Origin of the sequence: Polyangium sp. 15x6, assembly GCF_029960785.1 — a bacterium.
Classification (GTDB): domain Bacteria; phylum Myxococcota_A; class Polyangia; order Polyangiales; family Polyangiaceae; genus Polyangium.
Genome location: NZ_JASBQE010000046.1, coordinates 1 through 57,671, shown reverse-complemented (window position 1 = coordinate 57,671; position 57,671 = coordinate 1). Strand labels below are relative to the sequence as shown.

42 protein-coding genes (1 of these 42 running past the window's edge) are annotated in these 57,671 nt (G+C 67.5%); 16 read left to right on the top strand and 26 right to left on the bottom strand.

Annotation, left to right across the window (positions count from 1 at the left end; all coding sequences use genetic code 11):
* Both QHF83_RS29400 and QHF83_RS29395 read right to left on the bottom strand, forming a co-directional pair.
* On the bottom strand, window positions 1–845 hold the start of the coding sequence (locus QHF83_RS29400; protein ID WP_282421296.1) for a TonB-dependent receptor. Its footprint begins 2,317 nt before the window's first position; only the first 845 of its 3,162 coding nucleotides appear in the window; the start codon lies at window positions 843–845; the stop codon falls past the left edge of the window.
* Window positions 846–906: 61 nt separating this feature from the next.
* Complete coding sequence (locus tag QHF83_RS29395) at window positions 907–4,146, bottom strand: serine/threonine-protein kinase (protein ID WP_282421295.1); 3,240 nt, start codon at window positions 4,144–4,146, stop codon at window positions 907–909.
* A 359-nt stretch (window positions 4,147–4,505) separates the two neighbouring features.
* Between QHF83_RS29395 and QHF83_RS29390 the strand changes: the two genes are divergently transcribed.
* Window positions 4,506–5,573 carry a right-handed parallel beta-helix repeat-containing protein gene (locus QHF83_RS29390; RefSeq protein ID WP_282421294.1) on the top strand — a complete coding sequence of 356 codons (1,068 nt, stop codon included), beginning with the start codon at window positions 4,506–4,508 and terminating at the stop codon, window positions 5,571–5,573.
* 27 nt (window positions 5,574–5,600) lie between these two features.
* Here QHF83_RS29390 and QHF83_RS29385 read toward each other — a convergent pair whose 3' ends face one another.
* A complete protein-coding gene (locus tag QHF83_RS29385; RefSeq protein WP_282421293.1) occupies window positions 5,601–6,866 on the bottom strand; it encodes a hypothetical protein in 1,266 nt (421 codons plus the stop codon).
* A gap of 288 nt (window positions 6,867–7,154) precedes the next feature.
* Window positions 7,155–7,760, bottom strand: coding sequence for a TetR/AcrR family transcriptional regulator (locus tag QHF83_RS29380; RefSeq protein ID WP_282421292.1), 606 nt, complete (start codon window positions 7,758–7,760; stop codon window positions 7,155–7,157).
* Window positions 7,761–7,919: 159 nt separating this feature from the next.
* Here QHF83_RS29380 and QHF83_RS29375 point away from each other — a divergent pair, with 159 nt between their 5' ends.
* Window positions 7,920–9,116 carry a cytochrome P450 gene (locus QHF83_RS29375; RefSeq protein WP_282421291.1) on the top strand — a complete coding sequence of 399 codons (1,197 nt, stop codon included), beginning with the start codon at window positions 7,920–7,922 and terminating at the stop codon, window positions 9,114–9,116.
* Between the two features lie 47 nt (window positions 9,117–9,163).
* On the top strand, window positions 9,164–9,703 hold the full coding sequence (locus QHF83_RS29370) for a hypothetical protein (RefSeq protein WP_282421290.1): 540 nt from the start codon (window positions 9,164–9,166) through the stop codon (window positions 9,701–9,703).
* Between the two features lie 749 nt (window positions 9,704–10,452).
* Here the strand turns inward: QHF83_RS29370 and QHF83_RS29365 are convergent.
* The 4 genes from QHF83_RS29365 to QHF83_RS29350 form a co-directional block, all read right to left on the bottom strand.
* Window positions 10,453–10,797, bottom strand: a complete 345-nt coding sequence (locus tag QHF83_RS29365; RefSeq protein WP_282421289.1) for a hypothetical protein — start codon at window positions 10,795–10,797, stop codon at window positions 10,453–10,455.
* 249 nt (window positions 10,798–11,046) lie between these two features.
* Entirely contained in the window at window positions 11,047–12,498 is a 1,452-nt protein-coding gene (locus tag QHF83_RS29360) for a protein kinase (RefSeq protein ID WP_282421288.1), read from the bottom strand.
* A gap of 10 nt (window positions 12,499–12,508) precedes the next feature.
* A complete protein-coding gene (locus QHF83_RS29355) occupies window positions 12,509–13,213 on the bottom strand; it encodes a cellulose binding domain-containing protein (RefSeq protein WP_282421287.1) in 705 nt (234 codons plus the stop codon).
* Window positions 13,214–13,221: 8 nt separating this feature from the next.
* Window positions 13,222–14,286, bottom strand: a complete 1,065-nt coding sequence (locus QHF83_RS29350) for a hypothetical protein (RefSeq protein ID WP_282421286.1) — start codon at window positions 14,284–14,286, stop codon at window positions 13,222–13,224.
* A 766-nt stretch (window positions 14,287–15,052) separates the two neighbouring features.
* On the opposite strand from QHF83_RS29350, the gene QHF83_RS29345 reads away from it, so the two are divergent.
* Window positions 15,053–17,146, top strand: coding sequence for a glycogen debranching N-terminal domain-containing protein (locus QHF83_RS29345; protein ID WP_282421285.1), 2,094 nt, complete (start codon window positions 15,053–15,055; stop codon window positions 17,144–17,146).
* A gap of 30 nt (window positions 17,147–17,176) precedes the next feature.
* Here QHF83_RS29345 and QHF83_RS29340 read toward each other — a convergent pair whose 3' ends face one another.
* The 6 genes from QHF83_RS29340 to QHF83_RS29315 all read right to left on the bottom strand — a co-directional run bounded on the left by QHF83_RS29340 (window position 17,177) and on the right by QHF83_RS29315 (window position 22,149).
* Entirely contained in the window at window positions 17,177–17,674 is a 498-nt protein-coding gene (locus QHF83_RS29340; RefSeq protein WP_282421284.1) for a DUF1269 domain-containing protein, read from the bottom strand.
* Between the two features lie 47 nt (window positions 17,675–17,721).
* Entirely contained in the window at window positions 17,722–19,413 is a 1,692-nt protein-coding gene (locus QHF83_RS29335) for an MFS transporter (protein ID WP_282421283.1), read from the bottom strand.
* A gap of 153 nt (window positions 19,414–19,566) precedes the next feature.
* The gene (locus tag QHF83_RS29330; RefSeq protein ID WP_282421282.1) at window positions 19,567–19,959 is read right to left on the bottom strand and encodes a nuclear transport factor 2 family protein; all 393 of its coding nucleotides are present in this window, start codon (window positions 19,957–19,959) and stop codon (window positions 19,567–19,569) included.
* 64 nt (window positions 19,960–20,023) lie between these two features.
* Window positions 20,024–20,626, bottom strand: a complete 603-nt coding sequence (locus QHF83_RS29325) for a cadmium resistance transporter (protein WP_282421281.1) — start codon at window positions 20,624–20,626, stop codon at window positions 20,024–20,026.
* Between the two features lie 11 nt (window positions 20,627–20,637).
* Window positions 20,638–21,708 carry a cation diffusion facilitator family transporter gene (locus QHF83_RS29320; protein WP_282421280.1) on the bottom strand — a complete coding sequence of 357 codons (1,071 nt, stop codon included), beginning with the start codon at window positions 21,706–21,708 and terminating at the stop codon, window positions 20,638–20,640.
* A 51-nt stretch (window positions 21,709–21,759) separates the two neighbouring features.
* Complete coding sequence (locus tag QHF83_RS29315; protein WP_282421279.1) at window positions 21,760–22,149, bottom strand: hypothetical protein; 390 nt, start codon at window positions 22,147–22,149, stop codon at window positions 21,760–21,762.
* Window positions 22,150–22,353: 204 nt separating this feature from the next.
* Between QHF83_RS29315 and QHF83_RS29310 the strand changes: the two genes are divergently transcribed.
* Window positions 22,354–23,202 (top strand): SDR family oxidoreductase, encoded by an 849-nt coding sequence (locus QHF83_RS29310; RefSeq protein ID WP_282421278.1) that lies wholly within the window; start codon window positions 22,354–22,356, stop codon window positions 23,200–23,202.
* Between the two features lie 60 nt (window positions 23,203–23,262).
* Here the strand turns inward: QHF83_RS29310 and QHF83_RS29305 are convergent, their stop codons facing one another.
* On the bottom strand, window positions 23,263–24,057 hold the full coding sequence (locus QHF83_RS29305) for a VOC family protein (protein ID WP_282421277.1): 795 nt from the start codon (window positions 24,055–24,057) through the stop codon (window positions 23,263–23,265).
* Window positions 24,058–24,135: 78 nt separating this feature from the next.
* Window positions 24,136–24,963, bottom strand: coding sequence for a TetR/AcrR family transcriptional regulator (locus tag QHF83_RS29300; protein WP_282421276.1), 828 nt, complete (start codon window positions 24,961–24,963; stop codon window positions 24,136–24,138).
* Between the two features lie 214 nt (window positions 24,964–25,177).
* Here QHF83_RS29300 and QHF83_RS29295 point away from each other — a divergent pair, with 214 nt between their 5' ends.
* Genes QHF83_RS29295 through QHF83_RS29285 form a run of 3 tightly spaced genes read left to right on the top strand, consistent with a single transcriptional unit; the run spans window position 25,178 to window position 28,960 of the window.
* Complete coding sequence (locus tag QHF83_RS29295; protein ID WP_282421275.1) at window positions 25,178–26,782, top strand: PEP-utilizing enzyme; 1,605 nt, start codon at window positions 25,178–25,180, stop codon at window positions 26,780–26,782.
* Complete coding sequence (locus QHF83_RS29290; protein WP_282421274.1) at window positions 26,779–27,585, top strand: PEP/pyruvate-binding domain-containing protein; 807 nt, start codon at window positions 26,779–26,781, stop codon at window positions 27,583–27,585. The genes QHF83_RS29295 and QHF83_RS29290 overlap by 4 nt, the downstream gene beginning before the upstream one ends.
* Complete coding sequence (locus QHF83_RS29285; protein WP_282421273.1) at window positions 27,578–28,960, top strand: MFS transporter; 1,383 nt, start codon at window positions 27,578–27,580, stop codon at window positions 28,958–28,960. Before QHF83_RS29290 ends, QHF83_RS29285 begins: the two co-directional genes overlap by 8 nt.
* 20 nt (window positions 28,961–28,980) lie before the next feature.
* Here QHF83_RS29285 and QHF83_RS29280 read toward each other — a convergent pair whose 3' ends face one another.
* Together QHF83_RS29280 and QHF83_RS29275 are read right to left on the bottom strand one after the other, a co-directional pair.
* Window positions 28,981–30,168, bottom strand: a complete 1,188-nt coding sequence (locus tag QHF83_RS29280; RefSeq protein ID WP_282421272.1) for a hypothetical protein — start codon at window positions 30,166–30,168, stop codon at window positions 28,981–28,983.
* Window positions 30,165–31,052: a PAS domain S-box protein gene (locus QHF83_RS29275; RefSeq protein ID WP_282421271.1), complete on the bottom strand. Its 888-nt coding sequence runs from the start codon at window positions 31,050–31,052 to the stop codon at window positions 30,165–30,167. The genes QHF83_RS29280 and QHF83_RS29275 overlap by 4 nt, the downstream gene beginning before the upstream one ends.
* Window positions 31,053–31,651: 599 nt before the next feature.
* On the opposite strand from QHF83_RS29275, the gene QHF83_RS29270 reads away from it, so the two are divergent.
* From QHF83_RS29270 to QHF83_RS29250, 5 genes are all read left to right on the top strand, one after another.
* Window positions 31,652–32,191, top strand: a complete 540-nt coding sequence (locus tag QHF83_RS29270) for a hypothetical protein (protein ID WP_282421270.1) — start codon at window positions 31,652–31,654, stop codon at window positions 32,189–32,191.
* 337 nt (window positions 32,192–32,528) lie between these two features.
* Complete coding sequence (locus QHF83_RS29265) at window positions 32,529–32,990, top strand: hypothetical protein (protein ID WP_282421269.1); 462 nt, start codon at window positions 32,529–32,531, stop codon at window positions 32,988–32,990.
* Window positions 32,991–33,242: 252 nt separating this feature from the next.
* Entirely contained in the window at window positions 33,243–36,257 is a 3,015-nt protein-coding gene (locus QHF83_RS29260) for an ATP-binding protein (RefSeq protein WP_282421268.1), read from the top strand.
* Window positions 36,258–36,419: 162 nt separating this feature from the next.
* On the top strand, window positions 36,420–37,061 hold the full coding sequence (locus tag QHF83_RS29255; RefSeq protein WP_282421267.1) for a hypothetical protein: 642 nt from the start codon (window positions 36,420–36,422) through the stop codon (window positions 37,059–37,061).
* A gap of 56 nt (window positions 37,062–37,117) precedes the next feature.
* A complete protein-coding gene (locus tag QHF83_RS29250) occupies window positions 37,118–37,786 on the top strand; it encodes a TetR/AcrR family transcriptional regulator (protein WP_282421266.1) in 669 nt (222 codons plus the stop codon).
* Here the strand turns inward: QHF83_RS29250 and QHF83_RS29245 are convergent, their stop codons facing one another.
* The 5 genes from QHF83_RS29245 to QHF83_RS29225 all read right to left on the bottom strand — a co-directional run bounded on the left by QHF83_RS29245 (window position 37,787) and on the right by QHF83_RS29225 (window position 45,747).
* Window positions 37,787–39,445 (bottom strand): hypothetical protein, encoded by a 1,659-nt coding sequence (locus tag QHF83_RS29245; RefSeq protein ID WP_282421265.1) that lies wholly within the window; start codon window positions 39,443–39,445, stop codon window positions 37,787–37,789.
* On the bottom strand, window positions 39,445–40,467 hold the full coding sequence (locus tag QHF83_RS29240; RefSeq protein ID WP_282421264.1) for a hypothetical protein: 1,023 nt from the start codon (window positions 40,465–40,467) through the stop codon (window positions 39,445–39,447). Before QHF83_RS29240 ends, QHF83_RS29245 begins: the two co-directional genes overlap by 1 nt.
* Window positions 40,468–40,704: 237 nt before the next feature.
* Window positions 40,705–43,533, bottom strand: a complete 2,829-nt coding sequence (locus QHF83_RS29235; protein ID WP_282421263.1) for an AAA family ATPase — start codon at window positions 43,531–43,533, stop codon at window positions 40,705–40,707.
* A 386-nt stretch (window positions 43,534–43,919) separates the two neighbouring features.
* Entirely contained in the window at window positions 43,920–44,717 is a 798-nt protein-coding gene (locus tag QHF83_RS29230) for a hypothetical protein (RefSeq protein ID WP_282421262.1), read from the bottom strand.
* Between the two features lie 130 nt (window positions 44,718–44,847).
* Entirely contained in the window at window positions 44,848–45,747 is a 900-nt protein-coding gene (locus tag QHF83_RS29225; RefSeq protein WP_282421261.1) for a sigma-70 family RNA polymerase sigma factor, read from the bottom strand.
* Between the two features lie 49 nt (window positions 45,748–45,796).
* Between QHF83_RS29225 and QHF83_RS29220 the strand changes: the two genes are divergently transcribed.
* Together QHF83_RS29220 and QHF83_RS29215 are read left to right on the top strand one after the other, a co-directional pair.
* Window positions 45,797–48,991, top strand: coding sequence for a serine/threonine-protein kinase (locus QHF83_RS29220; RefSeq protein WP_282421260.1), 3,195 nt, complete (start codon window positions 45,797–45,799; stop codon window positions 48,989–48,991).
* Between the two features lie 204 nt (window positions 48,992–49,195).
* Window positions 49,196–50,137 carry an STAS domain-containing protein gene (locus QHF83_RS29215; RefSeq protein WP_282421259.1) on the top strand — a complete coding sequence of 314 codons (942 nt, stop codon included), beginning with the start codon at window positions 49,196–49,198 and terminating at the stop codon, window positions 50,135–50,137.
* Between the two features lie 15 nt (window positions 50,138–50,152).
* Here the strand turns inward: QHF83_RS29215 and QHF83_RS29210 are convergent, their stop codons facing one another.
* The gene (locus tag QHF83_RS29210) at window positions 50,153–53,326 is read right to left on the bottom strand and encodes a PAS domain-containing protein (RefSeq protein WP_282421258.1); all 3,174 of its coding nucleotides are present in this window, start codon (window positions 53,324–53,326) and stop codon (window positions 50,153–50,155) included.
* A 202-nt stretch (window positions 53,327–53,528) separates the two neighbouring features.
* On the opposite strand from QHF83_RS29210, the gene QHF83_RS29205 reads away from it, so the two are divergent.
* Entirely contained in the window at window positions 53,529–55,964 is a 2,436-nt protein-coding gene (locus QHF83_RS29205; protein ID WP_282421257.1) for an ATP-binding protein, read from the top strand.
* Window positions 55,965–55,970: 6 nt separating this feature from the next.
* Here the strand turns inward: QHF83_RS29205 and QHF83_RS29200 are convergent, their stop codons facing one another.
* Both QHF83_RS29200 and QHF83_RS29195 read right to left on the bottom strand, forming a co-directional pair.
* Complete coding sequence (locus QHF83_RS29200) at window positions 55,971–57,038, bottom strand: glycoside hydrolase family 5 protein (RefSeq protein WP_282421256.1); 1,068 nt, start codon at window positions 57,036–57,038, stop codon at window positions 55,971–55,973.
* A partial coding sequence (locus QHF83_RS29195) for a cellulose binding domain-containing protein (protein WP_282421255.1) occupies window positions 57,035–57,671 on the bottom strand: 637 nt, incomplete at its 5' end. The genes QHF83_RS29195 and QHF83_RS29200, both read right to left, overlap by 4 nt.

The window sequence follows — 57,671 nt, the reverse complement described above, 5'->3', positions numbered from 1 at the left end:
TCGAAACCGAAATCACGCATCGCGCCGAGCTTCTGGTCGACGGCGACCACGGTGCCCGCCGCGCGCACGGGCTTTCGTTGTCCCTCGAATGCGCCCGGCGTGAAGCTGCCGAAGACCGACCCATGAAACTCGTTGCCACCCGACTTCGTGACGACATCGAACACGCCGCCGGTCGTCCGGCCGTACTCGGGCATGTATCCACCCGTGGCGATGTTGACCTCCTTGACGAACTCGAGCGAAAGCGGCGTATCGTTGATGCCGTCCGATGCGCTGCCCACGGAGACGCCGTCGATCTGGAATCGGTTTTCGGGGGCCGACGAGCCGTTGATGCTAAAGCCGATGGGGGTCGGCTGCGCGCCGGGCGCGAGCGCTCCGAGGCTCTCGAACGATCGCACGGCGGACGCACGACCTCCCGGGGGGGCCACCGCGAGGCGATGCGAAAGATCCGAATCGACGATCAAGCCCGTCGTCGTCGATCCGATGTCGACCGTCGGGGCCTTGGCGACGACTTCGATCTCCTCTCGCAGCTCGTCCGGCATGAGCTCCAGGTTGGCGCGGAGCGTGCTGCTCGTGCGGAGCGTGATCCCGCCGCGAGAGAAGGGCTTGTGCCGATCCCCATCGAGCCGAATCGTGTATTCGCCCGGTGGGAGCTGAGGGACGCGATAGTTGCCGGCCGCGTCGGTCACGACGGTCTGCTCGCCCTGCAGCGCGGGGGAGGTCACGGTGACGACGACGTTCGCGAGCGGCTTTTTGGTCGACGCGTCGCGGATGGTCCCGGTCAAGACCGCGTCTCCGGCGGCGAAGGCAGGAGGCGCGACGAGCAGCCCGACGCAGGTCGCTCCCATGAGAAAGCATCGTGTGGCTCTGGAGATCAAGCGCATGTCAATCCTCTATTCTTGGTCCACGTCATTTCGAGGAGTCTTCTGCTTCGAGCATCCGGTCGACCTCCCTGCGAGAGGCCTCGGTCTCGCGGGCGAGGAATTTGTTGCCGGCGAGGGCCGCGTCAAAGGATTCCTTGGCGCGCCGCGCGGCTTCTTCGCGGATCTTGGGATCCTTCGCGGCGCGCGCCTCGACGAGGTGCAGATCGCCGCGCGTGGCGAAGGCCCGGGGCATGCGCGGGTTTCGGCGGAATGCCTCGTCGATCATGCCAAACCCTTTCGCGAGCGCCTCCGAGGGGTCCTTTCGTTGGCCGAGCAGCCAGGCGGCGCGGCGCTCGTGGACCGCGGCGGCGAGCTGGAAGGGCTGCGGATCGACGTGCTTCGGGCCCGAGATGGGCGCGAGGCTCTCCAGGGGCTCCTCGAACATCCGGGCGTTCACAGTGCCCTGGATCATGGCCCATCGAAGGAGCGTGAGTTGCATGAGGCCGAGGTTCATGGAAGCGAACCGGCTCATCCCGGTCGTTGCGCTGTCGCTGAGAATCGCCTCGATCGCACGGGTGACGTCGGCCTCCGGTGACTCTCCGCGGGCCAGGGCAGCCTGCGCTGCGCGCACGAAAAGCTCCTCTCGGAGTTCGAGTGTGTGCAGGTCTTCGACGAGCTCCGCCGCACGAGCAAGCGACGCGCGGGGATCGCGACCGCTGGCCAGGGCGAAGTCCACATCGAACAGGGCCATTAGGTAGCAATATCTGGCGTGCGCTGGTTTCTCATCCTTGGCCAAAGGGAGGATGGGGTCGTTGCAGTCGTGGTTGGCCGATGCGATCAGGGATGTCGGATCCTGGCCATGCTCGAGACGGAGTAAAATTTCATCAATGTTCAGGTCCCATTGAGACTGTCGTACCGGTTTGAAATCTGGTGCCTTCGACCGCGCGCGCACCACCGCCGCACGCGCACGATCGATGAACGCGAACGTATCCGCGCCGCGAATTTCGGCGAGGTGCGCGCGCATGATGTACACGCGCACGAGATCGTTGTTCGGCAACGCGAAGGTGGGGCTGAGACGGAGCGACTCGAGACACCCGGCCTCGGATCGCTCGAATGCGCCGTCCGCGTCCAGATTGGCATGATATAACGCAATTCCGTACACGTGCCACGCAGCCCCCACGAGCCAATGCGCAACCGGGTCTTCGTTTGCCATCCGGGCGGCATTTTCCGCCATGTCGACTTGATCACGCCAGAGCGAAACCCGATCGGTTTTCGTGTAGTACACGGCCCATGTCCAGGGATGATGAAGGTAAGCCCGCGCGACGTGCGCCGACCCCCGCCTCGGGTCCGAGGCGACCGCCTGCTCGCATACCTTCTTGCCCTCCTCGAAGGGCTCCTGCACGCTCCGTCGGGTCAATGCTGCCGCGTTCAAGATCTGCACGAAGACGTTGCACGCCCCCTCGTGCACCGCCGGGTCACTCGTGCCCACGGCGGAGGCGCGCCGGTACGCCTCGATGGCGGGGCCGAAATGCGACATCATCCTCTCGTAATCGAATGCCGCGTCGTGCCTGAACTCGCTCCCCATCGCGAAGCGCGTCTCCGCCTCGAGCACCACCGCCTCGTAGAACCACGGGGCCTCGCTCTCAGCCTGCTTTGCGAGCCGCAACGTGTCCTCGTGCCGCCCCTCGACCAGCGCGATGAGCCCCTCGACGTACGCGGGGTGCTCCAGCCTCGATCCCGTCGCCGCGCGCAGATGCGCGAGCGCCGGGGTCTTGTACGTCGCGTCGAGCTCCGCCTTGCGCTCAGCGCGCTCTTTCTTGTCCTCGATCCTCCGCAGCCCCTCGACCTCTTCGCGATAAACATGCGCCATCGCCCGCCCGAGCGCATATTCGAGCTCCGGCGACGTGTACCCCGCAACCTGCGCCTCTTTCAAATGCCCGAGCGCCTTCTCCGGCTCCTGCAGCGCCAGATGCCCTCGCCCGATCGCGTAATGCCCGGCCCCTCGCCCGATCGCCCCCGTCACCGAGATCCTTGCCTCGATCTCCGCGAGCCGTTTGCGAACCACGGCCCGCTCTCGCTCGACGTCGTGCAGCGGCAGCGAGTACGCATACCGCATGAAGAGCTGCATCTCCTTCACGTCCTCGCCTAGCTCCTGCGCGAGCCGCGCCTCCTCCGCGGCGAGCCGCCGTGCCCGAAGGGCGAACCCCAGAAGCACGGCAGCCACGACGAGCCCGAGCGCCACGAGCGAGACGAGGGCCCTGTGCTTGCGAGCGAGCTTCACCAGCCGATAACCGACCGACGCCTTGCGGGCGAGCACAGGCTCGCCATCGAGGTACCGTTGCAAATCCTCCCCGAGCGCCCGTGCGGATTCGTAACGCTGCCCCGGATCCCGCTCGAGGCATTTCATCACGATCGTCTCGAGATCCGCAGGAACACGCGGACACACGCTCCGAAGCGCAGGCGCGTCCTCGGTGGCGATCCGCATCAAGACCTTCCATGGATGCTCCTCGACGAACGGCGGCCGACCCGCGAGCATGTCGTAGAGCGTGGCGCCCAGCGAATACACGTCCGTGCGCCGATCGAGCGAACGAATCTCCCCGCGCGCCTGCTCGGGCGCCATGTACGCCGGGGTTCCTGCGACCTGGCCCGTCAGGGTCTCCCCGCGCTCCCCCACGATACGCGCCAGGCCGAAATCCATGACGAAGGGCCGAAAGAGCCCATCTTCGGTGCGCTCGACGAGGATGTTCTGCGGCTTGACGTCCCGGTGCACGAGGCCGAGCCGATGCGCCTCGTGGAGCGCGCTGGCCGATTCGCGAATGACCTTGACCTTCTCCTCGAGCGTCATCTCGCGAGAAGCCGACGAGAGCGGCTCCCCGCGCACGAGCTGCATCGTGATGTAGGGCTGCCCGTCGGCAAACCCCACGTCGTAGATCTTGCAGACATTGTCATGATTGATCCGCGCCTGCGCCCGCGCCTCGCGCAGAAAGCGCGCCGCGTCGTGCCCGTGGACGAATTTGAGGGCCACGTCCCGCGCGAGCTGCTTGTCCCACCCGCGATAAACCGTGCCCATGCCGCCTCGACCGAGGAGGGAGAGATCGTCGAACCTCTCCCATATCGAAGGCGGCAGCTCCCGAATCTCGTCCCGCGGAGCACGCTCGAGCACGGCCATCCCAGGGAGGGCCGCCGCGTGCTTTCGATCATCGCTCACCGTGTTTCGCAGCGCCGGCCCGGCGGCGCGAGGAGGCGCCCCGGGATCCACGACCGCAGCTTCCGCGGTCGCGGCCATAGGAGGGTCCTCGCTCCTCCCCTCGTCGCCGACGTCCTTCACGATGCCCTGCCTTTCAAGACGATCGCTTCCGCCAAGCAACACCCGTACCATGCCCGATTCAGCCTCTCATGCATGCGGGTCGAGACGATCACGCCGTGCGCGCGCTCGTCGGTGTAACGCGCGCGTGACACTGACACGACGCCATGACACCTCCGTTGGCGACCGTAGCGCGGACGTAACAGTTTGGGTCGGAGATGGGCGTTCTCTCCTCGTGACGTGCGGGGAAATGCGCGCGGCATGGTCATTGCTGTCCGACCGAGGACCGACCGAAGACCGATCGAGACGATTTCGACCCTTACCGCGAGGCATTGGCAATCATGAGCACCACGTTCCGCATCTTCACTCGTCCCATCGCCGTGCGCGCCGCCGTGCTCGTCGCATGCGCTTCCGTCGTGGCATCGGCTGCCTATCGATGGTCCGATGACCTCGTCGAGGGCATCGCACACGCGCAGACCGCCCCTCCAACGAACGCGCAGATGCTGGCGGGCTTCGATGCGGACGCGATGTCCACGTTCGTCGACGACATCACGAGCTGCCCGGGCATCCCCCCCGGGGGGCTTTCGGGCCTCTTCAAGGATCGATTTTACTTCCTGAGCGAGATTGGCTGTGAAAACCTCCCCTGCTTCCTCAAGGAGGTGAAGAACAGCGAGCACGCGAATGCGACCCTCATCGTCGACGAGGAGTGCGACGTTTACGAGCCCATCCAGATCCCGGCCCGCTTCACGCTGGCGGGCGTCGGTCCCGCCGGCCAGGGCGTGCTCGCCTTCTGGAATCTGCCCGACCATGCGCCTGCGCTCAGCGTCGAGCCGGTGCTCCCGAGTGGTGTCTCCGAAAATGTCATCCGCGACCTGTGGATCGTCCGCGGGAGCGGCGGCACCTGGAACTCGGGCATCAACGTGTCGGGGGGCAATATCGTTCGGCTCGAGAACGTCCGCGTCTCGGGCTTCGCGGTGGGCCTCTTCGGCAAGGACGCGTATTCGGTGCTCGTCGACAAGTCGACGTTCTACGGGAACGCCTTCAACATGATGCTCCACAGGGGTGCCAATCACTGGCGCGTCCGCGACAGCACGCTGGGCCTCGCCACGTTCTACAGCGTCAAGGTCTTCGGCCCCTCGGACGGCCCGGGCGCGTGGAACAACGATCACCTCTTCTCGGGCAACCGCTTCGAGGGGAGCCTCGTCGGCGCCATGATGCTCGGCTCCTACGCGACCATGGTCGAGAACAACCGCTTCGAAAGCAATGGCTACAACGGCGTGTACATCACGGGGTCGGCGACCGAGACGCGGGTGCACTCGAATGTCTTCTCGTCGGACGTGGTGAACAACCAGAGCCTGGGAACGAGGTGCGGCTTCAACATCCCGAACAGCGCTTGTCCAGACAACTGAGGCGCCCGGCTCGCGCCCGCGCAGGGCTCATGGGCTCGGCGGCTCGAGCGGCACCCGCATCGGGGCCTTCGTCACTCTCTCTCCGCCACCGTCGATGCCGCATGCGTTGCCCCAGAGACTCCCCCAGCCCCACAGGGAGTGATCTTCGCCGAGCGCGAACGTGCAATAGCTGCTGGACGCGATGTGGACGATCTTCGGCAATCCGGGGACGAGCACGCCCGAGGGCGAGCTCCTTTGCACGTCGCTCCCGAATCCCCCCGATTTGCCGTCACCGAAACAGTAGACGTTGCCTTGTTTCTCGAGAGCGCAGCGGTGCTTGAAGCTGCCAGCCACCTCGACGATGTCCGAGAGCCCCTGGATCCGGGTCGGCGGTAAATACCCTCTCGTCCCGAGGGGCCGGCCCACGGTGCCGCGCTCCGCATTCCCCCAGGAGAAAACCTCCCCCTTTTCGGTCCAGGCCGTGGCGTCATGGTTGAACGACGCGACGTCGACGACCCCAGAGATCCCTCGTCCATCGGGGAAGCTCAGATTGCGGGGCGGTAGCTTCAGCTTGGCCGCGCGCCGAGCGAGCTCCGGGCCGTAGTCGTGCTCCTTGCCTGCCGCGAGAGACACGAGTGTATCGCTGCCGAAGCACCGCACCTCGCTCGTCGCGAGCAACGCGCAGGCCTGATGGTGCGACATGCGGACACGCTTGACGCCGGAGAGCCCTTCGACCTTGCGCGGGTCCGGCGCGGCCGAAGGCTTCGTCAGGTCTCGCGCGTTTCCCCACCGGAGGACGTCGCCGCCGCGGGTCCAGACCAGGGTGGTGTCGTCCGATACGGCCACCCCCACGGCATCCTGAATCCCAGGGACCTGCGTGGGCCGCTTCGTTTCGGTGCCGATCGCGCTCGCGCCCAGGCCGAGCTGCCCGCTCTGGTTATTGCCCCAGCAAAATACGCTTCCCGCGGCGTCCACGGCGCACACGTGCCAGACGCTCACCGCGACATCGACGACGTTCGAGAGCCCCGGGACCCGGGCGGGCATCGTCACGTATCCATGCCAGTCCTGCTGGAGACGGTCGGTGCCCCAGCAAGAAAGGTCTCCCGACCCGACGATGGCGCAGGTGGCGGAACGGCCGAGCACGAGCTTTTTCACGTCGCGAATGCCCTGGACCCAGGCCGGCGTCGTTTCGTGACGGGTATGGCCACGGCCGAGCTCGCCAGAGGCGTTGGACCCGCCCCAGCACTGGAGCATGCCGTTCTCGAAGATGGCGCAGGCGCGATCACTGTCGTCGCCGCCGACGACGCGCGTCACATGCCCCGGAGGAGCGAGCTTTGGCGAGGGTGGCGGTACGTCCGGCGGAGGCGAAGGCGGCACCGCAGGCGTTGCGGGGGCCGAAGGCGACGTTCGAGGCTGCGGTGTGGTCTCGGCCGGACGCGCTACCGCGACGCGTCTCGGTGCGGGCTCCGACGTCGCTCCGCACGAAATGACGAGTGGGAGCGTGACCAGCACCCTGGGCAGCGATCGCATTCTCATGAGGAAGGACCGGAATCTACCCGAGGGGGCCTCGCCCATGCAACCGCGGCGCAGCCCGCAATGAGGTCAGATGCGGAGACCCAGCCGGCTTTTGCCTGGGTGCTTGGGGCGAGGACGGCCGAGCAGGCGCCTGCCCGCGTCGAGCAGGTGCTGGCGCAAGGAGTCGTCGTCGACCGCTGCGAACTCGCGAGCGCCGCCGGCCATCGCGAGCCCCGCGGACATGACGTGCACGGTGATCGCGTCGGCGAGGCTCGCATCGGCACCAGCGAAGACCGTTCTCAATTTGGTCTTGAGGTCCTCGTCCCGCGCCTGCAACGTCCGGTTGATGAGACGCTGAAGCCCGGGGTCGCTGTTGAACAGGCCGACCAGCGTGCGCTCACGGACGATGAGGTCGACGAACCCTGCGAGCGCGTGATCGATCTGCGCGCCCCGGCTCCGTTTCGTGCGCGCTTCATCGAGGATCTGATCCATCTCCTGCAAAGCGGGCGCGACCACGGCCTCGGCGATCTCGTCCTTGGACTTGAAGTGGTAGTAGAGGGCGGCCTTCGTGACGCCGAGATCGTCGGCGATCATCTGCATCGACGTGCCCTCCATCCCGTGTTCGCCGAACAGCTTCAGCGCGGTGGCGAGCAGTCGTGATCTCGTGTCGTTGACAGCGGTGCCGGCAGTCATGGCCCTCCTTGGGACCCGAGACAGTACCCCGCCCCTCGCCGTTCGGCATGCTTTCCGATCAGCCAGTCGAACTTACCGTTTGGTAAGCCACATCCTGACCGATCGGCTTGCCATATACTTACCGATCGGTTAGTGTTGAGCCCGAACCGAGGAGGAACCATGATCGCCGATGCCATTCCGCTCGCCATCACCCGGACCTGCCCTTTCGCGCCGCCTGCGCAGCATCGACAGCTCCGAAAAGAGGCGCCCATCGCCAAGGTCGAGCTGCCCTCGGGCGCGACGGCTTGGGCTGTCACCAGGCATGAGGACATTCGGACGATCCTGTCCGATCCACGGTTCAGCGCCAGCCGGCGCAATCCCGGCTTCCCCCACCTGACCGAAAAAACGCCGCCGCCCCTGAGCGCCAAGCCGTTCCTGATCGATATGGACGGGCAAGAGCACGCGTCCGCACGAAGGGCCGTGGTGGGTGAGTTCTCCGTCAAGCGGATGGCCGCGCTCGCGCCGCGCATTCAGCAAATCGTGGACCAGTCCATCGACGCCATGCTGGCCGGACCGCGCCCGGTCGACCTGGTGCAGGCGTTGTCCCTGCCGGTGCCATCGCTCGTGATTTGCGAGCTGCTCGGCGTGCCTTACGCGGATCACGAGTTTTTCCAGACGCGCTCCGCGAAACTGGTGGGACGTACGGTGTCCATGGAAGAGAAGGCGGGCGCGTTCTTCGAGCTCGTGGGTTATCTGAACAAGCTGGTGATCGACAAGGAGCAAAATCCGACCGACGATTTGCTCGGCCGCCAGATCGTCAAGCTGCGCGAAGAAGGGGCTTACGATCACGAGGCCATGCTCAACCTGGCCTTCATCCTCTTGATCGCGGGTCACGAGACGACCGCGAACATGATTTCGCTGAGCACACTGATGCTGCTGAAGCATCCCGAAAAGCTGGCGGTCCTTCGGCAAGACCCCGAAAAGACCCTGCCAGCCGTCGAGGAGCTCTTGCGTTACTTCACCATTGCAGAAGCCGGCATCGGTCGGGTCGCCACCGAGGACGTGGAGCTCGGTGGTGTGCTCATCCGGGCCGGGGAAGGCGTCGTCGTGCTGGCCAACATGGGCAATCGTGATCCGGAGGTCTTCACGAACGGAGACGAGCTCGAGGTCGCACGTGGCGCCCGCAATCACCTCGCCTTCGGCTTTGGCCCGCACCAGTGCCTCGGTCAAAACCTGGCCCGGCTCGAGCTGCAAATCGTCCTCGATACGCTGTTCCGGCGGATCCCGGAGCTGCGCCCCGCCGTGCCCGAGGAGGAGCTGAGCTTCAAGGACGACGCCACCGTGTACGGCATGTACGAGTTCCCGGTCACCTGGTGACGGGAGCGGATGTCGTGCTATGAGGCCGCCGCTGGAGGCACCTCCGGATGGGGAACCCGTCGACCGCGCAGAAGGAAGAAGTACTGAAGATCGCGGCCGAGGTCGTAGCTGGAAAGCGGGACAGCGCCGATCTGCCACATGGCATCACGCTCGGCGAGCCGATCTCCGGCGAGGATGCCAAAAGGTTGCTCCTCCAAGAGATCGAGGACCAAGAGAAGGCCGACGAAAAGCGGGCGGCGCATCTCCGCGCCGCCGAGGCGCTCTGGTCGAAGATGGCAGCCGATGGGGTGCAGGAAGGCTCGCGGGGGCGATTCGAAGCTTTCTTCGTCTCGAGCGATCGAGCGTCGGCCACGTCGCTCGCCGCCGAGCTTGGAGGTGACGAGGACTGGGAGGCCAAGGTCTCGGAGGAAAACGCCGGGCAGCTCCAGATCAAGGTCATCACCCGCCCTCTCGTGCGCGGCCTGGAAGTCGTGGTCGAACTCGCGAACCAGATGGACATCCACGCGCGCGAGTTCGGCTGCGAGTTCGTCTGCATTCAGCCGACGAGCACGAAGGCCCGGCGTCCCTGGTGGAGATTCTGGTCGTAACGGCCTTGCGCGCGATCAGGGAGAGGTGCCTGGGTGTTTCCCATCCCCCTCGCCGTCAATTGCTCATCAGACAGTCGATGTCACGACCCAGGCTGAAGCACGAGGGACAGACCCCATCGAGGCAGAAATCCATCTTGGCGTCCTCTACCCACGACGGGATTCGCGAGCATGTCGCGTCAGGCCGAACCACGAGCGCCCCGACGATGGTCCCCCCTGCCAGCGTGCAACGATAGGTACGGGGTGTACTCGTCACATAATTCCGCAGTCGGGCCGTACGCACCGAGTGGCAGCCGAGCTTTCGCCCGACGTGCCAGCACGGCTGGCAGGAGTTTCCGATACAGTACAACTCCGACGCCCCCACGATGTGCGTACTGTACCGGGTACACGTCCCGTCCTCATTCGCGACCAAGGACGATCTCCGTGCCCCCGCCATGCTGCATTGATAGACCCCGGTTGTAATCCTCTCTTCCGCCTCGACAATCGCTCCCTCGTCGGGCTCCCCTGCCCCGCCTGCAGGATCCATCGCAGTACACCCGCCCACGAGTGTGAACATGCCCATGAGCGCGAGCCCGGCCCCGACGGCGCGCCTCGCGCGATGCGTGATTCTCATCGTCGCCTCCATCGTCGATCGTGCGCTGAACGTCGATCGACTCGACAACCGCGATACGTTCCAGCTTTTTCGTCCCGAAGGGGGGACGCCTCGCGTCCCCCCCTCCTCGACGCCGCCAGCGAACTCGTATGACCTGGCCTCAGTTTTCCAGAATACAGCCGATATCCCGAGCGAGGCTATAACACGATACGCAGGCCCCCTGCGGACAGTACCGATTGGAGGCACCGGCCAGCGTCGTCGTGAATCGCCTGCACGTCTCGTCCGGCCTGACCAAAAGCGACCCCATCACGCTTCCGCTCCCCAGGGTGCAGCGGAAGATCCCGGTATCGATGGCGGATGCAGCTTCCCCGATGGTCCCTTCTTCCACGGCTGCCCCATCACGGCTGGGATGCGAAAGCGCGCTGCCGCTCATCAGCGCGAACGACGCAACCAGAGCGAGCCCAAAACCGGTCTTCAGCATTCGAGACATGGAATGGATGGACATGACCTCTCTCCTTGTGATGGAGGCATGGTTCCCACGAACCGTCGGCCCCCGGGCGTGTTCATGGGACCGCCCGCGACGTGGTGAAACCCCGCCCGGAACGAATCGGTTCCGCCCGAGGCACCGCCGCCTTGCATTGCCATCCGGGACGACGGAACTCGGGATTCGCGTCGGTGCCCCGCGCACGCCGACGGAAGGAATTCCCCGGCTGTCGCTCCGCGAGGAGCCACGCGCAAGCGGGATTGTAAAACCCTAAAGCTCCGGCGGTCGATACATCGGGCCGCCCGAAGCCCGCGCGGTCGCCGTCGCGGGCGTGCTCGGATCACGCTTCGTCGTCGCCGCATTCTTCCCCGCCTTCGACGAGACGGGCGCCGCCCGCGCGGACTCCGTCGCCCGAGGAGCGGGCGCCTCGGGGGCGCTCGTCGCGTGTGCCGACGCGGCCGCCGCGCTCGGCGAAGGCACGACCGCCGGAGGATCGATGGACGGCGCCGGTGTCGACGACACCGCCGGCGCGGCCTCGTTCGTCCGCGGAGGACGAAGCCCCCAGAATGCGCCGGCGGCGAGCGCGAGCGCCGCGACGACCGCCATTGCGAGCGGCGCCGGCCGCACGCGCCTGCCTCGGCTCTCCTCCGGGGGCACGATGACGGCCGACGCGCTCGCCGTCGATTTCACGTCGGAGGTGCTCGAGGCCCGAGCGCGCCCGGAGCCAGGATTGTCGATTCGCGTCGGAACGAGCGCGGCCTGGCCCTCCTCGCTGCTCTTCGAGCGCAATTCCACGAGCGGCGTGTGGATCCCCTGGGCCCGGACAAACGACGCGACAGCGCGCGGCGTCGCGATTTTCATTCCCATGCTCCGGACGGCGTCGTCCAGGGCTTCGGCGAAATCGGCCGCCGTGGCATGACGCGCGTCCGGATTCTTCTCGAGCCCGCGCATGCACACGGCGTCGAGCGCCTCCGGCACGTCGGGGTTCACGGAGCGCGGGGACGGCGTCTCGCTCGCCACGACCTTCGCGAGCATCTCGGCCTCGCTGTCGCCGCGGATGAGCCGCCTCAGCGACATGAGCTCCCAGAGCAAGACGGCGGCTGCGTAGACGTCCGTCCGCCGATCGACCGGCAATCGCCCCGCCTGCTCGGGCGACATATACGCGATCTTGCCCTTGAGCTGCGAGCCGTGTGTCGTCGACATCCGCGCCTCGGCCCGCGCCACGCCGAAATCCGTGATTCTCGCGACGCCGTCCACGCCGATGAGGACATTCTGCGGCGAGACGTCGCGGTGCACGAGGTGGAGGGGTTTGCCCTGCACGTCCGAGAGCTCGTGCGCGGCGTGCAGCCCGGCGAGCATGTCCAGAAACACGCGGAGCGCGATGTCGAGCGGCAGCGTGGCCCCCTGCTTGTGGAGGGCGCGCAAGAGCTGCTGCAGGGAAGCCCCCTCGATGTACTCCATCACGATGAAGACGCCCCGCTCGTCCTGCTGGACGTCGATCGTGCCGACCACGTTCGGGTGGCGGATCTGCGCGGCGAGGCGCGCCTCGTCGAGGAACATCGCGACGAACTCGGGCTCGTCGGCGAGGTGCGCGTGCATCGTCTTGATCGCCACGAGCCGCTCGAAGCCGCCCATGCCGAGCGCGCGCCCGAGGTGCACGGTCGCCATTCCGCCCGATGCGATCAAATGCAGGATCTCGTATCGCCCTCCCCGCAGCTCCATTGCCTGCTCCTCAAGGCTCGTTTCCCCAGACAAGGACGCCCTTGGAATAGAGTGTGACGTTCGTCCAGTCGGTGAAGGAGACCTTCGTCGGATCGAACGAGTAATCCCCCGCCTGGTTCACGGTCGTGAAGTTCTGCGTGTGCAAGCGCGCCTGGATCTCCCCGCTGTCGGCGCCGGCGACGAGCACGCCGGCGCCGACGGCGAACGATATCTCGGCATACATGTCGGCTTTCATGCCGGACGCCGGGACGAACGTGCCCGACGTATGAATACAGTTGAACTGGGCGAAATCGCAATCGTAGACGAAGTTCATCCCGCCGTCGCCCGTGAACCAGTAGCGGATCTCGAGGTCGCTCAGCGGCACGTTCTCCTGGGTCTCGTTCACGATCTTGAAATGCGGCTGGATTTGTATGTCATCGACCTTCGGATTGGCGTTCTTGTACTGCAAGCGGAGGCCGGTCGGGGGTGCGCCGCCTGCGCCCCCTCCACCACCGCCCATTCCGCCGGTGCCCATTCCTCCAATGCCCGCGCCCCCCGCTCCGCCACCTCCGCCGGATCCGGGCCCCGTCGCCCCGGCCTCGCTGTTCGACGCAAGCCGCGGATCGTACCCCTCCCAATCGAAGCTGCACGCGCTGACGCTGCCGAAGGCCGCGGCGACGGCGACGACGAAGAGCGAGGGAGACGACGCGGGACCACGCCTACGGATCGAATCCATGCCCCCTCCTAAAAAACGACCGTGCAGTGAACGCCCGCGCCCCCCGGCGACACCGTAAAACCCGCGCCCACGACGGGGCTTTCGGGCGACACGAAGTTCGTGCCCAAAGGAACCGAGCGCGCAGAAGGGCGACCGAAGGGCGGCCCGCCGAGCAAGATCATGAGCCCCCCACCGACGATCCCCGCCGCGCCGATGGCGAGGCCGGTATTGGCGGCCGTCGTCAACGCCATGCCGCTGTCGACGACGTCGGCGTATTTCAGATCGGTACAGCGCGCCGCGTGGCACTCTTCTTCGAGCGTCGCGAACCGGCTCCGGGCCATGAGCCCCGTGACGCCGAAGACCGCCATCCCCGCGACGCCGATGCCCGCGACGACGAACCCCGCCGTCCGCACCGCGCCGCCCGTCCGAAGCTCGTCGCTGCCCGGCGGCTTCGCGCCCTCCACGCGCACGGGCGCCGTCGCCTCGACCTTCTTGGGCCCGGTTTCCGGGAACATCAGCGAAACGCGTTCACTCGCGCCCGCCTCGACGGTCTGCTCCCGGCGCACGGCGTGCCCGTCCGCGCGCGTCGCCGCGACGACGACCGTCCCGGGGTCCACCGCGAAAGGGACGCCAAGCTTTTCCGGCGGCACGCGTGATCCATTGACCGTCACCTCGACGCCCGCGGGATCCGCGACCTCGACGACGAGCTTTCCCACCTTCGACTCGAGGAGCGCGAGATGCTTCGCGGCGGCGTCGCGTGTCGGTGCATATTTCGGCTCGGTCTCCGCGCGCTTGCCGGCCTCGCGCAGCGTCGCGGCCATCTCCTCGTAGGCCTCGGCCGTCCTCCCGAGGGCGACGAGGCAATTGCCGATCATGATGCGCGCGTTCGGGCTGCCCGACGCGTTATGAGCGTGGCGAAAGCCGACGAGCGCCTCGGCGAAGTTGCCGCGATCGAAGAGCCTCTGCGCCGACACGTAGAGGTCCTGCGCGGAGGGCGTGCCCTGCGCTCGTTCCCCGGCGATCGCGGGCGCCCCAGCGCTCACGAGCAGGGCGGCCACGATGCACGGGAACACGCGATTGCGGCTGCAGGTCATTGACCTCTCCCCCTTGGAAGCGGTGGCGGGTCGTGACGGCGGGCCCCGCGGCGCGAGGCCCTCGCCGGAGCATGGTTCCGCTCCCCGGAGGCCGCGATCCCGCGCAGCTTCGCGTCTGTCTCCCCGCAACACCCCATCGTCGGAACGTACGGTACATGAAAGGTTCGACCGTCGCGACGGCATTGATGGTAAAACATTTTGATTAACCGAACGGCGAACGTTGCGCGGGGCGTCAGTGGCGAAGGCGGGAGCGGGGCGGCGTGGACCTCGGCCCCGAGCGGCGCGGCGCGCGCGTACCGGAGGTCGTGCGCGAGATGCGGCTCGCCTGCGCGACCGGTCTCCGCCGCGTCCTGCGACGATGCTTCACCTGGTTGCGAGGTGCCTCCAGAAATGCACCAGGCTCTCGTCACCCCCGAGCAGCGTGGTGAAGGTCGTGGAGTCTACCAGCAAGATGTCGCCTGCCCGGTCGCCGCTCGAGCGTGAAATACCCTTCTTGGGTCATCCCTCGGCGATGATCCATGCAGGAGAGCCCCAGGCGCTCCGTTGCAATGAGTAACCCTACGAATCTCCTGCGCACGTCGAGCACGCTCGTGGTCGCGCCCGAGTCCGCCGTGACGAGGTCTGGTCGGACAACCCGCCTCGCTCTCCTTTCCGCGTTTGCTCCCGTCTCCGTCAGAGCGCCTTCGCCGGATCATGGCGCCTTGCGGCGCTCGCCGACGCGCATCAAGTACGTCTGCGAAAAACCGGAACGCCAAGGGAGTTCGTCATGGCCGAGATCATGATCAGCATCCTCGATGGATCGACGTTCGTCACGTCCAGTCGAACGGGAGACATCGAAGCCACGCCGGATCAGCCGCACGGGCTATTCTACAAGGACACGCGCCACCTCTCGCGCTGGATCCTACGCGTGGATGGAAAGCACCCCGACGTGCTCACGGCGGACAGCGTGGAGTATTACTTTGCCCAGTTTTTCCTGTTCCCTCGCACAGGGAGCATCTATGAGAATCCCTATGTCTCGATCATCCGGCGCCGTCATGCAGGCGAAGGCTTCCGGGAGGACATCGAGGTCATCAACCATTCCATGAAGCCGATCGAGATGAAGCTCCACATCGACGCCGCGGCCGATTTCGCCGACCTGTTCGAGGTCAAGGACGCGCTCGCCAAGAAGGGGGAGCTGTACCGCGAGGTACGGGGAAACGAGCTCCTGCTCGGCTACCGGCGGGAGGGCTTCGTACGGCAAACCCTCATCGGCTCGAGCCAGCCCGCCGAGGTGAGCGACGAAGGCTTCGTCTTCGAGCTCGCGATGCCACCGAAATCCACGTGGACGACGACCATGTCCGTACGCCCGGTCTCCGGCCACGTCACGGAGGTCGATCCTTCGAAGCCGCAGCAATGGCTCAGGCCAGACCGGCGCGAAGACATGTCGCGATGGCTGGGCAGCGTGCCGCTCGTGAGCAGCGATCCCCCCATCATCCAGCAGGTATACATGCGGAGCATCGTCGACCTCGCGGCGCTTCGCTTCTACCCCTACCCCGACATCTTCCCGCAATACGCGCTTCCCGCCGCAGGGTTGCCCTGGTTCATGGCGCTCTTCGGCCGCGACAGCCTGATCACCAGTTATCAAGCGCTACCGTTCATCCCCGAGCTCGCCGCGACCTCGCTCGTCGTGCTCGGCGGGCGGCAGGGCCGCGAATGCGACGATTTCCGCGACGAGGAGCCGGGGAAGATCCTGCACGAATTGCGCTTCGGGGAGCTCACCGTCTTCGGCGAGCGACCGCAGTCGCCCTATTACGGCACCGCCGACGCGACGCCGCTCTTCCTGATCCTGCTCGACGAATACGAGCGATGGACCGGCGACGCGGCGCTCGTACGCCGGCTGGAGAAGGTCGCGCGCGCCGCGCTCGACTGGATCGACCGGTATGGCGACCGCGACGGAGACGGGTACATCGAATACGAGCGAAGGGCCGATACCGGCCTCGAGAACCAGTGCTGGAAGGATTCCTGGAACTCGATCCTGTTCGCGGACGGCACGCTCGCAGAGGGGCCGCGCGCGACCTGCGAGCTCCAGGGGTACGCGTACGACGCCAAGATCCGGTGTGCGCGGCTCGCACGATCGATCTTCCGCGACGCAGCCCTCGCCGAGCGATTGGAGAGCGAGGCGGCCGACCTCAAGGCGCGATTCAATCGAGATTTCTGGATTCCGGAGCGAAGCTTCTTCGCGCTCGCGCTCGATGGGCGAAAGCGGAAGGTCGACAGTCTCACCTCGAACATCGGACATCTCTTGTGGAGCGGGATCGTCGAGGACGACAAGGTCGAGCCGATCGTCCGCCACCTCATGGGCCCGGCGCTCTTTTCCGGCTGGGGTGTCCGGACCATGGCCGACGGCGAAACAGGGTACAACCCCATCGAATACCACAACGGTACGGTCTGGCCCCACGACAACGCCATCATCGCCGCGGGCCTGGCGCGTCATGGTTATCGCGAGGAAGCCGGCCGCATCTGTGCGGCTCTCTTCGACGCTGCGAGGTTTTTCCGATGGCGCCTGCCCGAGGTCTTCGCCGGGTACGAGCGTCAAAGGACCGGCTTCCCCGTCGAGTATCCCACGGCGTCGAGCCCGCAGGCCTGGGCCTCCGGAGCGCCCCTGCTCGCCATCCGCGTGCTTTTGGGCCTCGAGCCGAAGGGCGACGAGCTGACATCGGCGCCCTTCCTGCCGGACAGCATCGCTTCGCTCTCGCTTCGCCGTGTCCCGGGGCGATGGGAGCCTGCCGATGTACACGCGGAGCGTCCGGACGCTCGGACGCGCATCGACGTGCTTCGTGATTGGCTGGCCGAGAGGGAGGCGCTCCGGAAGGCAGCTTGATGGATTCCTACACGCCGGGGCGGCGCGCGGTCATGCGGCCTTCTGGCCCTGCTCGAGCGCCGCCTCGAGCTTCTCTTCTGCGTCCTTGGAGAGCGAGGTTTGCAGGACCGTCCCGCCGTACTTGGCGAGCTCGGGGATGACCTTGTCGGCCGTGACCTTGCGGGTGAGCGTGAAGATCGCCGAGCTTCCTGGTTTCATCTGCTCGGCGAGCCGCTTCATGAAAGCATCGTCGATCCCGTAGTCCGATGCTTTGCCCGTGAGCGCTCCGGTCGCCGCTCCGACGGCCAGGCCGAACACGGGGGCGAGGAAAAACAGGCCGATCAACATCCCCCACAATCCGCCCGACAGCGCGCCGGCGGTCGTGAGATCCTTGCTCTGGTGGAGCCGGACCTTTCCATCCGGATTCTTGGTCACATAGCAGGCGTCCTCGAGATCGACGAGGTTCTCGCTGCTCATTCGGTCGATGGCCAGCATGACTTCGGCCGCGCGGTGTTCGTCCGGGTATGCGATGACGACCAGATCACTCATGACGTGCTCCTTTCGAGGTCCGCCCAAGCAACGGCCGTGCCGGAGCTTCATTTCGTCGAGGCATGCCCGGGCCGAGGGCACCCGGCGTTCGCCGGGAGAAACATCGCTGCGGCGAGGCCAATCAAGCCGAACAGGCCCACCGCTGCCAATGCCAGGCCAATCGCTCGGTCCCGGGCTTCTGCGTTGATCCTCGTCACATCCTCCACGACGGCCTGGGGTTTGCCCTGCAGGGCCTCGCGGACCACCGTGTCGCTCACGGCGCTGACGCTGTGTTCGAGCGCTGCGGACAGCCGCTGCTTCTCGCCTGCGGACAGGACCGTGCTCTCGGCGACGCGGGAGGCAATCCCGGCATGGAGGGCCGAGATCAGCACCGCGCCTGCGATCGCGGTGCCGAGCGATGAACCTAGATTCGATACGCTGCGCGAGATGCCGGAGATCTCGGCCTGGTCCTCGTCCGGTACGCTCGACTGCACGATGTTGACCGAGGCCGTGAGCATGATACCCGCGCCAAACCCGATCAAAAAGAGCCCGGGGATGAAGGTGAGGACGCTGGATGTAGCGTCGACGAGCAAGAGCAAGAGCGCGATGCCCGAAAGAGCCGTCACGAATCCAGCGCGAATGATCGAGCGCTGGGGGTACGTTCGTGTCATCCTTTCCATTCGCGTGGATGCAATCAGGATTCCGAGCGTCGCGGGCGTCACGAGGACGCCGGTTCGAATGGCGTCGTACCCCCGGCTGACCTGCAAGAAGACGGAAACGACGAAGAACGTGCCGATCATCATGAACCATTGCACGTTCTGCGTGACGAGCCCCAAATTCACGGTCCGGCTCTCGAACAGCCTCGTCGACAGGAGCGGTGCTCTGCCCGCGCGCTCCCGGCGCCGCACATGCAAGAAGAAGAGCGCGAGCAGCGCGATGCCCATCGTCGTGAACAGGACGACCGGCGAGAGGTCTCCTCGCTCGAGGACCACGGCATCGCCGATCACGAAATCCTTGCGAGCGCGGAGCCAGCCGTACGTTCCGGCCTGGAGAATGCCGACGACGGTGAGGGCGAGGCCGGCGGCGGACAGCACCGCGCCCACGAGGTCGAACTCGCGTTTCGGAACGTCGGCTTTGGGCTCGACGATCCGGCGACTCGAGTAGAGGATCACGAGGGTGACCAATGCCTCGGCGAGGAACGAGGCGCGCCAGGAGATCGTCGTCGTGAGGAACCCGCCGATGAGCGGCCCGCTGGCCGAGCCGAGCCCTCCCGCGGCGCTGACCAGCGCGAACCCCTTCGCGCGCGAAACCGGGTCGGCGAACGAGACCGTGATCAAGATGTAAATCGGAGGAATCATGAGCGCCGAGCCGATTCCTTCCAGCAGCGAAAAGCCGGCGATCATGACCGCCAGCGCGGGCGCGAGCGCCGTGACGAGCGCGCCTATGCCGTACATGGCTATCCCGAGCCTGAAGCAGCGCTTGCGTCCCCAGAGATCGCTGAGCTTGCTCCCCGGGATCATCAGCGCCGCCATGGTCAACGTGAAGAGCGTGATGACCGTCTGAACACCGGTCACCGTCGTCCCGAGGTCCTCCGTGATCCGGCTGATGGCGACGTTCATGCTCGAGGCGTCGTAGCTCGCGAGGAACTGCGCGAGCGCCAGCGGCACGAGCATCGACCGGGAGGAGCGGGCCGCAATCTCGCTCAGCCCGTTCGCGTCGCCGCCACGCCCGGCGTTGAAATCCTTCGGCTCGGGGGCCATGCCTCTTCCCTCCTCCGATGTCCGGAGCAGCGCCGCCGCACGCGGCTCGTAACGCTGGCCGGCGCCCATCGCAAGGCTGGTTTTTCCTGGCCTGCGAGCGCATCGAGCAGCCTCCGCGCGGAAGCGAAGAAGGCGGACCCATCCGAATGGGGCTCAGCCTGGAGCGTCCGTCGTGTGATGCATGAGCGCTCTCCAGACCCCCTCGCGCTGCTGCCATACAGCGCTGAACGCCAGGAGTTTTTCCAGACGCACCCCACCCCGCAGCTCCACCCGCCCCAGGTATACCCCCGTGATCAGCGCGACGCGCTCGGCGACGATGCGCACGTCGAACCGCCGGAACTCCTCGGTATACGACGTCACGTCCTGGATGAGCATCCAGTAATCCTTTTTGCCGCGTTGAGCGCCGGTGGAATCGATGTACGCCCAGCTGTCGTCGACGTGCCGATCGAAATACCCCGCGTCCTTGGCGCCCACGGCCGCCGTCCACTGGTGCATGAGCGCGAGGAGCTCTTCTTTTGCTCGTTCGGGGAAGATGATGTCGGTCATGGCGTGTACCTCCGAGGCATCCCACCGTATCGGGCTGCCCGAGAGCGGCACAAGGGGCATGACTTCACCCGCGGACGAGCACGAGCGAACGGGACAAGATCAAGAGCCCGAGCGCGACCAGGACGAACGGCAACGCCACGCGGCCCCAGCGTCGGATACGATGTCCCAGGAGCGCGTTGTGGACGAGCTGATGGCCGACGGCGCAAAAGACCCCGGTCATCACCACGAACACGCCCACGTAAAGCGGGACGAGCTTCGGGGCGCTCGAAAAGAGGGGAATGTACACGCCCAGGTTGTCCCCGCCATTCGCCACCGTGACGCCGGCGACGGCGAGCACCTTGGAACGCCCCATCCCGGGGCGCGGCTCGGGCTCCGAGGCAGCCGCGTCTTCCTGGCCCCGCCAGAGGGCCCACAGGCCACGAAGGCCGAGCCCGAGCGGCAGGAGCCCGAGCAGCCCGATGAAGCCCTCGGGCACGACGAGCGCGAAGAGCGCGCACGCGGCGCTCACCGCAACGAGGGCGGCGATGCCCAGAAACTGGCCGGCGACGACGTGCCGCGGCTCGTAGCTCGGATCCGAGAAAAATGCCGCGAGCAGCAAGAGATCGTCGACGTTCGTGGAAACGAAGACGACGACGGCCACGCCCAGCGCCGAGAGTACGTCACCCATGGGGGAGCCGATCAGCTCGCCAGCTCGGCGCTCGTCGCTCCAGGCAAGGCTCGCTCGCGCATCGAATCGACGAGCCGCTCCTCGATGTGATGGTCCACCTCGATGTCGATGTGCCTCGCCTCCGGAATGACGGCGCGTACGGCCACCTCGATATCGTCGATCTCCTTGCTGATGGCGCGGAGCGCACCATCCGCCACGACCCGGAGCGTCCTCTCGCGCTCCGCGCCCGAGAGCGCGCCGGGCTGCGCGGGCAGCGCCTGATCGAGCCGGGCCGCGAGGAAAGCAGCGTCGAACGTGACCTCGGCTTTGAGCTTGTAGATCTCCGGCGTGATCCGCCGGCTCTTCACGTCCCGCACGCCGCGGACACTCGGCCGCTCGCGTAGCACCCGGACGAACGCCTCCTCCACGCCGTCGGGCACGGCCATCCCGATCAGCAATTCACGATTCTGGGTGACGAGGTGAATCGCGACGTACCCGAGGAGCAAGCCGACGAGGATGGAGGCGATCGCGTCCCAGACCGGGCTGCCCGTGTAATACGACGCCACGATGCCGATCGCCGCGAGGAGCAGGCCCAGCACGGCGGCGCCGTCCTCGAGCAGGATGGCCACCGACGCCGGATCCGCTTTCTCGCGCACATACCGGAGGAAAGGCATGCTCCCGCGCTGCGTGGCGATGCTCCGCGCGGCGAAGACGAGCGCGCTTCCTTCGATGAGGAACGAGAGGCCGAGGACGACGAACGTCACCACGTTGACCGAGGTCGCGTGCGGATGACGTAGCCCCTCGATGCCGTGATACACGGTGACGCCGCAGCCGATGAAGAAGATGCCGGCGGCCGAGAGCAAGCCGAACACGAAGCGCTCGCCGCCGTATCCATAAGGGAATTCTTCGTCCCCTTGCCGCGAGCCGCGCTTCAGCCCGATGAAGAGCAAGAGCTGGTTGCCCGTGTCCGCGGCGCTGTGGATGGCCTCGGAGAGCATCGCGCCCGAGCCGGACAGGAAAAAGGCCACGAACTTGAGGAGCGTCACGAGCGTGTTCGCGGCGAGCGCGAAGAGCACGGCAGGCAGGGAGGAAGGGGTTGCCATCGTGGGTCCCCTGCATCCCAGCGCGGGACGGGCTCCGGGTCAAGTCATGCCTTACTGGCAGCGTGTCGTCGTGCCATCATCGACGCACGTCTTGGCCGAGTCCGCGCAGTCGACCGCCACCACGAAGCGGGGGACTCCCTCGGGCGCAATGAGCTTCGGGCGGCAGGTCACCCGGACCGTCCCGTCGCACGACTCGTCGAACGTGTCGTCACACGAGGCTTGCGGCGCGCGCGCGCAGTAAGCCTCGTCCTCCGTGGGCTCGACGCAGATTTCGTTGGGCGCTTCGCAAGGCGTGTCGTGCACCTTCCGGTTGACGACCTGATCCGGCCCCTCGCCGCAGATCTCCAGGACGTTGCCATTGCATTGTTTCCTGAAACTGCACTCGTTACCGCACCCGTTCATCACCAGGAGCGCCGCCGCCGTCAGAAAGATGCGCTGCATGATCCGAGAGATGGCCCAGAGGGCAACCGTACACAAGTGCTTTTTTGCGCGGATCCGTGCCCGCGACGGAGGGGCTCGGCCGGGCTCCCCGAGGGCCGCTCTGCGATCGTCCGCCAAGCGAATGGAAATCTTCCGGCGGGTTGGAGGCGGGTCCAGGGGAGAAAAAAAGCAGTGCTAGCGAGGGCGCAGGAAGGGGAACGGGCGATGATTCTCGTGACCGGAGCGACAGGGAACGTTGGCAGCGCAGTGCTCGAGCAGCTCGTCGAGGCGGGCCAGAAGGTCCGCGCGCTCGTGCGCGACCCGGCCAAGCTCGGCGATCTCGGCCGGAAGGTCGAGGTCGTGAAGGGCGATCTCGCGAAACCCGAGACGCTCGACGCCGCGTTCGCGGGCGTGGACAAGGCATTCGTGCTCTTCACGGGGGCCGACCTGGCGACGCTCGCAGGCAACGTGGTGGAAGCGGCGAAGAAAGGAGGCGTCACGCACATCGTGATGATCTCGTCATCGACCGTCATTCAGGCGCCCGAGAGTCAGCTCGGCCGCTGGCACATCGACGCCGAGGCGAAGATCAAGGCATCGGGGCTCGCCTGGACGATCCTCCAGCCGGGAGCCTTCGCGTCGAACGCCCTCAACTGGGCCGGCTCGATCAAGAGCCGCGGCGCGGTTTTCCAACCCACGGGCGACGGGAAGGCGGCGCCGATCGATCCGCGCGATATCGCCGCGGTCGCCGTGAAGGTCTTGCTTTCACCTGGGCACGAAGGGAAATCGTACATGCTCACCGGGCCGGAGGCGCTGAGCACGGCCGAGCAGGTGGCGAAGATCGGCGCGGCGATCGGGAAGCCCGTCGCGTTCGTCGACGTGACCGAGGACGCAGCTCGCGAGGGAATGGTGAAGGCGGGTTTGCCCGAGGTATTCATCCGCGCCATCCTCGAGGCGCACGCCATGGTCAAGGCCGGGCTCGGGGCGGACATCACGAATACGGTCGAAGAGCTCCTCGGGCGCGAGGCGCGGACCTTCGACGATTGGCTGAAGAGCCATGGGAAGGCGTTCCAGTAGGCCGAACCGGCTGCGGCTGACCACCAGCGAGGCCCCCGAGGGCTTCCTTCAGGAGCGGAGCTACCTGGCGTCCTCGGCGGGAGGCGCCCATTCGACGATGTGGAACGGTACACCTTGCGGCGATTTGAGCATTGCAAAGCGCCCGACCCCGGAGAGCTCCTGCACCGGAATGCAGAGCGACGCGCCGAGCTCCACGCCGCGCCGCGCCGTCTCGTCGGCATTGGTGACCGCGAAGGACATGCCCCAGTGCGGCGGGACGTCCCCCACGTGCGGCAGGGCCTGCATCGCGCCGGCGACGGGGACACCTTCGAGCTTGAAGAGCGTGTACGTCATGCCGGGCACCGGACATTGCTCCTCCAGCGTCCAGCCGAAGAGCGCCGCGTAAAACGCCGCCGCTCGGCCGACGTCGCTCGTGATCGTCTCGAACCAGCTCGGCGCGCCGTGCGCGTGGCTGTCGACGTCCATGCCGGGCTCCTTCTTCGGCTGCCACACGGCGAAGACGGCGCCGTTCGGGTCCGTGCACATGGCCATCCTGCCGTTTTCGAGCACATCGAACGCCGGCTCGGCGCGCCCGCCGAGCGAGGCGACCTTCGCGACGGCGGCGTCGGCGCTCTCGACCTTCACCATGACGCCGATGACCGGCGGCATGCCTTGCGGCTGGTGCGGCGCCGAAAGATCCATGAGCGCGCCGGCCGTGCGCCCTCCGACAAGGATGAGCTGACCGCCGGGGACGCCCGGCATCTCGCCGTACGTCCAGCCGAACAGCGCGCCGAAGAACGCGCGCGCGCGTTCGGCCTCCGGGGTCATCAGGTTGATCCAGCAAAAATCGTGCGTCTTGCGCGTACCCGTCGTCATCGTGGTCTCCTTGTCCACGTAGACCGGGTCCGCGCCGACAACTCATCGGTCGCGCGGAAAAAAATTCTCTCGCGACGTCTAAGGTCTCCCGCCGAGCAGGTCCGCGCGCATCTCGTCGAGCATCACGCCGAGTCGCAGCGCCGCCGCTTCGACGGCTGCGCAATTCGGCGGCTCGGGCCTCTCGAATCCGTCTCGTATCGTGGCGGCCAGGATGTCCGCCTGCCGCTCCAGCGTGGGCGCCTCGTGCGGCGGCAGCTTCGTGAGCAGGAAGGAGCCTGCCAGGATGGCCTCGATGGCATGCGCCTGGTCGGCGAGCGAGCGATCCACGCGCATCAGCCCGTGTTCCCTGAAGGCCTGCAACATCCGATGGAGCAGGTCCGCGAGGCCGAGGACGCGGGCCAAGGACGGCGTCGATCGGTCCGGCGTGAGCGCCCCCAGAATATCGGTGTCCTCTCCGAAAATGGCCCTGGCGAGCGGGCGCCCCGCGTGGAGCAGGAACATCGAACGAAGCATCCGGTGCGGCAGCACCGTCCTCGGATCCGCTCGCATGTCGTCGAGCTGCGCGGCCAGGATGGAAGCCATCTCACGGCGCAGCAGCTCCATGAAGAGCGCCTCTTTCGATTTCCAGTGCAGGTAGATGGTGCCTTTCCCTACACGAGCACGGCGCGCGATGTCGTCGATCGTGACCCGCTTGTAGCCCCAACCGAGGAGAAGCGCCTGGGCTTCCGCGAGGATCCGCTCGCCGCGCACTCGCTGCTGTTCGTCATCGCACGCTGCCATCGTGCCGTACTCTAAGCGGTCTCCGATCGAGAACCAACACTCGCCGGTACTCGATGACCAACTTTCCCAGATGGTCAGAGAGTACTGGACGGCCGGACGCGGAGCCCCTAGCCTCGGAACCGTCACGCGTTCGTAACGAGATCGTCACCATCAGGACGAGGTGAAGGCAATGAAGGTCCATCCGATGTTCGCCGATATCAGGTTCGAGCCGCCCGGGCCCGGCCCCTGGGAGATCGAAAAGTCACATTTCACGCGCCCTGGTTCTCGGTTCGGCGCGGACGCGCTGACGAGGGGCCTACCGGTGGGGTTCGCGAAGGGAATGGAGCGATACGGGCTTCCCATGAAAGGGATGACCATGTCCATGGTGAATGGCTTCGCCTACGCCCAGATGATGCCGCTCGGCCTTCCTGCAGGCCTGGCCTCGCGTCTGGGCAGCGGGCCGCCGCCGAAGCCCGTCATGTGGCTCCTCTTCCGCCTGCATCCCGAAATTCGTGCGCGCTTCGAGCGATGCGAGCGTGTATTCGAATCGAAACTCTGGCGCACGGATCTCCAGCACTGGGATCGGGTCGACAAACCGCGCGCCGTCGAGAAGCACCTGGCCCTCCAGGCGATCGATCCGGCGACGCTCGATCTCCAGGCGCTTCGCAAGCACGTCGAGCGCGCGCGGGCGCACATGTCGGAGATGATCACGCTCCACCACCTGTACAACTTCACGGTCATCCTGCCGACGGGGGATTACCTCGCGCACGTCTGCGAATGGACGGGCGTGAGCACGGGAGAGGCGCTCTCGCTTTTGCGAGGAACGTCGCCGCTCGCCCGGGGGATCGCGATTGACGAACTCGAAGCGCTGGCGAAGGCGCTCCGCGCGAGCGAGGAGGGCCGCGCGGTGCTCGCACGGCAGGGCCACGCGCAGGGCGTGCTCGATGCGCTCATGGCGATGCCGGGAGAGGTCGGGGCGGCGGCGCGCGGGTATCTGGATCTCGTGCGGTTCCGATCGATCGGATACGATATCTCGGACAAGACGGCGGGCGAGCTGCCGGACATGCTCGTCCGGGCCCTTCGAGCGGCGGCCGAGGAGGATCGGGGGAAAGACGCGCTCACCGCGCGCGATGAAAAGGAGCGCGAGATCCGCGCGCGTGTGCCGGCCGCGCACCGGACGCAATTCGACGAGCTGCTCGGCGAGGCGCGGCTCGTGAATCGGCTGCGCGACGAGCGAGGCATTTACGCCGATAGCTGGGGGACGGGCCTCGCGCGGAGGGCCGTGCTCGAGGTGGGGCGCCGGCTCGCCTCCGCCGGGAAGGTCGAGGATCTCGAGCACGCCGCGGACCTCACGCTCGACGAGATGTTCGCGCTCCTCGAAGGCCGAACGGGCCCCGCCGCGGCGGAAATCGCGAAGCGCGCTCTCTATCGAGCGACGATGACGCTCGAACACGCGCCTCCGTGGTTGAATGCGCCGCCCGGCGAGCCACCGCCCCTCGACGTGTTCCCAGCCGCAGCGCGCCGCGCGATGAAGGCCATGAACATGCTCATGGCCGACATGACCGCGGACCATGCGGACGTGGGAAAACCGTCCGAGACCGAGAGCTCTGCCGCGCGCGTCAAAGGGCTCACCATCAACGCGGGTGTGTACGAAGGAACGGCGCGTGTCGTCCTCGATCCCGCGGATTTCGGGCGAATCCAGAAAGGCGACGTGCTCGTGACGCGGTCGACGTCGGCTTATTTCAACGTCGTGCTCCCGCTGCTCGGCGCGATCGTGACGGATCGAGGCGGGCAGCTCTCCCACGCGGCCATCGTGGCCCGCGAGTATGGCATTCCCGGTATCGTCGGCACGAAGGAGGCGACGGCGACGATCCCCGACGGCGCGCGCGTGCGCGTGGACGGCGCGACCGGCGAAGTGACGATCCTGGCCGCGGCGCCCTCGTTCGTGGCGGAGGTGGCGTTGTGATCACGGCGCTCGACGAACACCTCCCGGAGGCCGAGTTCGGCGGAAAAGCCGCGCAGCTCGGGCATGCGCATCGAAGCGGCCTGCCCGTGCCGCCGGCGTTCGCGCTCTCGTCCGAATGCGTGGATCGCGTGGTCGCGGGGGACGAAGCGCTGCGCGGCCGGCTCTTCGACGCATTCGCGACGCTCGCCGGGCCCGTGGCGGTGCGGTCCTCCGGGATCGGCGAGGACGGCGACGCGGCGAGTTTCGCAGGGCAACATGCGACGGTCTTGAACGTGCGGAGCGTCCGCCAGTTGCTCGACGCGCTCGCGACCGTGCACGGCTCGGCGCGGACGGCGTCGGCGCTCGCTTATCGACGCAAGCTCGGGCTCCCGGCGGAGCCTCGCATGGGCGTCGTCGTGCAGAGGCTCGTCCACGCCGATTGCGCGGGCGTGCTCTTCACTCGCCACCCGACGACGGGCGCCGACGAGCGCGTCATCGAGGCGACGTGGGGCCTCGGCGAGGCGGTCGTCGCGGGGATCGTCACGCCGGACCATTATCGCGTGGCCCGCGGAGGGCGCGTCCTCGAAAAGAGGCCGGGCGAGAAGGACTGCGCGATCCTGTGGAGCGAGGAAGGCGGCACGGCCGAGGTCCCCGTCCCCGCGCACAAGGTCTCCGCGTATTGCCTCGACGACGCGCGCCTCGCGGCGCTCGACGCGCTGGCCTCGACGTGTGAAGCGGCCTTCGGCGGGACGCAGGATCTGGAATGGGCGTTCGCCGAGGATCGCCTGTATCTGCTCCAGAGGAGAGCGATCACCCGTGGCTGAGTCCCGCCCCCGCATCCCCGCGCGGCTGCTCGTCGCGATCGCGCTATCGGCCTCGCTCGCGCCGCTCAATTCCACGATGGTGGCCGTCGCATTGCCCGAGATGTCGCGCGACCTCGGCGCCGAATCGAGCGTCCTCCGGCAGGGGCTCGTGTCGAGTTATCTGCTCACGAACATCGTCCTGCAAAGCCCCGGCGGCAAGCTCGGCGATCGGCTCGGGTATCGGCGGGCGATCGCGCTGGGCCAGGTCCTCTTCGCGCTCGGCGCCGCGCTCGCCTACGTCTGGCCCCGGCTCCCGGGGCTCACGGCCGCGCGCATTCTCATGGCCGCGGGCGGCGCGATCCTCGCCCCGAGCGCGTTTGCCTTGCTCCGCACGGAGCTCCCGGCGGAGGTGCGAGGACGCGCATTCGGCGCGCTGGGCGCCCTTCTGGGCCTCTCGGCGGGCCTCGGGCCGAAGATCGGTGCGCTGCTCGTCACGCATTTCGGGTGGACCTCCATTTTCCTCGCGAACGTCCCGGTCCTGGTCGTATCCGCCGCGGTCTTGCACCTCGGCGCGTCCGCCGCGGCGCGACCGAACGAGCCCGCCGTGGCGCGACCGCGCTTCGACGTGCTCGGCTCCGTGCTGCTCGGGGCCTCGCTTCTCGGGCTCGTGATCGGCCTCGAAAACAAGGACCTCCGATGGGCGGCCGCGTTCGGCGTCCTCGGGTTTGTCCCCTTCGCCTTGTGGGAGCGGCGCGCAGCGGATCCCATCATCGATTTCTCGCTATTCCGGCGCCGGACGTTCATCGCGGGGAGCTTGCTCATTGCGATCCAGAACTTCGCCATGTATTCGATGCTGTTCGAGCTGCCGCAGGTGGCGGGGCGGCTCTTCGGCGCCGGGCCACGCGACGTCGGCAATACGCTGGTCACGATGATGGCCATGATGATCGTCGCTTCCCCCGTCGCAGGGCGAGCGTCCGAGCGGTTCGGCGCGCGCGCCGTGGCGCTCGCCGGCTCTGCGCTCGCGCTCGGTGGAATGACGCTGCTCGTGCTCCTCCCCTTCCATGCCGTGACGGACGCGGTGCCCGCGCTCGGCTTGCTCGGCGCGGGCCTCGGCCTGACGTCGGCGCCGTCGCAGGCCTCGTCGATGAACGACGTGCCCCGAGAAAAAAGCGGAATGGCGGCGGGCCTCACGTCCACCATGCGCTACCTCGGCGGCATCGCCGGCTTGACCGTGCTCGGCCTGGTCCTCACGGAGAGCAAGGTCCCCGAAATCGCCAGGCACGAGCATGCGACTTCGATCGTGATTTTCTGCGTATCGCTGGTCGTGACCCTCGGCTGCGCGCTTCTCCTCCCCGGCCGTCTCCCGACGCCCGTGCCCTCCGCAGAAGCGCGCTGATCCCGCCGAAATCGACGTGCTCACGTCCAGGGGACGTGCAAGGAAACGGCCGATTCGCTCGATTTCGAGAACGGCTCCGGCTGGTACACGCCGGTGATTTCCTGCCACCCGTGCTCCTCCAACCTGAACAGGTGCGACACCCGTTGATTGACCAGCAGGGTGACGTCGAACGCGGTCTCGGCCGGGAAACGGCTCATGACAGCCTGCATGACCGTTCGCAAGAACTGCATCGAAGATTGCGCGGCCGCCCCCAAGCTCCCGGCCTCCTGCAGGAGGCGGCGGCGCTCCGCAGTGAGCGCGGCCATCTTCGGCGAATCGGGCTCGTCGTGATCGAGCTGCCAGGTCGCGAGGACATTCTGGGCGAGCTCGGCGCCATGAGGCGAAGCCATACCATGCAAATAGGGAAACGTGACGATCCCGTAGCGAATGTCCTCGTCCGCGTCGACGACCTCGTCGTTGAGTTGGCGCATTCGCCGTAAAGCAACGAGCGCCGGGGCAAACTCGGACGGCAGCGCTCCCTCGGCGAGCAAGAAAGCCCACTCGATCGTCACAGGAAAGAAGATGGAGGAAAGGAGGCGGCTGTGGCCCTCGAGATACTCGTTCAGCGTGGCCGTGGAGACCGCGTCGGGCAACCGATAACGCTCTCGTTCCTCTCCCCAGAAGAAGTGATACATTTCCTGGGTATGGCGAAGGAAGCAGCCTTCGACGGCTGCTTTCGCATCGACCTTTCGGAGCTGCTCGAGCCCGAGCGCATAGGATGCCAGGACGAAGAGCCACGTGTGTTTCGTGGAGGGCGCCCCAGGCAGCGCGTCCATCATCCGATCGATGGCCATCACCGGAATGCCGTACCCGAGCGTGTATGCACGGGCGAGGTCTCGATGACGCGCGTCGAGTCCGCCGAGCGCCTGACCAAACACGAAGAGCGGACAAACCTGTTTCCAGATCGTGATCGGGTCGTAATGTGCCGCCCACTGCTTCGCGAAGTGTTCGGGCTGCTCGCGGATCAGGGTCCCGTCGGTCCGAACGGCCTCATAAAGGTCGAGGAACAGGTGCCTATACCGCACGGCGAGATAACGGTAGGTTTCGCTGTTGTAGGACGTCGGGTTCCGGGGGATGAGCCGCGGGTCGAGGGCGGCATGGCCACCCGCCGCCCGCCAGCTTGCCGTCGAATAGTCCAACCATTCATCCAGCCCGTGAAACGTCGTCATCGCTTCAACCTCCCCAGGGCATAGGAGATCCCTTCTCGGACGGTGCTGAGGGTCTTGACGGTGCTCAGCTCGGCATCGAGCTCCACCAGCGTCTTGGCAATGCGCGGCTGGATTCCCGTCAGGATCGCCTGCGCGCCCAACAGCTTCACGGCCTGGGCGGCTTTCACGAGCGCGCTCGTGACCTCGCCATCCATGACCTGAACGCCCGTGATGTCGAGGATGGTCATTCTCGCCTGATATCGGGTGACGCCATCGAGCAATGCCTCGAGCACGGCCTGCGCGCGCACGCTGTCGATCGTGCCCACGAGCGGCATGACGATGATGCTCTCGGCGACGGGGATCAGCGGGGTCGACAGCTCGCGCAGCGCCTGCTTCTGTGCGTCGATGATCTCCTGCTTGAGCCCCAGACGCTCCTGTTCGCCCTCCCAGCGGTCGGTGATGTCGTGCAGGAAGCCGAAGATGTGGTCGAACGAGCCGTCGGGACGGTAAACACCCTGAATGAGAATGTTCCCATACATGATGCTGCCGTCTTTGCGCACGAAACGTTTGTCGAGGCTGTATCGCTGAATCTCGCCTCGGACGAGCTTGTCGAACAGCTCCTTGTCGAGGGAAACGTCATCGGGGTGCGTGAGAGATACCCAATTCGTGGTCTTCAGCTCTTCCGGGGCGTAGCCCAGCTGTTCGCACAGCTGCTGATTGAACTCCACCCAGCCGGTCTCGAGCGAGGTCACCGTCATTCCGATCTGAGCATAATCGAAATAGCGACGGTAACGAAGCGCATCCTCCCGGGCCGCCGCGACTTCGCTGGTTCGAGCTTCGAGCTGCTTCTCCAGATCCGCAATTTGTTGTCGCAACGACTCGACATCGGTGTCGGGGGTGACCACGGATTGAGAGGGGTGCCTGTCCATCGCTACGAATGAACCCTCCGTGACAATAAAACGACCACAAGTCTCGTTGCCAAGCCAGCACAAAACGCGCGCTTGCCCCAGAAACCTCGACGAACCGTGAAACAGCCCACACCCGTGGTAAGAATCCTTGCCATACGCTGCGGTATGCCAGGCGCTGCCCTTCAGGCAGTCCTGTCGCCAAGGCCACACGATCTCCCTCTGGAGCTGGCCCGCTCAGTCGCTGGCCGTCAAACGGCCGACGCTCCGATTTTCTAAGCAAATGCCGTACGTGACCTTAGATTTTCCCACATCGGGGTGGCATATGCGGGCGGGGGACGTCATCGACGATCGATTCGTGATCGAGCGGGTCGCCGGCTCGGGGGGAATGGGCTCGGTATTCCAGGCGCACGACCGGCTTTCCGGCGGGCCGGTGGCCATCAAGGTGCTCCATGACCAGGAGCCCAGCGATATCCGAGAGGTTTTGGAATCGGCCGCCGAGCCGTTTGGCGCACGAATCGAATGGCTGGCGGACGGCTCGATGCTGGCGGTTTTCCCAGCGGGTTGCGCGTCACGAGGCCGAACCCGAGGTCCATCACGTGGCCGGGTTTCTCGGCGAAATGACGGGCACGCCCTTCCCCGACGACGAGAGCGCGAAGCTCCACGCCGCGCGCCTCGACGCGCGCCTCATGGCCGATCGGATTCAATCTTCCTTTTGGCAGTTCATCGCCGAGTGTGGTGCGCAGCCGGTGTTACTCGTCCTCGATGACTTGCATTGGGGCGATCTTCCCTCCGTGAGGCTCGTCGACGCAGCATTGCGGGATCTCGCAGGCAAGCCGCTCCTCGTGGCAGCCTTTGGTCGGCCCGAGGTGCACGACGTATTTCCCAAGCTATGGGTCGAGCGTGGTTTGTCCGAGATTCGCCTGGGCGAGCTGACCCCATGGGCAGCCGAGGAGCTCGCTCGAAGTGCGCTCCGGGATGCGGCCGATCCTCGGACGGTTGCGCAGGTCGTCGAGCGCGCCGCGAGGCATCCGTTTTTCCTGGAAGAACGGATCCGGGCGGTGGCCGAGGGGCGTAGCCGGACCCGGAGAGCGTGCGGACGCTCGTGTATGCCCTCGGATTCGCCTGTGAAAACCTGAGCCATCAAGGCAGGCGTGACCTGGCCGAGCTCTGCGTGGCGCGCATGGAGCAGCTCGGCAGCACCATCGCGGCGCACGATCCCGAGGTTCGGGGAAGGCTGTACGAGGCTCGAAGCGCGACGCTTCAACTCGAGGGTGATGTCTGGGGAACCCTGGGGGCTGCAAGAGTCGCCCTGGCGAGCTACGAGGAGGCCGGTGCACGGCAGCACGGGGCATGGGCCCGCCTGTTTGTCGCCGTGGGCTACCTGGACCTCGGGGCCTACGCGCGCGTGGACCAGGAAGCGCGCGACATGCTCCAGAGGGTCGGAGACGCAACCCCGCGTGGGGTATGGGGGAAGTGGATCTGGGCATCGTCCGAGCGACGCTGGCCTCCATTCTCCTGCGCTCCGGGGATCTCGGCGCGGCCGAGCGCGAGGCGCGCGCGGCCGCCGAAATTCTCTCGGGCACCACGCCCTGGCGCGCGGCGGCGGAGGCGAGGCTCGCGGCCATCCTCCTCCAGCAGCAGCGCGCGGACGAGGCACTCCGCCTCACCGAGGACGCGGCGGCGCGGCGCGACGCGAGCGGCGGGCATAGCGGCGGACCTTATCAATTGTCCCTGCGCCTCGCCCACGCCGAAGCGCTGCACGCGACGGGCCATCACGCCCGAGCGCGGACCGTGCTGCTCGAGACCCGCGACCTTTTGCTCTCGCGCGCGGCCAAGGTCCAGGACGCGGAGCTCCGCAGGAGCTTCCTCGAGGACGTCGCCGAAAACGCGCGCATCCTCGCCCTTTCTGCCGCCTGGGAGCAAGACGCCGCTTAGAACCGAAACGCGACCGAAAGGCCGACCTCGACCCCGCCGGACGGCTTCCGATGTTCCTGACAATCCTGTGCCCGACGACCCTGGATGAGCGGGGATAGTCAGCTTGCCGGGGCAAGATCGGCAGGACAGACCGCGGCAGCTCCCGCTCGCCACCCGAGCCCGTTCGCGCCGCTTTGTAAGTACTCCCGCCGTCGGGTATGTATCGGGTATGTAGAACAGTCGTTGGACCGCTCCGAGGGAAGGATTGACGGCGTGCACGATAAAGCGAGCGACTTGGACGCGCAGGTGGCGGGGAGCACGTTGCGCGAGATGCTCGGGAGAAATGGGAGCGGTCTTTCGCTCCTCGACAGCCTCGGTGCCATCGTTTGGCTCGCCGACGTGACCGACCTGTCGCTCTCCTTCCTGAACCGAAAGGCCCGCACGCTGCTCGGCCTCACGAGGAGCGACGTTCCGCCGCCGGGAAGCGTCCTTTCCCGCGTTCACCACGAGGATCAGGGGCACCTCCGCGACGTATGCCGCGCCGTGGCAGCGACCGGCCAAAGCCGCCCGGTCGATTACCGTGTCATCACCGCCGGCGGGCAGTTCGTCCCGCTTTCGGGCCACGTACACGCCGTGCAGGCGGAGACCGAAGGGGCGCTCGTGGCGCTCGCCTTCGTGGGGCTCGCCGCTCCCGGGCAGGAGCCGGCGACGGGCCAGGACGGCGCGCCGGACGGCAAGCAGGCCGTGCACGCGGCCGGGGAGCCTCTCAGCGTCCGGCACGCGGCCCGGTTGAGTCGCATCGAGGACATCATCGACAACGTCGACGGTATCGTGTGGGAGGTCGACGCCGACACGTTCCGCTTCAGCTACGTGAGCGCGCACGCCGAGCAGGTCCTCGGGTATCCCGTAGCGCGGTGGATCGAGGAGCCGAGTTTCTGGGTGGACCACATCCACCCGGACGATCGCCATTGGTGCCTGGCTCTCTGCAAGGACGCGACGGCCCGAGGGGAGCCGCATCGATTCGAGTACAGAATGATCGCCAAAGGCGGCCGGGTGGTATGGCTGCGGGACTATGTCCGCGTGGTGCTCGAGAATGGCCGTCCCGCCAGGCTGCGCGGGGTGATGGTCGACATCACCGAGGGGAAGCTCGTGCAAGCGGAGCTCGAGAGGACGATCTCGCTCCTGCGCACGACCCTCGACTCGACCGCGGATGGGATCCTCGTCACCGCGTCGGACGGGTCGGCCATCAACACGTACAACCAGCGGTTCGTGGAGATGTGGCGGCTTCCATTGCATGTCCTCGAGGCGCGGAGCGACGAGCAGGCATTGGCCTTCGTCCTCGATCAGATCGCCGATCCGGCCGCGTACCACGCGAAGGTGCGGTGGCTCTACGAGTCCCCCGACGAGGAGAGTTACGATGTCGTAGCGTTCAAGGATGGGCGCCTCTTCGAGCGTTATTCGCGCCCGCAACGGCTCGGCCGGGAGGTCATCGGCAGGGTGTGGAGCTTCCGCGACGTGACGCGGCGCTTTCGCGCCGAGGCGGAGCGCGATCGATTGCTGGTCGAGGAGCGCCGCTTGCGGGCCGAGGCGGAGCGCGCGCATGGTCGCATGGCACTCCTCGCCGAGGCGAGCCGCAAACTCGCGGCGGCGTCGCTCGACGTCGAGCCGACGCTCGCGGCGGTCGTGGAGCTCGCGGTCCCGGCGCTCGGCCGGTGGTGTGCGATCGTCCTGCCCGAGGGCGCCCTCGCGAACGGCCGACCGACGATTGCGGCGACGCACGAGAGCCCGACGATCGCCGAGAGCCTGTGTCCCCTCCTCCGGCATTATCTGCCGAGCCCTGACGATCCGCTCGGCTTCACCGAGGTATTGCGGTCGGGCGAGCCCCTCCTCGCGCCCGACATCCCCGACGAGGCGCTCCGCGCCGCCGCGCGCGACGAGGCGCACCTCGCGCTCTTGCGCGCCCTCGGCGCCACGCCTCGGCTGCTCGTGCCATTGAAGGTCAAGGGGCGCACGCTCGGCGTGCTCGCGATCGGCGTGAAATCGCTCGACGCCCATGTTTCGCCGGAGGATCAGGCCCTCGTCGAGGAGCTCGGTCGGAGGTGCGCGACGGCGCTGGAGAACACGCAGCTTTATGGCGAAGCGCAGGAAGCCCTGCGCCGCAAGGAAGAGTCGCTCGCGTTGCTCGACACGTTGTTCACGACCGCCCCCGTGGGGCTCGCGTTCCTCGACAAGGAAATGCGATACGTCCGTAGCAACCGGGCCCTCGCGGTGAGCATCCATCGGCGTTCGCCGGAGGCCGAGGTCGGACTGACGCCCCGCCAGGCGATCCCGGAGCTCGCCCCCCGGGTCGAACGTTACATTCGCAGCGTCCTCGATACGGGAGAGCCGCTGGTCGGCGTGGAGATATCGGCCCGGGTCCCGGCGACGCCCGATCACGACCGGCACTGGCTCGCGAGTTATTATCCTGTCAGGACCGCGCGGGGAGAACTCCTCGGCGTGGGCGTCGTCGTCGTCGATCTGACCGAGCAGAAACGCGCCGAGGTGGTGCGCGCGAAGCTCTACCAGGAAGCGCAGGAAGCGATCCGCGTGCGGGACGATTTCCTTTCCATCGCCTCCCACGAGCTCAAGACGCCGCTCGCCACGCTCACGTTACGCCTCGAGCAGATAGCTCGCCGCCTCCGCGACGGGCTGCCCGTGGACAAGGAGCCGATTGTCCGGGCGCTCGCCCAGGTCGGCCGGCTGACGGCGCTCACGAATGATCTGCTCGACGTCTCGCGCATCGCGGAGGGGCGGCTCACGATCCGGGCCGAGCAAGTCTCGCTCGCCGACCTCGCGCGCGAGGCGGTGGCGAATGCGGCCATAAGCTTGCAAAAGCACGCGATCGTGATGGTCGAGCCCTTCGACGACCTCGTCGTGATCGGGGATCGGAGCCGCCTCGCACAGGTGATCGCCAACCTCCTCGACAACGCGGTCAAATATTCACCTTCCGGCGGGACGATTCGTGTCGCATTGGCGAAGCGCGACAGCCAGGCCCTCTTGTCCGTCACCGATCCCGGCATCGGGATCCCGAAAGAACAGCAAGGGATGCTCTTCGAGCGTTACTTCCGCGCCCGGAACGCGCCCATCACGGCGTATGGCGGGCTCGGGCTCGGTCTCTACATCAGCCGCGACATCGTCGAACGGCACGGCGGACGAATCTGGATGGAGAGCGAGGTCGGACAGGGTTCAACGTTCACGGTGGCGCTCCCGCTCGAAGGCCCGCAGGAAGGGCACGCGCGCCCGGGGTGACGACGCAAAAACGGCTCAGGCTGGCACAATCCCGGCGCCGTTTGACCTGGCAGTCCGCGTCGGCGCGACGAGATCCTCGGGGTTTCGTGCTGGGCGCCGAGATTGCCATGCAGCGCCCGAGAGGTCGAGCCCATGCCCGTCCTCGGTCCAAGGAGGCGCAACATGATATCGTGGTGGATGCGTGGTGCAATGGCGCTGGGGCTCGTGCTTTCGGCGGCGTGCGGGAGCACGGTGAACCAGGACGGGTCCGGCGGCGCCGGTGGCGGCGGGGGCACGGGCGGCGGGACGGGGGGCAGCGGCGGCGAGGGAGGCGTGATCCCGCCGGAGTGCGCGGTCGAGACCCCGGCGTCGGATCCCGGGCCGTACGAGGTGACGTTCCAGTTCGAGAACAACGGGGCATTCCCGGCCTTCCTGCGGGAGGATTGCTTCCTCCAGTATACGATTGAATCGTGCGAGTACGGCTATGCAGCGGTGTCCACCCACGCCATGTGCACCCAGCCGTGCAGCAGCACCGACGATTGCCTCACCTGCGGAGCATGTCTGATGGCCAGCGTGCCGGTCGATGTCGGCGCGCAATCCACGGATACCTGGTCGGGAACGCGATATACGTTTGGAACGAGCGCCAAGGGGTGCTCCTGCCACGAACCCCACGTGGCTCGGGCGGGGCGATATCGGATCCGCGTGCCGGTGTATGCCTCCGACATGGACGCGCAGGCGGGCACCCCCTCGTACGAGGTGACGATGAATTTCGAGCTGCCGGCGCCGAACGGCGTGGTCGTGGTGCCGATCGGGCAGTCACCCTGAGAGCGTCTCTACAACTTGACGCACCGTACCGTGCGCGATAGCGTTTCGTGAGCCCGATGCCGGATCGATCCGCCGTTTCACCGAGAAAGGTACCGCAACAGCGCCGCTCGCAGGCGCTCGTCAGCGCGGTGATCGAGGCTGCGGTCCGCATCTTGAAGCACGGCCGCGAAGAGGCATTGACGACTCGCCGCGTGGCCGAGATCGCAGGGGCGAGCGTCGGTTCGCTTTACCAGTATTTTCCCAATCGCGACGCCATTGTTCGTGCGCTGATCGACTCCCACGTGAGAGAGATGCTCGCGCGCGTCGACGAGAAGATGCGTGATGCATTCTGCGCCACGTGTCCCGAAGAAATGGTGCGTCGCTTCGCCACGGGCCTCGTCGCCGCGCACACCGTCGACCTCGATCGATGGCAGGTGATCGCCTTGCAGGTGCTGCGGTTCGGCGATCTCGACGCGAGCGACGAGGCGTGGCAAATGCTCGACGATCGCGCCCGGGAGCTCGTCCACCGCGTCGCGCCCGAGCTTCCCGCGGACGAAGCCGCCCGGGCTGCCGCGCGCCTCGTCCTCCTCGTCCGCACCCTGCTCATGGACGCCCTGACCCAGCGGCCCGACGAGCTGCGAGACCTCCGGCTCACCGCGGACATCACCGACCTGATCCTCGGCTACATCGGGCGCCTGCGCGAGCGGCACGCCAAAGAGCACGCCGCGCCCGAGACGCCCGGCTGATCAAGGTATTGGAAACCAGGTAAGGAAAACGTCGAGTCCGCCGTAGGGAGACAGGGCTCCCTTGGGCGGGAAATCGAGCGGGGTGATCCAACCACCTGCCAGGACCGCTCCGGAAGGCCCGGTCGCCACGCGGACCGAACGGGGCATGAGGGGTTCACCCGTGCCGCCGAATCGATGGGCCCAGGAGGGTGCGCCCTCCGGGGAGAGCCGGATCAGAAAAACGTTGTTGTCGGTGCTCGTGAGCTCGGCGCCGGTAGGGACCTGCATCGTCCCGGAGAAATGGCCCGCGACCAGGGCGTCGCCGTCCGCCGTGAGCGCGAGGCCGGTCCCGTGCTCATCCTGATTCCCCGCGAGCTGCGTGCTCCACTTGGGATCGCCGCTCGTCTTGTCGAGCGCGAGGACGAACGTGTCCTTGCCATTTGTCATGAAGGTCTGGTCGCCGAAGACGACCGTACCGCTCATCGTGCCGGTCACGAATACCTTGCCGGCGATGCTGGAGGCGTCCACCGCAATCGCGGCGCCCTCCGCGTCGCCACCTGCCTCGCCGAACGTGCGAATCCATTGCACGTCCGGCTTGCCGTCGAGCTTCAGGACGAACGCACGGGCCTTCGCGCCGGCGTCGGGGACCATCACCCCGGGGATGTTCATCGTGCCGGTGTAGCTGCCCGTCACGTACACGTTCCCCGCAGCGTCGACGGCCATGGCGCGAGGCTTGTGGATTCCACCCGGAAAAACGTGGGCCCACCTGCACTGGCTGAGGGCGAGATTGTAGCTCAGGACGAAGAGATCCTCGTCGCCGGCGTTGAAGTCGGCGTTCGCCGCTCCATTGCAGGGCAATGTCCCCATCCCTCGGACCGTGCCGACGAGGTAGGCAAAACCTAGATGGTCGACGGCCACCGCCACGGGCTCTTCGTCCCCAGCCGCGTTGAGCGGCACGACGTTCACCCCAGCTCCGGAACCCCAAGCCAGGAAGGCGTCCCGGTCCCCCTGGCTCGTGGTGTAATACCCAGCGAAGACCGCCTCGTTTTTCTCCCCCGACGCCGCCGCGATCGCTCGCCTGGGCTGCTGTCCAAGCTTGACCCCCCAAATCCAGGCTGGATTCCCGTCCGACGAGAACATGGCCACGAAGGCGTCGTCCGTCGTGACCTCATTGGACGGACCGAGCTTGATCATGCCCCTCGTGTCGAGCGCGAGGACGCCTTGATAGCGCCCGGCCAGGAGGACGTTCCCGGCCCCGTCGACGGCGGCCGCGAGCACCTCCTGATCCTTGTCGTCCCCATACCGCCGGCTCCACATGGCCTCCGGACAAGGGACGGCATTGCAGCTCTCGCTATTGTCCGTACGGCAGAGCTCGACGCCGGGCAGAACCTCGCCCACGCAAGTCCCCCAGGTGCCGTTGTCGAGGCACGTTCGGGTTCCTGCCTGGCAGGGCCTCACATTCTGCGCGGCCGGAGGTCCGGTGAAACAGCTCTCCGTCACATTCGGCTCGCACGGGCCGGAGCCCGCAGTGCCGCCGGTGCCGCCGGTTCCCCCGTCGCCCCCGGCTCCCCCTTCCCCGGGCGTGTCCTCCTCGTGGAAATCACTGTAATCGTACATCAGCGCGCAGCCGCCGAGCGCGACGAGGCCCGCGGCCATCGCGAACGCCGAGATGAACCGCATCAGAACCTCCCCGAAATGCGCAAGCCTCCGCCGCCCTGCACGGCGAGCGGCGCGATCGAAGCCTCCCGACCCCGCGCCTCGCCCGCCTTTCCCGACGGCGCCGTGAGCACGAGCGCGAGCCCCGCTCCGATTCCCGCGATTCCCACCCCCCACGCCACGGCGTTCCCCACGAGGAGCGGCCCGCTCGCCTGAGACAGCGCGTAGCCATCACTCCCTTTCACGCAGACACCATTCTCGTCGCAATCGTTCATGATCTGCGCGTCACGCGCGACGAGCATGCCCCCGGTGATCCCCGCCGCCACGATTCCCAAAAGGCCGACCCCGCCCACGACGAACCCCGCCGTCCTCCGTCCGCTCGCCGGCGTCGGCGAAGGTGGCGGGACCTGCGCGCTGCTGTTCGTCGATGGCGGGGGCTTGGGCACGTCGACGGGGACCACCTCCGGCCCCGGCTCGGCGACCACCTCCGTCCGCTCCTTCTCGGCGAGATCGACCTCGTAGCGCTTGTCCTCCCGCCCCGGCGCGCGCACCACGATCACGTGCTTGCCCGGCTCCACGCGCAGCGGCGCTTCGAGCTTGCTCGGCCCGAGATCCTTGCCGTCGAGCGAAATGGCGCCGCTGACCTGCCCCTCCGGCGATAGCACCCGCAGCCGCGGGACCCGCGTGTCGAGCGCGTCGATTCGCGCCTTCGCGACCTTCGCCCGCGGATCCTTGGCGTCGATCAGCGAAAGTCCCCGCTGCCAGTATTCCAGCGCCGCCGCAATCCGCCCTTCGTCCTCGTCGCAGCGCGCCACGTTGAACAGCGTGTTGGGCGTCGCGAACAAAGAAAGGCTCTCGCGGAGCTTGGTACACCCCGCCTGCTTGTGACCCGCCTCGATGTCCGCGAGTCCCTCGAAAAACAGCTTCTGCGCCCGTGCCTTCGGGTCCTCGTCGGCTGCCACGGGGGAAGATGCGAGCGCGGAGTGCAGGAGCGCAGCGGTGACGCCCCCGAAAAACCCGCGCCGCAAGGCATTGGATGTGATCATGCGCCGTTGGAGCGTAGCGCTCGGCTCCGTGGGCTCGCGCGAACGGGGGTAAATGCGAACATCGAAGCTGAACACGCCGCCGGCAAGCGACGCTCCGACTGTCCGTTCAGGCCCAAATCTCGCTGGGATGGCGCGGATCGCGCCTCTCCTACGGAATGCGAATCACGCGCGGGCGCCTCGCCGCGCCTGCGGCATGGCGCTTCGCCGCGCGAGGAGCGTGCCCGCCCGCGCAGCCCGTCAAGCGCCTCGTGACGGGATGTAGACGGCCGTCGCGGGGTCGAGGAGGTATCCGCCCTGCCCCGTCATCAGGACCTCGCGGAGACCGAGCTTGCGCAGCGTCGCGAGCGCCACGCGCACGCGGTTCGCCGCGGCGTCCGCGCCAATCCGCTCGCCGGGCCAGCCGGCACGGACGATCTCGTCGAGAGGCAACGTTTGGCCCGGCGCGGAGGCCCGTAGCTTCGCGAGGGCGAGCAGGATGCGGCGCAGCGGCGCGCGGCGCGACAGGTCCACGGACGCGCGGGCGCCCGGAAGCCGGAACCGCGCCCCGTCGTCGGAGATGACCAGCGCCTCCGCGGGCGCCGCGAGTCCATGCCGGCCGGCCGCGAGGAGGATCCGCAGCGCGAAGCGCACGTCGTCGTTGGAGCGCCCGAGCGCGAGCGCGCGCGCCTTCTCGAGGAGCCGCGTTCGCTCGGGCTCGCTCGCCTTGGCCAGCGCGACGTGAGCTTCGTGGATCGCGAGCGTCGCCTGCAGCGCCGGCTCGCTCTCGCACGCGGCGGCCGCACAGCGCGCCTTCGCGAGCCACTGCGCGGAGGCTTCGGGATCCCCTTCGTCGGACCACACCGACGCGAGGCACCCGGCGATCAACGCCTCGTACCGCTGGAAACCGGCCACGCCCATCAGCTCGAACGAGCGCCCGAGGAGCTTCGTCGCTTCGCCCGGCGAGCCTCGCTCGAGGAACGCCCCGCCGAGGTAGTAGAGCGCGCTGCCCTCGCGATGACGGCTGCCGATCTCGTGAAACAACCGCACCGCGCGCGCATGGCAAGCGAGCGCCTCGTCGAGCTTGCCCCGTTCCTGGAAGAGGATGCCCTGCGCGCTCAGGAGCGCGCCCTCGGCATGCATGTCGCCGATGCGCCGCACGATCACGAGCGCCTCGTCGAAACACGCGCTCGCCTCGGCGTAGCTCTCCCGAAAGAGGGCGATGACCCCCGTCTCGTAGAGCACCCTCGGCAGCCGATCCTCGCAATCGGCCTCGCGGTACAGCGCGAGCGCGCGCTTCGCCTCGCGTTCGGCCGCCGCGAGCTCGCCCTCGCGTCGGAGTGCATGCCCGAGGCACGCCCGGATCTCGGCCTCACGCGCGCGCCGAGATCGGCCGGCCGTCGCGCCCCCGAGGCACGCGAGCCCTCGCGCGAAGTGCGCACGCGCCTCGACCGTACGGCCGAGCGTCTCGACGATCTCCCCGAGGTGCATGCATGCGAGCGCCTCGAGCGCCGCATCGCCGCGCGCGCGAGCGAGCGCAAGGCCGGCTTCCAGATCCGAGCCCGCGGCCTTCGGGTCGCCGAGCTCGCGCCGAGCGACGCCCCGCGCGACGAGGGCGGCCGCGAAATCCGGGAGGTTCGTCCCGGATACAGTCGCCTGCGCAGCCGTGATCGCTCGATCGAGCAGCACGAGCCGGAGCTCGAACAGACCTCGCGGCACGACGACCGGTTCGAGCGCGAGCGCGAGCCCGAGCGCGAGCTCGGCGCCGTCCCCGTCGGGCGCACGCTCGGCGTCGACGAGCGCACGCGCGTGCGCCGCCACCATGTTGTCCATCTCGCGGCCGAGCTTCTCCCGCGCGGCGCCGCCGAAGGCCGCTTCCCCGGCGAGCGCGCGGCCGAACCGCGCGAACCAGCGGGTGTGCCGACTCGCGGCGCGATCGAGCTCTCCCGGCCGTTTCGAGAGCTCCTCCGCGGCGAGCTCGCGGATCGCTTCGAAGAGCGAAAAGCGCGTCTCGTCGCCCTCCGCGCGCATCCGTACGAGCGAGCGCGCGACGAGCCCATCCAGTACCGTGAGGACGTCCGCGCCCGGCCGGGCGAGCACGCTCTCCGCCGCCTCCACCGTAAAACCCCCGCGAAACACCGACGACGCCGCGAAGCACGCGCGCTCGGTCTCGTCGAGCTGCACGAGCGAGTCCAGGATCGCGCGCCGCATGGACGAATGCCGCCCGCGATCCTCGCGTCGGACCAGGAAATCCAGCGGCTCGGCGAGGCGGCTCCGGATCTGTCCGAGCCCGAGGAGCCTCACGCGCGCCGCGCAGAGCTCGATCGCGAGCGGGATCCCGTCCGTCGCGCGCACGACGTCCCCGAGCGCCGCGAGCTCGCCCGGCCCGACCTCGAAATCTGGCCGCACTTCCCGCGCGCGGCTCAAAAACAGCACCACGCCTTCCGTCGCGAAGAGCTCCTCGCGACTCGCGCCAGGCTCCGGCACGCGGAGCGGCTCCAGCGGCACGAGGTGCTCGCCCGCGATGCCGAGCACGGCGCGCGACGTGACCAGGATGCGCGCGTGCGGCGCGACCTTCATCCAAGCAGCCACCACCCCGGCGGCCGCGGTCGCGATGTGCTCCACGTTGTCGAGGACCAGGAGCACGCGGTTCTTCCGAGCGATCGCCTGCCCCAGCGCCGCCACCACGGCACTCTCCTCCGTCGTCCGTTCGAGCGCCACGCCGAGGACCGACGCCACGGCGCGGCACATCGCCGCCACGTCGCCGGCGTCCGTCAGGTCGCAAAACCAGACGCCGCCTCCATGCGCCGCGTACGCCGCGCCGTGGAGCGTCGCGAACCGCGTGGCCACGCGTGTCTTCCCCATCCCCCCGGGCGCGACGATCGTGACGAGCCGCGCGCCCTCGTCGAACCGAGCGAGGATCGTCGCGAGATCCAGGGCGCGGCCGACGAACGAGGACGGGCTCTCGTACACGTTCGTGGGCGCCCTCGATTTCATGGCATCCAGCATCGTGAACCGCGCCTCGGCCGCCATGTTCACCCGGCCCGCTCGGGGACGCGAGCGGGCGGGCGGCGCGTGGCTCGTGGTCACGGCGCGGCGTCGGCGGATTGGTTTCATCTGGGAGCCGTTTCGCTGGGGCGTTGCCCCAGGCCCCACCAGGGGTTGTCCACCCCTGGACCCGGACCAGCGCAAGCGCTGGACCCGGGGTCGATGAACTGCGCGATGCGCAGTTCATCGAACAGGCCGAGGAACGACCCCTGCCAACCAAGACAGCCGCGCTGACCTTTCGACGGGCAACGTCGTCCCTGGTCTTCCAACGGGCCCGTTGGAAGAACTGCGCATCGCGCAGTTCTTCCACCTGAGGTCCAGCGCTTGCGCTGGTTCGGGTCGAGGGGCGAACAGCCCCCGCGGGGTCCGGGGCAGCGCCCCGGCGCGGCGGCCCCAAGACGAGATCCGTGCTCAGACCCGGGCTGGATTCACCTGCACTGGCCGTCTTTGTCGGACTGCCTCTGGCAATCGGAGGGATCCGGCGGGTGCTCCTTCATGCAGCGCTCGCCGCAGCTCATGTCGCTGCTCGACATGCAGCGCGAGAGGCACGCGGCGGACTCGCCGGCGCATTTGTTCACGGCCGCGGCCGAGGGGCACTGGTAATAGGAGCCGTTCACGCAGCAATGCGCCGAGGCATTGCCCTGCCCGCCTCCCGAGCCATTGCCCTGCCCGGGCCCCGTGTTGACCTGGATGCCCCCGAGGACGTCGGCGGCCGCGCCGAGGAATCCGCCGAGCCCGCCGCCGCTCGAACCCCCGTTCCCGGAGGCCTTGGCCTCGGCCGTCTTGCGCTCCTCTTCCCTCCGCTCCGCCTCGGCGCGCGCCGCGGCCTCGGCCTTCGCCTTTTCGGCTGCGACCTTTTCGCGCTCGATCGCCTCCGCGCTCGCCTCGCGCCAGATCGCCTCCCCGACGGCCGTCGCCTCGTCCGTCAGCGCTTTTCGCTTGTCTGCGGGCATCTTCTTGCCATCGACCACGTCGACGGCCATCACCACCTTGTCGGATCCCGTCTTGAAATGGACCCAGACCTCCTGGCCGTACTGAAACTTGCAGAACTCGCGATCTTTGCAGACGGGGCGATAGCCTCGCTTTTGAATGGCTCCCTCGAGCGACGCCACCGTGGATCGCCCATCGTCGCCCGCGTAGGCGAGGGGCGTCGTTTGTCGCACGTTGCTGCACGCAGCCAGCGAGAGAGACAAAGCGAGCAGAAGGGAGAAGGCTTTGGTGTTCATTTTCACAACTCCGGACGTCAGCATGCTGTCTGACGGCGCGCCTTCAGGCGCAGGCCCAGCATCCGGGGGATGCTCGGCGCGCCCCGAAGTCGCATTTTTTTTCGAGACGTCGACGTCGCCCCCTCGCCCCCTAGCCCTGCGACCGCAAGGTGATCTCGAGCCGGCTCTGGATGAGGCGGAGAATGTCGTCCAGCTCGCCGCGCTCGACCTGAAGGCGCTCGCGCATGCGCTGCCGCGTGCCGGAGGCGAGGCGCTCGCGGGCGCGGGCGACCCAGCGGGCGGCCGTCGCGCGGTGGATGTCGTAGAGCACACCGAGCTCATCGATGCCGAGGCCCTGCTGGTAGTGCTGGCGGAGCAGGTTGCGCTCGCGCGGCGACAGCGAGGCCAGCGCTTCCCGGAACGCGCTCTGGAACTCCTCGTGGTAAAGTCGCTCGATCCGGGCGAGCTCGGGATCACCCGACGCGGGGTCGATCTGGGCGAGCTCGAGGTGGGCGCGCTCTTCACGCTTCTGTTTGCGCAAAAGGCCGAGCGCCTCGCGGACGGCGACGACACGGAGCCAGCCGCGCAGATCCCCCCGGCCCGCGTATTCGGCGATCCGGGGGAGCGAACCGCCCTCGCCGACCAGGATACGATGCCGGATACGGTCCCGGAGGTCCTCCAGCGTGGTGCTCCCGAGGTCGATACGGGCGAGCGCAGCCGTGACGTCGCGCAGCAAGGTCTTGTCGAACGTCGCGATGGCCGTCGCGTCGCCGCGGGCGCAAGCGCAGGCGAGGTACAGATCCGCGCCCGCGCGGGGCGACAGCGCGCGAATCAATGGCGCGTCCGTGTCCACCCTCGCCGCGAGGTAGGGAATGAATACGTCGGGCTCGATTTTCACGTCGGGGAAGCACGCGCGCGCCGCGGCGAGGAGGGAGGCGAGCGCCGCCTCGAGCGAGGCCGCGTCCAGATCGAGCCAATCCGCGGGAGCATCCGGCCGCGCGGCTCTCCACGCAGTCGAGAAGCAGCGAGCCAGAGCCGTGCCGTCTCCCATGTGCACGCATGGTAGCATCACGGGAGCGGCTCCTGCCAAGAGGCGCGCCGTGGCGCCCTTGCCCGCGGAAGACGCGCACGATAACGTGCCCTGTCTCCGCATGGATTGCCCGGGTGAGAACACGCTGAACGCGCTCCTCGGCGGCCACCTCGCCCCCGAGATGGCCGCGCGGACCGAGCACCACGTGGACGAATGCCCCGCGTGCCAGGAGCTGCTCGCCGTGGTGGGACAGCCCCTCCACACGTCACGGGAGAGCGGCGCGACGCCGGAGCTCGCCGCTCGTCCCAGGGGCGAAGCCACGACGGTCATGGGCACGTGTCCCCCCGGCGCCGAGGCTCCGCTTCAGCCTGGAAGCGCCGTCAGCCGCTACGTCGTGCTCTCCCGGGTGGGCGCCGGTGGTATGGGCGTCGTGTATGCCGCCTACGACCCGGAGCTGAACCGGCGGGTGGCATTGAAGGTGCTCCGCGCCGAGAACCGAGGGGAAGGGAGCGAGCCGACCCGAGCGCGCCTGCTCTCCGAGGCGCAGACGCTGGCGCGCCTCGCTCATCCGAACGTGGTCTCGATCCACGACGTGGGGGTGACCGACGGAAACGTCTTCATCGTGATGGAGTTCGTCGAGGGGCCTACGCTCGCCGCGTGGCTCGCGGAGCGCCGTCGCCCCTTGCACGAGCTCCTCCCGGTGTTCCTCCAGGCGGGCCGGGGGCTCGCCGCCGCGCACGCGATGGGGATCGTGCACCGTGACTTCAAGCCCGCGAACGTGGTGGTCGGGCGCGATGGCAGAGTTCGGGTGCTCGATTTCGGCCTCGCGCGGGACGGGCTTCCCCGGGGCACGAAAGCATCGAGCTCGGGCGCGGAGGCGGAGGCGGTGCAGACCGTCATCGCCGGCACCCCCGCCTACATGGCGCCCGAGCAACATCAGGGCCGACGCGCCGACGCGCGCGCGGACCAATTCAGCTTTTGTGTCGCCCTCCACGAGGCTCTCCACGGCGCACGCCCCTTCCGCGGCGATACACCGGCCGAGATCCTCGACGCCATTCAGCGCGGAGACATCCACGCCCCGCACGCGGCCGATATCCCTGCCTGGCTGAACGAGGCCCTCCGGCGTGGTTTGTCCGTGAAGCCCGAAGCCCGGCATGCCTCGCTCGTGGATCTGCTCGCCATCCTCGAGCGGGATCGGCGCGCGCTCCGCCGGCGGATTGCGATGTGGGTCGTCCCCCTGCTCGCGGCGGTCGTCGCGGGCGGGGTCGTCCGTGCGTCGATGGGGCCTTCCGCGGAGCCGCCTTGTCGTGGGGCGTCGAGGAGGCTCGAGGGCGTGTGGGACGCGTCCGGGCGTGCCGCCGTCCGCGAAGCGTTCCTCGCGACCGGGCTGCCCTATGCGGCGGGCGCCTTCGACCAGATCGCGGCGCACCTCGACCGGCGAGCGACGGAATGGGCGGACGCGCATACACAAGCCTGCGAGGCGACGCGGGTACGCGGCGAGCAGACGGAAGAGCAGCTCGGCCGGCGCATGGTATGCCTCGAGCGGCGGCTCGCGGATCTCGGCGCGCTCACCCAGGCGCTCGCGCAGGCCGACGTCGCCGTGGTCGACGAGAGCGCGCATGCGGTCTCCGAGCTCGCGCCCGTCAGCGATTGCGAAAACCTGGAATCGCTCTCCTCGATGGATCCGCGTCCGGCGGATCCGGCGGCGCAGGAGGCGATCGACCGGGTCACGGGAGATCTCTCCCGCGCGCGCGCGGAGCTCGCCGTGGGTCGTTACCAGGACGGGCTCTCGCGGGTCGATCCTCTGGTCCAGCGCGCCGCCGAGACACGTTATGGGCCGCTGGAAGCGGAGGCGCTCTACCTGCGCGCGCGCTTTCGCGACCTCCTCGGCAAGGATCGCGAAGCCGAGGTGGACTATCACGCGGCGGCCCACGCGGCGATTTCGAGCCACCATGACGAGATCGTGGCGAGCGCCTGGGTCGATCTGTTCGGCATTCTGGCCTTCGACGTGCGCCGGGTCGACGAGGCCGCGCGTGCTCTGGAGTATGCGCGGGCGTCGCTTCGCAGACGCGGGGCCAATCCGGAGCTCCTCGCGCGGCTGTCCGTGCGGATCTGCACGCGAGGCAATGCGCTCGCCGATGCGCCGCAGATCGAGGCGGATTGCCGGCACGCCGTCGAGCAGGTCGAGCGATTCGCGCCCCACGATCCGGAGCTCCTCGCGGCCTCGCTGCAAGGGCTCGGGAGCGCGCAACGCTATCAGGGCAAGCTCGCCGAAGCCCGAGCCTCCGTCGATCGAGCGATCGCCACCTTGTCGAATACGCTCGGCAAAGACCATCCGTCGGCGCTGCGCGCGCGCCGGGCGCTCGTCCTCGTCCACCTGGAGAGTGGCGCGCTGGCCGAGGCCGAGGCCGAGAGCCGAGCCATCGTCGAGAGCAGCGAGCGAAGCTTGCCGCCCGAGCACCCGGTGCGATTGACGGCGCTCTTCGATCTGGCCAGGACCCTCACCGTCCGAGGCAACCACGCCGCGGCGCTGCCCCTCTTCCAGCAGGCCTACGAGGGGGAGCGCCAGAAGCGCGGCGAGGACTCCGAGCAAGCGGCAAGCTGCCTCGAAGCCATGGGGCGTGCCCTGCACATGCTGGGGCGCAAACAGGAGGCGCTCGACCATTACCGTCGCTCGCTCGCGATACGTGAAAAAATCCTCGGCGCGGGCCACGCCGTCGTCGCCAGCACGCTGGTCTTCATTGCCATCGTGCGTCACGACGAAGGGGACCACGAGGAGGCGCTCTCGCTCCTGCGCCGCGCGCTCGAGATTCGTGAGAAGGCGCTCGGGCCCGAGCATCCGCTCGTCGCGAGCACGCTCGACATGCTGGGCAGGATCTATGGCGCGGTCGGCCGCCTCGATGCAGCCGAGCCGCTCGTCGAGCGCTCCCTCGCCATCAACGAGGCGCGGCTCGGGAAGGAGCACCCTTCGCTCGCGGACGCGCTCGTCCCACTCGCGGACATCCATATCGAGCGTCACGCGCCGAAACGAGCCATTCCGCTGCTCGAGCGCGCGGTCGCTTTGCTCCTGCGTCATCCGGGCGACCCGACCAAGCTGGCGGACGCACGGTATTCCCTCGCGCATGCGCTCGTGGCGGCCGGGGAGGACCGGCAGCGCGCGGTCGTGCTCGCGGACGAGGCTCGGGCGGGATATCTCGCGGCCGGGCCGAGGGCGGAGGCCGCCGCCGCGGACGTCGAGGCATGGGTGGCTCGCATTCGGCGGTGATCGATTGGCCATCCTCTCGCCATTACGAGAACCCAAGCTGGGGGTCCTCGCACGGGCCGCCTTCTGGGCGTGCTGAGCCGGGTGAATGCCACTGTTTTTTCCGCTTGCGCTGTACCCGTTGGTGTACGTAAAATCCGTCCAGCGCTCGCATCGTCATTCCTCGTGATGCGGGCACGGCCACCTGGCCGTCGTGAATGCCGGACAATGAATCCACGACAATCGATTGACGCCGAACAGGCGCACGAGGACCTCGCGCGCGAGAACGCGGCGCTGCGGCGGCGCATTGCCGAGCTGGAAATCCCGGCGCGGCGTTACCAGGCCCTGTTCGACGGCGGCGTCGTCAGCCTGCAAGTCTACGATCTCGAGAGCCGCACCAAGGAGGTAAACGCGGGCTGGGAGCAGCTCTGGCACACACGTCTCGAGCAAACCGCCGATTACAGGCTGCTCCAGGACCCCCAGATCGCCGCGCAGGGGTTCATGCATCTCATCGAGCAGGCGTTCCTGGAAGGAAAGGCTGCGCGGTTGCCCACCATCCGGTATGATCCGCGCCAGAACGAAGCTGTCGAACAGGGGAATGTTCGCTGGGTCGCCTCGGCGCTCCTCCCGGTCCAGGGAGCGAACGGCGATGTATGCGAGGTGATACAGCTCCATTTCGACGTCGGCGAGCTCAAGCATTCGGAGGAGGAGCTGCGGCAGCAGAAGGAGCAGCTCGAGGCCGCCGTGACCGCGCGCACCGCGGAGCTCGCGGAGCAGCTTCGTGTGAGCGAGGAGCAGCAGCAGGCGATCGCCGCGTTGTCCACGCCCGTGCTCCGGATCTGGAAGGGCATCCTCGCCGTGCCGCTGATCGGCCGCATCGACGCGGCGCGCGGCGCGCGAATCCTCGAGGTCCTGCTCCGGTCGATCGTGGAGGCGAGCGCGGAGAAGGTCATCCTCGACGTCACGGGCGTGCCCGTCCTCGATGCGAACGCGGCGCGTTATCTGCGGGACGCGGTGCGCGCGGCCGAATTGCTGGGTGCGCAATGCATGGTCGTCGGCATCTCCACGCGAACGGCGCGCACGCTGGTGGAGGACGACCTCGGTTTCGAGAATGTGTGCACCTTCGCGACCCTGCAGGAAGGATTGCGCTGCGCCCTGGTACGGCGATAGAAGCGCTCCCCTTCCCTACGGGCTGCGCTCCGCCAGGAGCTTCATCAGCGCGGTATTGTCCACCGGCTTGACGAGATGGTAGTCGAAGCCCGCCTCTTGGGTCTGACGACGGTCCTCGGCCTGTCCCCAGCCGGTCATTGCAATGAGGAAAACGGCGCGCCCCCACGCCTGCTCGCGGAGCCTACGGCAGACCTCATAGCCGTTCATCCGCGGCATTCCGATGTCGAGCAGCATCACGGTCGGCTTGAACGACTCGGCGACCCGGAGCGCTTGCTCGCCGTCGTAGGCGGTCCTCACCTCGCTGCCCATGATCTCCAGCAGCGCGGCGAGGCTATCGGCATTGTCGACATTGTCGTCGACCACGAGCACGCGATGCTTCACCCCGAGCATGGACGTGGCGTCCTCGTGGGACTCGCTGCCCTGCGGCAATCCGACGGTCGGGAGCTCGACACGGAACTCGCTCCCGCCATTCGGTCCATCGCTCCGCACCGATACCTTTCCCCCGTGCAGCTCCACGAGCCCCTTCACGAGCGACAAACCAATGCCGAGCCCCCCCTGCGCCCGCTCGAGCGCAGGCGCCGCCTGCGCGAAGATGTCGAACACCCTCGGCAGCATGTCGCTCGTGATGCCGATGCCGTTGTCCCTGACCGCCACGACCACCATCGCCTCTCGACGCTCGACGGAAAGCGAGATCTTGCCTCCCTCGGGCGTGTATTTCGCCGCGTTGTTGAGCAAATTCGAGAAGATCTGGGCGAGCCGCACGGGATCCCCGTCGACGCAGATCGAGCCCGCCGGAAGGCTCACCGTGAGCTGATGCCGCCCGGCTTCGATCACCGGCCGGCTCGTCTCGACGGCGACATCGATGACGGAGGTCAGCGCGGCGCGCTCCCTTCGCAATTCGAGCTTCCCGCGGGAGATACGCGAGACGTCCAGCAGGTCTTCGAGCAATCGGGTCATGTGATGGACCTGCCTGTCGATCACGTTCCGACACCAGACGAGCTTCGGATCGGGCGGGCCTTTCGCTTTCAGGAGCTGCACCGCGTTCCGGATGGGGGCGAGCGGATTGCGTAGCTCGTGGGCGAGCGTCGCGATGAACGTGTCTTTTCGTCGATCCGCCTCGCGGAGCTGCTCGATGAGCCGCAGCCGCTCGCCCGCGACGGCGACGTACTGCGTGATGGTCTCGAGAAACTCCACCTCGTCCTGCGTGAATGCACGCTTGCTGCAACTGCCGAACGACAACGTCCCGACGAGCCGCCCACCGGCCATGAGCGGATTGCAGACGTACGCCTGTACGCCGTGCTCGCGAAGCGAATCTGCCCTTGCATCGGTCGAGCGCTGCACGTCGGTCAGGACGATGGGCTCCGAGCGCTCCGCGACCTCGCCGCAAATAAATGCGCCGAAGCCGGAGGGCGCCAGCGCCTCGACGGCTTCGGGCGGGATCCCGGCGCTCGATACGAGGCGCAAGCGCGGAGCTCCGGGCTCGACCATGCAGGTCTCGTAGAGGTCGAGCCCGAGATCGGCGCGGATCTTCTCGAAAAGCGCGCGAACCATCGCATCCACGTCGTGAACGGTCATCAAGATGCGGGCCGCCTCCCAGAGAAGCTGGAGCCGCCGCGTGCGTCGTTCGAGATTGGCTTCGGTGAACTTGCGATCGGTGATGTCCAGAAACGCCGCGATGCTCCCCCGGATGTTGTGCTCGGCGTCGTAGAGCGGCGACGCATACCCGAAGATATGCTTTCTGCGGCCATCCTCGAATACGATATCGTATTCTTCGCCACGGACCGGGTGGCCCCGCGCGGCTCGCCGCATGGGCATCTCCATCGGCCCGAGCTCGCGCCCTTCGTGCAGGAGCCTTTGAGGCGTGCGACGCTCTTCGGACTCCGCCGTCAAGGAAAGGTTTGCCCGCCCTCTCGCGTCGATGAGCTCGGCGGCAGCACGATTGCCGGTGACGCGAAGGCAGTTCGGATCATGCGCCATGAAAATCGCAATCGGGACGAGGTCGAGCACCGTCTGCAACTCGCCCGCCTTCGCCTCGAGCTCCGCATTGAGCCGCCGAACGCGCTCCTGTGCTTCCACCTGATCGGTGATGTTCACCGACATCCCGGCGAGCATCGCGCGGCCATGGCTATCGTGCATCGGGAACTTGTAGGAGAGGTAATGTGCAGGCCGCCCCGCCACCGTCACGGTCTCCACGATACGGGCCACGGCGCCGCTGGTGAGCACGGCGCGATCATTCTCGCCGACGCGCGCGGCCTCCTCCGGCGGGAAGAAGTCGGCGTCCGTCTCCCCGATCCATTGCGCGAGAGGGCGGTCGAGCCTCCGTTCGAGGTAGGCGTTCACCCAGACGTACCGCAACTCGGCGTCCTTGATGTAAGCCGATGCCGGGCAATTGCGCATGAATTGCTGGAAGCGCTCCTCGCTCTCCCGCAATTGATTCTCGACCCGCTTCTGGGCCGTGATGTCCAGGGATACGACGCCGACGCCGCGCACCTCGCCGCGGCGGTCGCGGATCGCATAGTAGTTCATCACCCAGTGGCGCTCCTCGTTCGGAGCGCTGCCCGGCCCGCGGAACTCCACGCCGCGAATGGCTTCCCCGGCGTCGCGGACCTGCCGAAGCAGCGGCTCGACCCGCTCGGCCCACGCTGGCCGCAGCTCGCCGAGGGTCCTGCCGAGGTGGCTGTCGATGGTCCTCCCGTCGAGCGCTGCCTCCTCGTTGAGCGAGACGATCCGCAGCTCGCGGTCGAATGCCACGATTGCAACCGGCGCGTGCGTGATCAGCGCATCGAGCCGCGCGAGCAGCTCCTCGCGCTCCTGCTCCAGACGCTTTCTATCGGCGAGATCCGCGAGCTCGAGCTCGTCGGCCCGTATCTCGTCCTTTCGCTGAAGAAACACGAACACGCCGTCGCCATCCTTCAGCCCCGTGAGGGTGAACGAAGGAAGGTCGAAGCTGCACGGCTCGCCGGAGCGGTTCGTGGCTTCGAGGGCAGCATAAAGCCCATTCTCCAGAAATATCGGGATCTCTCGACCTATCGTCTTGCCGACGAGGTCGCTCCGCGAAAGCGCCCGGGATGCCGCGGCATTCAGGTATGACCATTCGAAATCGCTGGGCGCGCCGGCCTCGTCGCGCACGACGCGAAGCCGCATGACGCCGTCCGGGTGGCGATCGAAGTTGGTGGGATCGAATGGCATGGCGCCGGGCGGTTCTAGCCCACAGCCCCGGAGGCGAGAAGGGTTGTCGGAGAAGATCACGAGCTCGCTCCTCCATCCCCGCGCACGACGCAGAGGTTTGGCTGGCCGCGCAGGCTGGTTTCTCGCCTGATCGCTGGCTCGTTCGTTGCAACGGTGAAACGCGAGCTGTGCCGCACGCGCCTGCCGCTGGCGACGGAGACCGATGAGCACGCAAGATTCCAGAGGCGCACCCCGCGGGCCGAGCCTGTCGGAGCTCTTGCGGGACCTGGAGCCGGAGATCCTAGCGAAATGGGAGCAGGCCGTCCGAAAGCTCCCCGTCGCTCGTTCCCTCGCGCGCCCGGTCTTGATGGACCATGTGCCCGAGCTCCTCGAGCGCATCGCCGAGATGGTCGACCAGATGGCGGCGGGCCGGCCCCCAGAGCCGCTAGAGGAGGCGGCCGAGAGCCATGCCCGCGATCGCCTGGAAGCCGGCTTCGATCTCGGCGAAGTCGTCGCCGAATACGCCGCGCTCCGGGCCACGATCACGAAGCATTTCTTGCAGAAACAGCTCCTGGTCGAGTACCCCGAGGCCCTTTCGGTCCTGAACTGGGCCATCGACACGGCCGTCGCGACCTCGGTCGATCGTTATACCCGCGCGAGTAGGCGCACGCTCGAGGCCCTCGACCGAATCTCCACCGCGTCCCTCGAAGCCCGGAGCCTGAACGAGCTTTTGCAGCGGCTCCTCGGCGTGTTCCTCGGCGCCACGGCTTCCGTCGACACCGCCGTGATCCTCCTGTGTGAGGACGACATCTTGCGCGTTCGAGCGGCCGTGGGTCTCGAGGAGGAGGTCTCGCAAGGGTTCTCTTTGAAGGTCGGCGAGGGATTCGCGGGGACGATTGCCACGGAGCAGCGCCCGATCTTCCTTCGGAACGCTTCGGAGGACCCGCTCGTCAAGAGTCCGATCCTCCGCGCGAAGGGCGTGAAAGCTCTCTATGGGGTTCCTCTCGTCGATGGAGCTCGCGTCCTCGGCGTCGCGCACATGGGCTCCCGGAGCACCTCTGAATTCTCCGAGCAGGACAAACATCTGTTCGGCGCCCTCGCCGGTCGCGCCACGACCGCGATTTCTCAAAGCATGCTCCGTGAAAGGCTCGAGGTGGAGCGCGCCCGGCTCGCGGCCGTCGTCGAGCAGATGCCGGCCGGCGTCGTCCTCGCCGAGGCGCCCTCCGGCAGGATGATCATGGGCAATCGGCAGGTGGCCGAGATCTGGCGCCGCCCGTTCGAGCCATCGAGCAACATCGAGGAGTATCGGACCTGGCGGGGCTTCCACCTCGTGAATGGTCGGCCTCTGAACCCCAAGGAATGGGCGCTCGCGCGCGCCATCCTGAACGGCGAGACGGTCCGGCAGGAGCTCAGGATCCTGCGCGGCGACGGCACCTACGGCTTCATCTTGAATACGGGCGCGCCCATTCGTGACTCCGCCGGGCGCATCGTCGCGGCCGTCGCGGCGCTCGTCGACATCACGGACCGCAAGCGCGCCGAGGAGGAGCGCGAGCGGCTCATCACCGAGATCGATTTCGAACGCATCCGTTATCTCGACCTCATCAACAACCTCGATCACGTCGTCGTGTGGGAGGCGGATCCCAATTCGCTCGCCTTCTCCTTCGTGAGCAGCCGCGCGGCCACTGCGACGGGCTTCACCGCCGAGGAATGGAAACGTTCGCCGAAGTTCTGGGCCGCGCGCGTCCCGCAGGAGGATCTCGACGCGCTCTTGTCCCATTTCCGGCGATGCCAGGACGAGGAGAGCCCCGCCCCCTTCGATCACCGCTTCCTCCGGCGCGACGGTCGGGTATCCTGGTTGCGGACGGGCGTCCACCTTTTGCGGACCGGGCACAGGGCCCACCTCGTCGGCGTGAGCATGGACGTCACCGAGCTCAAGGCCGCCATCGGGGCGAGAGACCAGGTCCTTGCCATCGTATCGCACGACCTGCGAAACCCCCTCGCCAGCATCATGGGTGCGGTACAGTTTTTGACGTTACGCGCGGCCTCCGACGAGGTGTATGCGTGTTTTCGCAAGCCGGCGGACATCATCTCGCGTGCGGCGCAGCAGATGGCGCGAATGATATCCGACATCATGGATGTATCGAGCATCGAGACCGGACACGTCACCGTCGTACCGGCGCCCGAACATCCGTATCGGCTCGCGACCGAAGCCATGGCCGGATTTCATGATCGGGCGCGCGAGAAGGGGGTATCGCTCCGCAGCGAGATCGCGGCCGAGCTCCCCCGGGTCCATTGCGACCGCGACCGGGTGATGCAGGTCTTCGCCAACCTCATCAGCAACGCCATCCAGGTCACCGACCCGGGCGGATCGATCGTCCTTCAGGCCGAGGCGCGCGGCAAGGAGGTCGCGTTCTCGGTCTCGGACACGGGGCGAGGCATCCCGGCGAACGAAATCGGCCATCTCTTCCAGCCGTATTGGCGGAGCACCAGGTCGGGCTACAAGGGAAGCGGCCTCGGGCTCGCCATCGTGCAGGGCTTCGTCGCCGCGCACGGCGGCAAGGTCTGGGTCGAGAGCGCGATCGACAAAGGGACCACGTTCTTTTTCACGCTCCCCGTCGAGGGAGCGGAGCCCCGGGAAGGGCTGTCTCGGGCCGCCTGAGACGGGTCACTCGTCCTGCATACGCGCCCGGACGAACACGCCGTGTCCCTTCAGGAACGTGCTCGTCCACCCGCCCGTGACGGGGGCATTGGGCGCGAGAATACAGCTCGAGTCCTGCCCGCAGTTGTCGAGCTTCCAGGCGGTCCAGCCGATCCCGTGCGTGTTCATCCACTCGTGCCAGAGGCGAGCCGCGTCCAGACAGACTTGCCCGTCGGTCCCGCCGTCGGCGTGCGTGGCCCCCCACTCCGTCACGAGCAGGGGCAAACCTTTGGCGCGGGCCCCGTCGGCCTTGCCGCGCAGCCAATCGGTGTGCGTACACGCGTAGAAATGCAACGTGTAAAGGAGGTTCGTCCCGGCCACCGGTGACTCTGCGGCGCGGTCCACGTCCTGCGACCAGTTCGGCGTGCCGAGCACGATCACGTTGTCCGGATCCTTCGCGCGGATCGCCGCGATCACGGCCTCGTGATACGGCTTCAGCGTGCCCTGCCAATCGAGATCCAGAGGCTCGTTGAACGGCTCGTAGATCACGTTGGGTTTGTCGCCGTATTTCGTGGCCATCTCGCTGAAGAACTGCGCTGCTTGATCTTTGTGCTGATGGGCGTTGTGATCGTGCCAATCGATGATCACGTACACGCCCGCGGCGATCGCATTGTCGACGATCTGCTCGACCTGGCTCCGTGCCTTGTCGGGGTTCGTCAGGTACGCCCCGTCCGGCTCGACGCCCATGGCGGCGCGGATCACGGTCGCGCGCCAGTTGTTCCGCATCCAGCGTAGAGCCTCGAGGTTCTGCGCGAACCCTTCGTTCTCCCAGTTCAGCCACATGCTGCTCGGGCCCTTGAGCTGCATGCGGTCGCCATTTTGATCACGAAGCTCCGTGCCGACCACCTCGAGCTGCCCATGGAGCTCGACCGGCGTGGGGCCCATGTCTCCCGAGCCGACATCGTCGTCCGAGCCCGTGTCCCGGGGATCGATGGTGGCCGGTGGGCTCTGGCTCTGGGCGCTCCCGGGATCACACCCCGCTGCGCTCAGGAAAAGAAGCCCGCACGCGCCGAGGACCCACGCGTATCGACTCACGGCTCCACCCCCCAGACGAGCGTGCCATTGTGGTAGAGCGTGACCTTGTCCCAGTCGGCGAACGCGGTCTTCGTCGGATCGAACGAGTAATCGTTCGTCTCGTCGTAGCTCGCGTAATCCATCTTGTTGTAGCGAGCCTGGATCTCGCCGCTCTGCCCGCCCGGCGCGAGGACGTCGGCGCCGCTGAACGACACCTCGAGATAATGGTCGGCGTTCGCGCCCGAGGTCGTCATGAACGCGCCCGACACCTTCCCACACCCGACGAACGCATAATCGCAGTGAAATACCTCGGTCTGCGAGCCGTTCGGCTCCAGCGTGTAGTAGTACCGGATCGTGAGCTCGGCGAGCGGCACGGAGACGTCGCTGCCGTTCACGACGTTGAAATGAGGCTTGATCTCGGCGTTCGTCGCGTTGGTATCTGACGCCTTGTACTGAACGTGCAATCCGGCCGGCGGCGCGCCGCCCGCGCCCGAGGAGCTGGAGCTGCTGGACGAGCTGCTCGCGCTGGAGGAGCTGCTCGCGCTGGAGCTCGAGCTGCTCGCGCTGGAGGAGCTGCTCGCACTGGAGCTCGAACTGCTCGCGCCGCCCGCCCCGCCCGGGCCGCCGCCGCCCGGGCCGCCGCCGCCCGGCCCG

What these genes read in the sequence shown, in the direction of transcription:
- QHF83_RS29305 (WP_282421277.1), bottom strand. Translation starts at nt 24,057, where the DNA reads ATGACGACGGGTACGCGCAAGACGCACGATTTTTGCTGGATCAACCTG.
- QHF83_RS29345 (WP_282421285.1), top strand. Translation starts at nt 15,053, where the DNA reads ATGGCCGAGATCATGATCAGCATCCTCGATGGATCGACGTTCGTCACG.
- QHF83_RS29380 (WP_282421292.1), bottom strand. Translation starts at nt 7,760, where the DNA reads ATGACTGCCGGCACCGCTGTCAACGACACGAGATCACGACTGCTCGCC.
- QHF83_RS29310 (WP_282421278.1), top strand. Translation starts at nt 22,354, where the DNA reads ATGATTCTCGTGACCGGAGCGACAGGGAACGTTGGCAGCGCAGTGCTC.
- QHF83_RS29355 (WP_282421287.1), bottom strand. Translation starts at nt 13,213, where the DNA reads ATGGATTCGATCCGTAGGCGTGGTCCCGCGTCGTCTCCCTCGCTCTTC.
- QHF83_RS29335 (WP_282421283.1), bottom strand. Translation starts at nt 19,413, where the DNA reads ATGGCCCCCGAGCCGAAGGATTTCAACGCCGGGCGTGGCGGCGACGCG.
- QHF83_RS29370 (WP_282421290.1), top strand. Translation starts at nt 9,164, where the DNA reads ATGGGGAACCCGTCGACCGCGCAGAAGGAAGAAGTACTGAAGATCGCG.
- QHF83_RS29210 (WP_282421258.1), bottom strand. Translation starts at nt 53,326, where the DNA reads ATGCCATTCGATCCCACCAACTTCGATCGCCACCCGGACGGCGTCATG.
- QHF83_RS29360 (WP_282421288.1), bottom strand. Translation starts at nt 12,498, where the DNA reads ATGGAGCTGCGGGGAGGGCGATACGAGATCCTGCATTTGATCGCATCG.
- QHF83_RS29340 (WP_282421284.1), bottom strand. Translation starts at nt 17,674, where the DNA reads ATGAGTGATCTGGTCGTCATCGCATACCCGGACGAACACCGCGCGGCC.
- QHF83_RS29280 (WP_282421272.1), bottom strand. Translation starts at nt 30,168, where the DNA reads ATGACGACGTTTCACGGGCTGGATGAATGGTTGGACTATTCGACGGCA.
- QHF83_RS29230 (WP_282421262.1), bottom strand. Translation starts at nt 44,717, where the DNA reads ATGAACACCAAAGCCTTCTCCCTTCTGCTCGCTTTGTCTCTCTCGCTG.
- QHF83_RS29245 (WP_282421265.1), bottom strand. Translation starts at nt 39,445, where the DNA reads ATGCGGTTCATCTCGGCGTTCGCGATGGCCGCGGGCCTCGTCGCGCTC.
- QHF83_RS29375 (WP_282421291.1), top strand. Translation starts at nt 7,920, where the DNA reads ATGATCGCCGATGCCATTCCGCTCGCCATCACCCGGACCTGCCCTTTC.
- QHF83_RS29315 (WP_282421279.1), bottom strand. Translation starts at nt 22,149, where the DNA reads ATGCAGCGCATCTTTCTGACGGCGGCGGCGCTCCTGGTGATGAACGGG.
- QHF83_RS29365 (WP_282421289.1), bottom strand. Translation starts at nt 10,797, where the DNA reads ATGTCCATCCATTCCATGTCTCGAATGCTGAAGACCGGTTTTGGGCTC.
- QHF83_RS29350 (WP_282421286.1), bottom strand. Translation starts at nt 14,286, where the DNA reads ATGACCTGCAGCCGCAATCGCGTGTTCCCGTGCATCGTGGCCGCCCTG.
- QHF83_RS29295 (WP_282421275.1), top strand. Translation starts at nt 25,178, where the DNA reads ATGAAAGGGATGACCATGTCCATGGTGAATGGCTTCGCCTACGCCCAG.
- QHF83_RS29395 (WP_282421295.1), bottom strand. Translation starts at nt 4,146, where the DNA reads ATGGCCGCGACCGCGGAAGCTGCGGTCGTGGATCCCGGGGCGCCTCCT.
- QHF83_RS29390 (WP_282421294.1), top strand. Translation starts at nt 4,506, where the DNA reads ATGAGCACCACGTTCCGCATCTTCACTCGTCCCATCGCCGTGCGCGCC.
- QHF83_RS29240 (WP_282421264.1), bottom strand. Translation starts at nt 40,467, where the DNA reads ATGATCACATCCAATGCCTTGCGGCGCGGGTTTTTCGGGGGCGTCACC.
- QHF83_RS29215 (WP_282421259.1), top strand. Translation starts at nt 49,196, where the DNA reads ATGAATCCACGACAATCGATTGACGCCGAACAGGCGCACGAGGACCTC.
- QHF83_RS29250 (WP_282421266.1), top strand. Translation starts at nt 37,118, where the DNA reads ATGCCGGATCGATCCGCCGTTTCACCGAGAAAGGTACCGCAACAGCGC.
- QHF83_RS29320 (WP_282421280.1), bottom strand. Translation starts at nt 21,708, where the DNA reads ATGGCAACCCCTTCCTCCCTGCCTGCCGTGCTCTTCGCGCTCGCCGCG.
- QHF83_RS29325 (WP_282421281.1), bottom strand. Translation starts at nt 20,626, where the DNA reads ATGGGTGACGTACTCTCGGCGCTGGGCGTGGCCGTCGTCGTCTTCGTT.
- QHF83_RS29330 (WP_282421282.1), bottom strand. Translation starts at nt 19,959, where the DNA reads ATGACCGACATCATCTTCCCCGAACGAGCAAAAGAAGAGCTCCTCGCG.
- QHF83_RS29225 (WP_282421261.1), bottom strand. Translation starts at nt 45,747, where the DNA reads ATGGGAGACGGCACGGCTCTGGCTCGCTGCTTCTCGACTGCGTGGAGA.
- QHF83_RS29205 (WP_282421257.1), top strand. Translation starts at nt 53,529, where the DNA reads ATGAGCACGCAAGATTCCAGAGGCGCACCCCGCGGGCCGAGCCTGTCG.
- QHF83_RS29255 (WP_282421267.1), top strand. Translation starts at nt 36,420, where the DNA reads ATGATATCGTGGTGGATGCGTGGTGCAATGGCGCTGGGGCTCGTGCTT.